Source organism: Paraglaciecola hydrolytica, from assembly GCF_001565895.1.
Classification (GTDB): Bacteria; Pseudomonadota; Gammaproteobacteria; order Enterobacterales; family Alteromonadaceae; genus Paraglaciecola; species Paraglaciecola hydrolytica.
Window position 1 is genome coordinate 127,397 of sequence record NZ_LSNE01000015.1, and the last position, 57,671, is coordinate 185,067.

At 43.3% G+C, this 57,671-nt stretch carries 54 protein-coding genes (1 of these 54 cut by a window edge); 19 read left to right on the forward strand and 35 right to left on the reverse strand.

Translation table 11 applies throughout. The features are described 5' to 3' along the window. Positions 1-273 precede the first annotated feature (273 nt). Positions 274-1,086, reverse strand: coding sequence for a substrate-binding periplasmic protein (locus AX660_RS20610; protein ID WP_082769054.1), 813 nt, complete (start codon positions 1,084-1,086; stop codon positions 274-276). A gap of 230 nt (positions 1,087-1,316) precedes the next feature. Here AX660_RS20610 and AX660_RS20615 point away from each other — a divergent pair, with 230 nt between their 5' ends. Beyond that, positions 1,317-2,489, forward strand: coding sequence for an HD-GYP domain-containing protein (locus AX660_RS20615; protein WP_068381501.1), 1,173 nt, complete (start codon positions 1,317-1,319; stop codon positions 2,487-2,489). 79 nt (positions 2,490-2,568) lie between these two features. Here AX660_RS20615 and AX660_RS20620 read toward each other — a convergent pair whose 3' ends face one another. Beyond that, positions 2,569-3,768, reverse strand: coding sequence for a general secretion pathway protein GspB (locus AX660_RS20620; RefSeq protein ID WP_068381504.1), 1,200 nt, complete (start codon positions 3,766-3,768; stop codon positions 2,569-2,571). Beyond that, positions 3,761-4,672: an ExeA family protein gene (locus AX660_RS20625; RefSeq protein WP_068381507.1), complete on the reverse strand. Its 912-nt coding sequence runs from the start codon at positions 4,670-4,672 to the stop codon at positions 3,761-3,763. Before AX660_RS20625 ends, AX660_RS20620 begins: the two co-directional genes overlap by 8 nt. Before the next feature lie 177 nt (positions 4,673-4,849). Here AX660_RS20625 and AX660_RS20630 point away from each other — a divergent pair, with 177 nt between their 5' ends. Then, on the forward strand, positions 4,850-6,088 hold the full coding sequence (locus AX660_RS20630; RefSeq protein ID WP_068381510.1) for a multifunctional CCA addition/repair protein: 1,239 nt from the start codon (positions 4,850-4,852) through the stop codon (positions 6,086-6,088). Here AX660_RS20630 and AX660_RS20635 read toward each other — a convergent pair. The 8 genes from AX660_RS20635 to AX660_RS20670 all read right to left on the reverse strand — a co-directional run bounded on the left by AX660_RS20635 (position 6,085) and on the right by AX660_RS20670 (position 15,180). Continuing rightward, complete coding sequence (locus AX660_RS20635; RefSeq protein WP_068381513.1) at positions 6,085-6,504, reverse strand: GNAT family N-acetyltransferase; 420 nt, start codon at positions 6,502-6,504, stop codon at positions 6,085-6,087. The two genes, AX660_RS20630 and AX660_RS20635, sit on opposite strands and share 4 nt — an antisense overlap. 100 nt (positions 6,505-6,604) lie before the next feature. Further along, positions 6,605-6,883, reverse strand: a complete 279-nt coding sequence (locus AX660_RS20640; protein WP_068381517.1) for a hypothetical protein — start codon at positions 6,881-6,883, stop codon at positions 6,605-6,607. Between the two features lie 419 nt (positions 6,884-7,302). After that, entirely contained in the window at positions 7,303-9,183 is a 1,881-nt protein-coding gene (locus AX660_RS20645) for a family 43 glycosylhydrolase (RefSeq protein ID WP_235594799.1), read from the reverse strand. Between the two features lie 98 nt (positions 9,184-9,281). Further along, complete coding sequence (locus AX660_RS20650; protein ID WP_201027485.1) at positions 9,282-10,520, reverse strand: aldose epimerase family protein; 1,239 nt, start codon at positions 10,518-10,520, stop codon at positions 9,282-9,284. Between the two features lie 92 nt (positions 10,521-10,612). Beyond that, a complete protein-coding gene (locus AX660_RS20655; RefSeq protein WP_068381522.1) occupies positions 10,613-11,221 on the reverse strand; it encodes a beta-phosphoglucomutase family hydrolase in 609 nt (202 codons plus the stop codon). Between the two features lie 60 nt (positions 11,222-11,281). Then, a complete protein-coding gene (araA, locus tag AX660_RS20660; protein WP_068381525.1) occupies positions 11,282-12,784 on the reverse strand; it encodes an L-arabinose isomerase in 1,503 nt (500 codons plus the stop codon). A gap of 36 nt (positions 12,785-12,820) precedes the next feature. Then, positions 12,821-13,516, reverse strand: a complete 696-nt coding sequence (locus AX660_RS20665; RefSeq protein ID WP_068381528.1) for an L-ribulose-5-phosphate 4-epimerase — start codon at positions 13,514-13,516, stop codon at positions 12,821-12,823. Next, positions 13,513-15,180, reverse strand: coding sequence for a ribulokinase (locus AX660_RS20670; RefSeq protein WP_068381532.1), 1,668 nt, complete (start codon positions 15,178-15,180; stop codon positions 13,513-13,515). The genes AX660_RS20665 and AX660_RS20670 overlap by 4 nt, the downstream gene beginning before the upstream one ends. Before the next feature lie 370 nt (positions 15,181-15,550). On the opposite strand from AX660_RS20670, the gene AX660_RS20675 reads away from it, so the two are divergent. After that, positions 15,551-16,015 (forward strand): TlpA family protein disulfide reductase, encoded by a 465-nt coding sequence (locus tag AX660_RS20675; RefSeq protein WP_068381535.1) that lies wholly within the window; start codon positions 15,551-15,553, stop codon positions 16,013-16,015. 367 nt (positions 16,016-16,382) lie between these two features. On the opposite strand, the gene AX660_RS20680 is transcribed toward AX660_RS20675, so the two are convergent. Beyond that, positions 16,383-17,057: a hypothetical protein gene (locus AX660_RS20680; protein WP_068381538.1), complete on the reverse strand. Its 675-nt coding sequence runs from the start codon at positions 17,055-17,057 to the stop codon at positions 16,383-16,385. Between the two features lie 133 nt (positions 17,058-17,190). Then, the gene (locus AX660_RS20685) at positions 17,191-18,081 is read right to left on the reverse strand and encodes a DNA ligase (protein ID WP_068381541.1); all 891 of its coding nucleotides are present in this window, start codon (positions 18,079-18,081) and stop codon (positions 17,191-17,193) included. 398 nt (positions 18,082-18,479) lie between these two features. Between AX660_RS20685 and AX660_RS20690 the strand changes: the two genes are divergently transcribed. The 4 genes from AX660_RS20690 (at position 18,480) to AX660_RS20705 (ending at position 24,794) form a co-directional block, all read left to right on the forward strand. Continuing rightward, a complete protein-coding gene (locus tag AX660_RS20690) occupies positions 18,480-19,097 on the forward strand; it encodes a hypothetical protein (protein WP_068381544.1) in 618 nt (205 codons plus the stop codon). 141 nt (positions 19,098-19,238) lie between these two features. Continuing rightward, positions 19,239-23,042 (forward strand): M4 family metallopeptidase, encoded by a 3,804-nt coding sequence (locus tag AX660_RS20695; protein WP_068381547.1) that lies wholly within the window; start codon positions 19,239-19,241, stop codon positions 23,040-23,042. A gap of 68 nt (positions 23,043-23,110) precedes the next feature. After that, positions 23,111-23,566, forward strand: coding sequence for a hypothetical protein (locus AX660_RS20700; protein WP_068381551.1), 456 nt, complete (start codon positions 23,111-23,113; stop codon positions 23,564-23,566). 310 nt (positions 23,567-23,876) lie between these two features. Then, positions 23,877-24,794, forward strand: coding sequence for a substrate-binding periplasmic protein (locus AX660_RS20705; protein WP_131811843.1), 918 nt, complete (start codon positions 23,877-23,879; stop codon positions 24,792-24,794). A gap of 477 nt (positions 24,795-25,271) precedes the next feature. Here the strand turns inward: AX660_RS20705 and AX660_RS20710 are convergent, their stop codons facing one another. Together AX660_RS20710 and AX660_RS20715 are read right to left on the reverse strand one after the other, a co-directional pair. After that, entirely contained in the window at positions 25,272-25,577 is a 306-nt protein-coding gene (locus AX660_RS20710; RefSeq protein ID WP_068381557.1) for a hypothetical protein, read from the reverse strand. Positions 25,578-25,679: 102 nt separating this feature from the next. Further along, positions 25,680-27,287 (reverse strand): glycerol-3-phosphate dehydrogenase/oxidase, encoded by a 1,608-nt coding sequence (locus AX660_RS20715; RefSeq protein ID WP_068381560.1) that lies wholly within the window; start codon positions 27,285-27,287, stop codon positions 25,680-25,682. Positions 27,288-27,472: 185 nt separating this feature from the next. Between AX660_RS20715 and AX660_RS20720 the strand changes: the two genes are divergently transcribed. Together AX660_RS20720 and AX660_RS20725 are read left to right on the forward strand one after the other, a co-directional pair. After that, on the forward strand, positions 27,473-28,675 hold the full coding sequence (locus tag AX660_RS20720) for a dipeptidase (RefSeq protein WP_068381563.1): 1,203 nt from the start codon (positions 27,473-27,475) through the stop codon (positions 28,673-28,675). A gap of 279 nt (positions 28,676-28,954) precedes the next feature. Continuing rightward, positions 28,955-30,628 (forward strand): ATP-binding protein, encoded by a 1,674-nt coding sequence (locus AX660_RS20725; protein WP_082769055.1) that lies wholly within the window; start codon positions 28,955-28,957, stop codon positions 30,626-30,628. A 123-nt stretch (positions 30,629-30,751) separates the two neighbouring features. On the opposite strand, the gene AX660_RS20730 is transcribed toward AX660_RS20725, so the two are convergent. The 10 genes from AX660_RS20730 to AX660_RS20775 form a co-directional block, all read right to left on the reverse strand. Beyond that, positions 30,752-33,829 carry an efflux RND transporter permease subunit gene (locus AX660_RS20730; protein ID WP_068381566.1) on the reverse strand — a complete coding sequence of 1,026 codons (3,078 nt, stop codon included), beginning with the start codon at positions 33,827-33,829 and terminating at the stop codon, positions 30,752-30,754. A 14-nt stretch (positions 33,830-33,843) separates the two neighbouring features. After that, positions 33,844-34,962, reverse strand: coding sequence for an efflux RND transporter periplasmic adaptor subunit (locus AX660_RS20735; protein ID WP_068381568.1), 1,119 nt, complete (start codon positions 34,960-34,962; stop codon positions 33,844-33,846). 235 nt (positions 34,963-35,197) lie between these two features. Further along, positions 35,198-35,551 (reverse strand): DUF1428 domain-containing protein, encoded by a 354-nt coding sequence (locus tag AX660_RS20740; RefSeq protein ID WP_068381572.1) that lies wholly within the window; start codon positions 35,549-35,551, stop codon positions 35,198-35,200. Positions 35,552-35,609: 58 nt separating this feature from the next. Next, entirely contained in the window at positions 35,610-36,095 is a 486-nt protein-coding gene (locus tag AX660_RS20745) for a VOC family protein (RefSeq protein ID WP_068381574.1), read from the reverse strand. A gap of 187 nt (positions 36,096-36,282) precedes the next feature. Next, on the reverse strand, positions 36,283-36,639 hold the full coding sequence (locus AX660_RS20750; RefSeq protein WP_068381576.1) for a YciI family protein: 357 nt from the start codon (positions 36,637-36,639) through the stop codon (positions 36,283-36,285). A gap of 10 nt (positions 36,640-36,649) precedes the next feature. Next, on the reverse strand, positions 36,650-37,498 hold the full coding sequence (locus AX660_RS20755; protein WP_068381579.1) for a YciI family protein: 849 nt from the start codon (positions 37,496-37,498) through the stop codon (positions 36,650-36,652). Positions 37,499-37,522: 24 nt separating this feature from the next. Then, positions 37,523-37,912, reverse strand: a complete 390-nt coding sequence (locus AX660_RS20760) for a YciI family protein (protein ID WP_068381583.1) — start codon at positions 37,910-37,912, stop codon at positions 37,523-37,525. A gap of 116 nt (positions 37,913-38,028) precedes the next feature. After that, entirely contained in the window at positions 38,029-39,273 is a 1,245-nt protein-coding gene (locus AX660_RS20765) for an RNA polymerase sigma factor (RefSeq protein ID WP_068381586.1), read from the reverse strand. Positions 39,274-39,354: 81 nt separating this feature from the next. Continuing rightward, entirely contained in the window at positions 39,355-40,011 is a 657-nt protein-coding gene (locus AX660_RS20770; RefSeq protein WP_068381590.1) for a 2OG-Fe(II) oxygenase, read from the reverse strand. Positions 40,012-40,166: 155 nt separating this feature from the next. Further along, complete coding sequence (locus tag AX660_RS20775; RefSeq protein WP_235594800.1) at positions 40,167-40,685, reverse strand: 3'-5' exonuclease; 519 nt, start codon at positions 40,683-40,685, stop codon at positions 40,167-40,169. A 229-nt stretch (positions 40,686-40,914) separates the two neighbouring features. Here AX660_RS20775 and tatA point away from each other — a divergent pair, with 229 nt between their 5' ends. The 5 genes from tatA to AX660_RS20800 all read left to right on the forward strand — a co-directional run bounded on the left by tatA (position 40,915) and on the right by AX660_RS20800 (position 44,660). Next, positions 40,915-41,142: a twin-arginine translocase TatA/TatE family subunit gene (gene tatA, locus AX660_RS20780; RefSeq protein WP_235594801.1), complete on the forward strand. Its 228-nt coding sequence runs from the start codon at positions 40,915-40,917 to the stop codon at positions 41,140-41,142. 27 nt (positions 41,143-41,169) lie between these two features. Next, positions 41,170-41,568: a Sec-independent protein translocase subunit TatA/TatB gene (locus AX660_RS20785; protein ID WP_068381596.1), complete on the forward strand. Its 399-nt coding sequence runs from the start codon at positions 41,170-41,172 to the stop codon at positions 41,566-41,568. Further along, positions 41,558-42,349 (forward strand): twin-arginine translocase subunit TatC, encoded by a 792-nt coding sequence (gene tatC, locus AX660_RS20790; RefSeq protein WP_068381599.1) that lies wholly within the window; start codon positions 41,558-41,560, stop codon positions 42,347-42,349. Before AX660_RS20785 ends, tatC begins: the two co-directional genes overlap by 11 nt. Before the next feature lie 224 nt (positions 42,350-42,573). Then, complete coding sequence (locus AX660_RS20795) at positions 42,574-44,016, forward strand: alkaline phosphatase PhoX (RefSeq protein ID WP_068381601.1); 1,443 nt, start codon at positions 42,574-42,576, stop codon at positions 44,014-44,016. A 68-nt stretch (positions 44,017-44,084) separates the two neighbouring features. Beyond that, complete coding sequence (locus AX660_RS20800; RefSeq protein ID WP_068381604.1) at positions 44,085-44,660, forward strand: hypothetical protein; 576 nt, start codon at positions 44,085-44,087, stop codon at positions 44,658-44,660. Positions 44,661-44,727: 67 nt separating this feature from the next. Here the strand turns inward: AX660_RS20800 and AX660_RS20805 are convergent, their stop codons facing one another. Further along, a complete protein-coding gene (locus AX660_RS20805; RefSeq protein WP_068381607.1) occupies positions 44,728-45,702 on the reverse strand; it encodes an FAD:protein FMN transferase in 975 nt (324 codons plus the stop codon). Next, positions 45,699-46,538, reverse strand: a complete 840-nt coding sequence (gene rsmI, locus AX660_RS20810; RefSeq protein ID WP_068381610.1) for a 16S rRNA (cytidine(1402)-2'-O)-methyltransferase — start codon at positions 46,536-46,538, stop codon at positions 45,699-45,701. The genes AX660_RS20805 and rsmI overlap by 4 nt, the downstream gene beginning before the upstream one ends. 138 nt (positions 46,539-46,676) lie before the next feature. Here rsmI and AX660_RS20815 point away from each other — a divergent pair, with 138 nt between their 5' ends. Genes AX660_RS20815 through AX660_RS20835 form a run of 5 tightly spaced genes read left to right on the forward strand, consistent with a single transcriptional unit; the run spans position 46,677 to position 51,013 of the window. Next, positions 46,677-48,638 (forward strand): penicillin-binding protein activator, encoded by a 1,962-nt coding sequence (locus AX660_RS20815; RefSeq protein WP_068381613.1) that lies wholly within the window; start codon positions 46,677-46,679, stop codon positions 48,636-48,638. Further along, positions 48,625-48,999, forward strand: coding sequence for a YraN family protein (locus tag AX660_RS20820; protein ID WP_068381616.1), 375 nt, complete (start codon positions 48,625-48,627; stop codon positions 48,997-48,999). The genes AX660_RS20815 and AX660_RS20820 overlap by 14 nt, the downstream gene beginning before the upstream one ends. A gap of 36 nt (positions 49,000-49,035) precedes the next feature. After that, a complete protein-coding gene (locus AX660_RS20825; protein WP_068381619.1) occupies positions 49,036-49,632 on the forward strand; it encodes a phosphoheptose isomerase in 597 nt (198 codons plus the stop codon). A 1-nt stretch (position 49,633) separates the two neighbouring features. Beyond that, positions 49,634-50,212 (forward strand): BON domain-containing protein, encoded by a 579-nt coding sequence (locus AX660_RS20830; protein WP_068381622.1) that lies wholly within the window; start codon positions 49,634-49,636, stop codon positions 50,210-50,212. Between the two features lie 54 nt (positions 50,213-50,266). Continuing rightward, positions 50,267-51,013 carry a substrate-binding periplasmic protein gene (locus AX660_RS20835; RefSeq protein ID WP_068381625.1) on the forward strand — a complete coding sequence of 249 codons (747 nt, stop codon included), beginning with the start codon at positions 50,267-50,269 and terminating at the stop codon, positions 51,011-51,013. 102 nt (positions 51,014-51,115) lie between these two features. Here the strand turns inward: AX660_RS20835 and AX660_RS20840 are convergent, their stop codons facing one another. From AX660_RS20840 to AX660_RS20870, 8 genes are all read right to left on the reverse strand, one after another. Then, a complete protein-coding gene (locus AX660_RS20840; RefSeq protein WP_068381629.1) occupies positions 51,116-52,321 on the reverse strand; it encodes a M48 family metalloprotease in 1,206 nt (401 codons plus the stop codon). Between the two features lie 261 nt (positions 52,322-52,582). Next, positions 52,583-53,182 (reverse strand): recombination mediator RecR, encoded by a 600-nt coding sequence (recR, locus tag AX660_RS20845; RefSeq protein ID WP_068381632.1) that lies wholly within the window; start codon positions 53,180-53,182, stop codon positions 52,583-52,585. Positions 53,183-53,202: 20 nt separating this feature from the next. Continuing rightward, complete coding sequence (locus AX660_RS20850) at positions 53,203-53,529, reverse strand: YbaB/EbfC family nucleoid-associated protein (protein WP_068381636.1); 327 nt, start codon at positions 53,527-53,529, stop codon at positions 53,203-53,205. Between the two features lie 26 nt (positions 53,530-53,555). Continuing rightward, positions 53,556-55,952, reverse strand: a complete 2,397-nt coding sequence (gene dnaX, locus AX660_RS20855; protein ID WP_068381639.1) for a DNA polymerase III subunit gamma/tau — start codon at positions 55,950-55,952, stop codon at positions 53,556-53,558. An 8-nt stretch (positions 55,953-55,960) separates the two neighbouring features. After that, positions 55,961-56,497, reverse strand: a complete 537-nt coding sequence (gene apt, locus AX660_RS20860; RefSeq protein WP_068381643.1) for an adenine phosphoribosyltransferase — start codon at positions 56,495-56,497, stop codon at positions 55,961-55,963. Positions 56,498-56,555: 58 nt separating this feature from the next. Then, positions 56,556-56,690, reverse strand: coding sequence for a hypothetical protein (locus AX660_RS23655; RefSeq protein WP_268801398.1), 135 nt, complete (start codon positions 56,688-56,690; stop codon positions 56,556-56,558). 94 nt (positions 56,691-56,784) lie between these two features. Beyond that, positions 56,785-57,543 (reverse strand): HvfC family RiPP maturation protein, encoded by a 759-nt coding sequence (locus tag AX660_RS20865; RefSeq protein ID WP_068381647.1) that lies wholly within the window; start codon positions 57,541-57,543, stop codon positions 56,785-56,787. A 1-nt stretch (position 57,544) separates the two neighbouring features. Beyond that, positions 57,545-57,671, reverse strand: partial view of an HvfB family MNIO-type RiPP peptide maturase gene (locus tag AX660_RS20870; protein WP_268801399.1) — the 3' portion only. Its footprint extends 722 nt past the window's final position; the window shows 127 of its 849 coding nt (coding positions 723-849); its start codon lies beyond the right edge, outside the window; the stop codon is at positions 57,545-57,547.

The following is a 57,671-nucleotide window of genomic DNA, read 5'->3' on the forward strand; positions in this document are numbered from 1 at the left end:
CATGTAAAGCTCCCAACAACGATTTAACGTACATTTAATCCTTCATCCTTGAAACTGTACATTTGTTGGCTGCATTCATTCGCTCTAATCACTTAAGGGACTAAGCTCATGGGTTTTATTCTTTTGCCGCCGTCGTACAATTCCAATGACAAGGGGTATATTTATCTAAGGGAGCGAACTATACACAAACTTTTAACATTAATGAAAACGTTTGCATTTATTTTTTAGATTAATTATCTCTGCTGTATAAAATCAAATTTCTAATATATTTGCTTACGGCTGAGTAATAGCGCGTAAAAATAATTCGTCAATATTTTGCTTTTGACCGCTTTTTTCTAATGTTGCAAAGGCCTGATTAAATTCATCAATCCATTGCTGGGCGTTGGGGTAGGTTTTACTAACTAAAAAATACAGCGGTTCAAAGGAGAGTTCTTGGGGGAATATTATTATGGGTGCTTCCCCATTTTTAGACTGACTTATTTTATGCGCGGCGATATAGCCGTTGGTTAAACCAGCATCACTCCAGCCTCGTTGTACTTGACCGACACAACCAATCGCATCTTTAGCGCGGTTAACTGTCATGGCGTATTGCTCAATTATCCGTTGTTCTGCTTGTCCAATGGTATACCCATGCGGAATGCACAGGCGTTTACCCTGAATTTGTTCGATTTTTTTAAATGCGGAGTCTGTAGCAACATACATGCGGATTGGCACTTGATTAATCGCTTTTGAAAACAAAAACTGTTCTGCACGCTCAGCAGAATAAACGTAGGGAAAGGTACCTAAAAACTTACCTTCCAAGGTCCACTTTAGGCCCCGAGCCCAAGGTAATATTTCAACACTAAGCTCATGTCCCATAGTTAAAAAGGTTTGTTGTACTAAGGCCCGTGACCAGCCACCCAACATAAAATTATTATCAACATAAGGGAAATAACCCTCGCCTGTAGTAACGTTGATTTCATTCTGTAATGTTATAGGGGCTTCAATTGCATCAACACTGCAAACACTCGCAATACTCAGACAAAACAGTGTGTTTAAAAAAGTTCGGTTTATGCGTTTTTTTGCGTTATCGCTTAGCAGGCCCAATTCAGAATCCTTATCTACTGCTAGTTTGTCTTAATACCAATCCGTACTAATGAGTAACCATTTTACTAAAAATGGGAAATTTCACAGCGAGTGTAAACGTATTTATGCTGCGTGGGAAATAAGTCAAGGTTAAGCGCCCCACCCAGAACTTGCGAGATTACTTGACGGCTTGTATAAATTCTCCAACACTATGTACTTCAAGCTTTTATTCCAAAATATGAGATTAAATAATGCTAAAAGTGATTGATATAACAGAGTTACAACCGGGAATGTTTGTGACTCAAGTAACCAAACAAGCAGGTGTGTATCGGGTTACTTCTGGCGGCATTATACAAAGCGACCAAGAGATCGCTAAACTCGTTGATAAAGGCATATTACAAATCGAAATAGATCTGAATCGCAGCCTACAAAATCAGCTTAGCGATTCTGCCCTTCCCCTCGACCAAGTCAATGAACAAGGTCTGAATTACCAACAACAGTTAGATCACGCACTGAAAGTTTACGAGCAAATTAAAACCGTACATAGCCAGTTAATGACGAGGATAAGAACCGCCAAAGTAGCGGATATTGCCAGTGTTAATGCGGTGAGCCAGCAATTAATGGACAAGGTTTTTGAATGTGACGATGCCATTAATATCGTGACCTTAATCAGTGAAAATGATCAATATTTTCTAGAACACAGCCTCAATTGCGCCATTTTAATTATCGTATTTGCGCGCCATATGGGCTTTGATGAAACCTTAATGCGTCAATTGGGAGCGGGTGCCTTATTAATGGATATTGGCATGATAAAACTGCCATTGCTACTCACCGAAAAACCCGAGTGTTTTAATAAGGCTGAAACTAAAAAGGTGCAAAACCATGTCAATATCGCCTTAAAAATGATCAGCAGCATAGATACTATTTCTGAGGTAAGCCGTGAAGTCGTTCGTTTACACCATGAACGACTCGATGGCTCTGGTTATCCTCAGGGTTTAATGGCAGAAGATATTTCAATTTACGGACGTATGGCCGCAATTGTTGATGTGTATGACTCATTAACCAGCGTCAGACCCTATCGTAGTGCCTACAAACCGGCTGAGGCGCTGCATTATATGAGCGAGCAACTTCAAGGTTTTGATAACGAGCTTATAGAGCAGTTTATCCTGTGTATTGGCGCTTTTCCCATAGGCTCACTGGTAAAACTCGCCAGTAACAAACTCGCCATTGTCATGCGTTTAAATAAAAAACGTCCTTTGCAACCTGTGGTAATGGCTTTTTATGACTTAGACAGCAGACAGCATGACACCGTCACTCAGTTGGATTTGGCAGTGGTTGATGATGTTATTGTAGGCAGCGTAGATCCAGCCGACTTTGAATTAAATCTAAAACAGTTTTTACATCAAACCCTATTAGCCCACTAAGTGTAAATAGGCTAGCTAACCGCGGTAAGTGAGAGCAGCTAAGATGGCTGCAATTTCAAAGGTGAAGCAAAGCAAGACCTTACCAGTCGGTCATAGCCTGCATGCTAAACTCATGACCAGCATAATTTAAGATCACATGCTGAGGCGCGATTTGTAGGATCTGCACTTTATTATCGATTAACTCACCTTCTCCTCTATTTTGCCCATTCACTCGAACCCAGCGCTCAGATGGTACTGAGGCATACATATGGGCAGAAAACGCCATGCTGGGTAACTCTTTCATCAGCCAGTCTGGCAACTGATCGATGCGTGGCACATCTTGCACAATGCGTTCTTTGGCTACTTGCGTCAACATATTTTGTTTCGCGATTAACTCACCTTGCTCTGATACTTTTTGCTCATTTAGGTTTTGTTCAACAAGAGCTTCACCCTGCTCGTTTAAAATCGGAAACTCATTCAGATCCACTATGGGCCCGTTATTATTAGCTAATGACTCAGCTTCGCTATTTTTACTGGCATAACGCTCTTCCCTTTCCATTTGTTGGATAACTTTTTCAAAACGTTTTAATAATTCGGGCGAAGCGGGCTGTGGTTTTTCTGCCGTTCTTGACTGTGTTACTTCTACTCCCTTGCTTGGCTCTTTAACTTCATATTGTTCTGTTTCAGGCTCTTGCTCTTGTTGCGCAAGTTTAGGCTGCTGAATCTCAACTTGAGCTGGAGTATTTTCCGGTGGATTTTGGCTGGTAGCCGGGGGGGTATTGGCCAATATTGGCTCTTCTACATTATCAGTTGTTGAGTTTTTTTCACTTACCTCTGCAACTGGCTCAGCAAGCACTAAAGGACTGCGTAGCGCCAGCACACTGGGTAAATATGCGGCGCCAAAACCCAGGGTTAAACCCACTATAACCAATGCAGCCAAGATGGCGGCACGTTTAGTGTAAAACTGCCACTGTGACGGAATATCCTGCACTGAAGGTAAAAACAAACTGCGATTAAATTGATCATGTAAATGGTGGTCAGCTTTAGGCACAGTAGCACTATGACTTTGCAGCAGTTGCATGGTGGCGGAGTTTTGTATCACAGGTGCAGAGGCTTCGATCTCGACGGTTTGATTAGGATCTATTTGCACTTCTTGAATGCCCATTTCGAGCAAACCTTGGATCATCTCTATACTGGTTACCAAACCCGCTTTACGGATTTTGATGGGACCATTTTGTTGAGTGACCTGCACTATCACCATGCCCGGTTTGAGGTTTTGTGTTTGAATACAATTATGCATACAGTCTTCCTAGCCAAAAACCTACAGTGACTGCCACAACAAAACTCGCCACTAACAAATACGTCCAGCGTTTACCTACCCGTTGTTTAAGCACATCAGCACCGAGAATTTGCTCAGCCGCGGCATAAAAAATATGCTTTTGTACTACCGGTAACTGCTTGGTAAAGGTCAGGGTTAAGGCTCTATCACACAGTAAATTGATCACTCGTGGAATACCGCCGGTAATACGAAACGCCGCGTTAATAGTGCCTTGACTAAAGGTGCTGATATCACCGTTAGCTACACCAAGACGATGGGCAATATAAGATTTAACCTCAGCCGCGGTTAAAGGCAATAAATGATAACGAGCAGTAATGCGTTGGGCGAGTTGGCGTAATTCGTTGCGTTTTAATAATTGCTGCAACTCAGGTTGACCTATTAATACCACTTTAAGTAATTTTTCACGATTGGTTTCAAGATTAGTCAGCAACCTGAGTTGCTCCAGTACTTCGGGCTGTAAGTGCTGAGCTTCATCAATAATGAGCACCGTATTAATGCCCAACTGATGGTTAGCAGCAAGTTTGCTGAGGATCAAATCGGTAAAATATTTAAGGCTCAGCTGTTGAGTTTGATGCTCTATCGCCAGCTCATCACAAATTGTCGCCAATAATTCAATCGCCGACAAACTCGGATTTAAGATCATCGCCACCTGAGTATTGTGTGGTAACTGTTGCATTAATTTACGGGATACCGTGGTTTTACCCGTGCCGACCTCGCCAGTTAACATCACAAATCCACCACTTTCACGCAAGCCAAAAATCAAATGAGCTAAGGCTTCTTTGTGGCGTGGACTCATATACAAATAGTCAGGGTTTGGCGCGATAGAAAAGGGATTATCAGATAATCCAAAATAACTCAGATACATAGTTTTACTGTGCTCAGCCTTTTAAAAAGTTGCGCTGCTAAACTAACCAGTAAGCCAATTATTGTCAAAGGCACTGGCACGCTAAAACACAACTTTTTGGGCTTAATTATATGAATTATTTAGCTTTAAGGCATAATACATGCAGTTACTTACCTAAGGCATACCATAACAGTACAAATGCAAATATACCTAGTGGGTGGAGCAGTGCGCGATACGCTGTTAGGCCTAAGTGTTAAAGATCGCGATTGGGTAGTGGTAGGTGCCACACCTAAACACATGCTGGACTTAGGTTATCAGCAAGTGGGCGCGGATTTTCCGGTATTTTTACATCCCAAAACCAAAGAAGAATATGCCCTCGCCCGTACCGAACGTAAAACAGGCAGCGGTTACAGCGGTTTTGTCTGTGATGTCTCACCCGATGTTAGCCTTGAAGATGATTTAATGCGCCGTGACTTAACCATTAACGCCATCGCCATGGATGAGCATAATCAGCTCATTGACCCTTACCACGGCCAGAACGATTTAGCCAAAAAAGTACTACGTCATGTATCTGATGCCTTTGTCGAAGATCCACTCAGAGTATTGCGCGTCGCGCGTTTTGCTGCTCGTTACCACGGACTAGGTTTTACTATCGCGCCAGAAACTCTCACCTTGATGCAACAAATCTGTGGTAGTGGCGAACTAGAGTACCTCAGTGCCGAGCGGGTTTGGCAAGAAACCGCTCGCAGCTTAGAGGGCGCCAACCCCGATATCTATATAGAGGTATTGCGTGCAAGTGGTGCCTTAACTATTTGGTTCAAAGAACTCGCGATACTTTGGGGCATCCCAAATCCAGCGCAGTGGCATCCAGAAATTGACACCGGCATTCACACTATCATGGTGTTGCAACAAGCCGCTAAATTAAGCGACAAACTCACTGTGCGTTTCGCCGCACTCGTTCATGACTTGGGTAAAGGACTCACCCCAGAACATCGTTGGCCCTCACATCCCGGCCATGAAAAATCTGGTTTAGCGGCCATTAATAACTTATGTGACAGACTTAAAGCTCCGAATGACTGCCGTGAACTCGCGCTACTCATGAGTGAATACCACACTCATGTGCATAAGGCCTTTGAGTTGAAACCTGCCACCATATTGAAAGTACTTAATCACTGTGACGTATGGCGCAAACCCCAACGTTTTGCCGATTTATTACTGTGTTGTGAAGCCGATGCCCGTGGCAGGACCGGATTTGAAGAGCGTGAATATCCTAATAGCCACTATTTTTGGCAGGCTTATCAACGCGCCTTGCAAGTAGATATCAAAGCCATAGTAGCCAGTGGCCTGCAAGGCCAAGCTATAAAACTGCGTTTAAATGAGTTAAGACTCCAAGCCATTAAAGACTTGAAAATGAGTCAACAAACGACTGAAGATTAAATGTTCAGAGAAAAATACTTAGCCTCATATTTCATGCCCTTACCCAGATAAAATCGATGGGCATCCTCACGTTGTACCCCTGATACCAGCCTAACTTGTTTACAATCATGTTGTTTTGCGTAATGACACAACCAATCAAATAATGTGCTGCCATAACCTTTTGAGCGCGCATTCGTAGCAGTGACCAAATCCTCAATTTCTAAATATTTACCCCTATACAACCATTCTGCCATACGAATACCGGCTACCGCTTTCACATCGGGAGCGCATAAATACACCAAGCAAAAACCATGGGATTGATGCAACCGAGTAATTGTACTGACAAACTCCGTCGCAACTAAATGCGGGCGCAATTCCTTTAATACAGCAAAACAAGACTCGATTTGGGCGGATGTTGTAGCTATTTTAATGTCCAAAAATACTCCTTAGTGGCAGCTTCAAAACAAGTGAATAAACACGTTTTGTTGCAGCCTGAGATAAATCGGCTAGGTTTTTTAATAGGTATGGGATTAATTTTTATAAAGCAGCGGTGCGCTTGTCGATTTCTTTACGATATTTACGCTCTGAATAAAACCATGTAGCAATACCAAATAATAAACCGCCAACCGTCCAAGCAACTGCATTGATTAATACATAAGAAAGGATAATACCTGAGTCATCAAAAGCATCGTTTGCTACAAACGTCATAATAATAAACATAGGTACACCCCACGCTAATAAACCATTCACTAGGGTGAATTTCAACTTGCCCTTTTTGCGTGTTTCAGACCACACACTAAACTCTTTTTCTTTCATCTTTGCCTTTTCCATATCAATGATTTATCTAGCAAATTTAAGCACATTCATAACTGACTGTCAGCATTGCACCAGAACGGAAATTCGATATAAAAAATGTCAGATAAATTTACAATTAATTAACAACAAAAATACATTAAGAATAATGCTGTTATATCAGGTACCGAAGCTGATGGTAGTTATGATTTTGAGGCGAAAGATGTTTCTGCCCCTGCTACTGGTTTGTTAATGCTTACCAGTCTGGGCTTTTTAGCATTTCACCGCCGTCAGTTATTACAGACTAAGCTTTAAGTCGTAAGCATAGGGTATTGGATAAATCGAATACCCATTTTTAAAAAATCTTCACTTTCCGCAGTAATTTTACTGATAAAAAAGCCCGGTCTTCCGGGCTTTTTTCCTTAGATAGCGAAAACCTTGGCTTATTTCGTCGCTCGTAAATGGAAGACCTGACAGTTGTTATTCAATACTGGAGCTTGAGCAATATTAGTACCTTGCGCTAAGCCACAATTGGCAAAGTTCAACGCCTGCTTGCTATAACGATTAATAAAATTAAAGCCTCCACCATTAACCGGCTGCATACGCCATTGGGCGGTTGGCGCCGTACATTGCTGTAACTCAACGTTAGCGCCTGGCACTACAGCATTTTCTGCAATGCCCACACACAATTCTGCTGCATTTTTGTTTTTAAGCTGCATAAAACCAAATTCTGTGGCCGTCATCTGCCAGATTTGATTGGTGTTATTGGTCCAAGCACTTTGTTCAACATTACGCGCAAATTTAGCTGGGCTTAGTTCTATGGATAAGGCCTTACCACTTTGCTGACTAAGTATCGCCACGTCACCCGTCGGCTGTAAACGCCATTGTTGGCACTCAGTATTGGTATTTTGTTGCACTGCTTGACCAAGGTCACTTGAGCAATTAGCCAGCGACAAATTTAAACCTGTGGCGCGATTGATAATAGTGACTAAACCATCGTCCGCGGTTTTAAGCTGCCATTGCTGACAATAATTGTTATGCCAAGGTGAGAGTTGGGTATTCACCCCCTCTTTAGCCTTACATTGGGCAAGGTCTAAAAATTGTCTGCTATCACGTTTGGCTAAACGGTAAAAGCCTTCTGTAGTTGAGTCCAGCACCCAGTCGTTATTACTGGCAGCACATTGGGCTTGCAGGGCAAAGCTCGGACCAACATCCAAACACTTTTGTGATGTAGCGTTAACTAAGGAGTAGGTCTGACCCTGTACTATGGTTTCCAGGGGGCCATCTTCACCAGAAGGAGGGGCGACTATGACACCCGGTGTAATGGGTTTGCCAAAGTTAGGAGTACCGTCGTCATGCCATGTAAACTTTTGCGCGCGCAGGGAGCGTGAAGCGCCACAACCTTCGGTTTCCAGTGCATTAGCATGATAAACCAACCAGTCTTCCGTGCCGTCCGGCGAGGTGAAAAAGCCATTATGACCTGGGCCAAACACGGTTTCGGTGCGCTCAAATACTGGCGTCTCTGACTTGTGCCAATTGGCTGCAACCATAGGATCATCGCCCACCAATTCTAACAGACCTAATTTATAGTCTGGAGTATCACAAAAACTACCTGAGTAGGTCATAAAGGTGCGGCCTTTATGCTGCAAAATTTCGGCACCTTCAGTGACTTTGCGTTCACTCACTTCCCACTCTAATACAGGTCTGGTTAATACCACGTGTTTGGTATCTGCCTTGAGACTCCAAGGTGTATCCATTTCTGCAATCAAATTACGCTGCTCATCACCCTGCCACTGGGAATAAATCAGGTAAAGTTTGTCTTTTAATTGCAGGTAATTACCGTCGATGTTCCATACATCCGGCATCATGGCACCTTTGTATTCATAAGGGCCCATGGGGTCGTCACCGGCACTTTCGAGCACATTAAGATGTTGATGATCTAAGGTACCGTCTTGACCTGCGGTGTACATCATGTACCAGCGATAACCATTGGGACCTTGCAAACGATGAAATTCAAAGGCCCAAAAATTACAACAACGCTGGGCTTCGGTGGCCGACCATACGTTAATAGGAACGGCTGAGACAAGGCCAGCTAAGGTGGGCGATTTACGCATGACCAATTCTGAGGTCCAGGTGGTGGTAGTCAGATAATAATTACCATCCCAATATTCCAACCAAGGATCGGCCCCATTAGGAAACAACGGATTAGTAAAGCTGCCTTTTTGTGGCGCCCCCGCCTTTTCAGCGTGTTTGCCCTCATTAATACTACAGGCAGTCACAGCAAGTATGAGTGTTATTATGGCCAACTGACTAAAGGTTTTCATGCAATTTCTCATGGGATCCTTATCTATTATTTATTAAAAACGACGACAAACCCTGCCAATGCGGACAGAGTAAAGTGTGTTGCTTTTAGCACTCATTGTTATTGCGTCGCAAAGCGATAAACAATGCGAGTCTGATAAGTATCTTCTGGCAACAAAGTGGTAGTCGGAAATTGTGGCTGATTAGGCGAATCTGGATTGTGCTGGGGCTCTAAACAAAAACCACTACGATGGCCAAAAGTACGACCTTTGCCTTGCAAACTGCCATCCAAAAAATTTCCTGAGTAAAATTGTACCGAGGGCTCTTCACTCCACACTTCTAATACACGGCCAGTAGTGGGCTCACTTACCGTTGCTGCTAACACTAACTCTTCACTTGGCTCAGCTTTGACTACATAGTTATGGTCATAACCCAAGCCTAAGGCCAGTTGCGCATCTTCTACGCGAATATCTTTACCAATGGCTTTAGGCTGACGAAAATCAAAAGGTGTACCCTCAACTGAGCTTAATTCACCAGTAGGGATCAAACCCGCGCCAACGGGAGTGAGAGTTGCGCTATTGATTTGCATTTGATGAGCAAGAATGTCGTCTTTGCCCGCCAAATTAAAATAAGTGTGTTGGGTTAAATTAACCACTGTGGCTTTATCAGTGTTGGCTTTAAAGCGCATATCTAACTGATTGTCAGCAGTCAGTTCATAGGTCACTTCGACGGCTAAATTACCGGGGTATCCTTGGTCGCCATCGGGGCTAAGTAAGGTCAATACAATGCCAGCGCTGTTGTCGGTGGTAAAAGGCTGCATAGCCCATACTTTTTTATCAAAACCTTGCACTCCACCGTGTAAATGGTTAGCTCCGTCATTAGTATCTAGTTGATAGGTTTCACCATTTAGCTCAAAACGGCCATTGGCAATACGATTTCCATAACGACCAATCAAAGCGCCAAAATAGGGGCTGGCACTCACATAATCGTCAAGATTGTCAAAACCTAAGACGATATCGCCCAACTGGCCTTGTGCATCAGGGGTTAATAAACGCGTAATAATCCCGCCATAACTGATAACGTCAACTTCAATGCCATTAGGATTGCTTAACGTGATCATGTCCACTTGGGTGCCATCGGCCAATTGCCCATAGGGCTTGCTATCAGCGGCAAATTTTGTACTTTTCATTGTTTGTTCCGTTACTGCTGTTTTTTCACTTGATGTCTGGCTGGTACTTTGCCCAGCAGGATTGCAAGCACTTAGAAATAAAGCCGCCAGAGCGACAGTAAGTGCACGTATGCACAATGTTTTTGAAACAAGAGGGCTAGTGTGCTGTTTGCTTAATAAGGTCTGAGACATAATTTATCCTGTAGTAAGGTTTTTATAATTTAGTAAGGCCATTAATTAGTCTTGATAAAAATAAAACCAACAGACCAGTCAATAGCGTGTAATCAAGCCAAGAGCAGACTTTGCCCCTCTTGTTGAATTTGTCCATCTAATACCAAAATGCAATCCATTCCGGCACGAGTAGCAGCTTCTTTGCCAATTAAGGTATCTTCAAACACCACGCACTTAGCAGGCTCAACACCCAATAACTGAGCCACCGTTAAAAAGGTTTCGGGATGGGGTTTGCCGTGAGTAACATCGCTGGCAGTAACCAAGGTAGTAACTAGTTGATCAAGCCCCGTTTTATTGAGTAAATCAACAGCGTGTGCGCGTTCTGCGCCGGTACCAATGCCCATCTTTAGTTTGCCGTGATAATGCTGTAGTACCTGATGAGTTTGTTCAATAATGCGTGGGGTATCGTCCAGCGTTAACCAAAATTCACGTTTTTTGGCGGCTACGTCATCAGGCGAATGCTGAAGATTGAACTTTTCATTTAACAAAACCACGGTTTGCCGCGTGGGCACCCCACCCAAACCATGCATAAAATCCCCATCAAAGGGATAAGAAAAATGTTCACAGGTCATGCGCCAGGCCTGTATATGGGCGCCCATTGAATCAATTAGGGTGCCATCCATATCAAAAATAATGGCGCTGTAAGAAGATAGATCTAACATTTTTTACCTTGTTTAATCGTTGAAAAAGCCAATCCGCAGATTGGCTTTTTCCAAGGGCTTTTACAAGCCGCGATTGAGGTGGTAATACGCCGCACTTTGGCGCAACTCGTTTTTAAAGCTACGGATAGTGGTATCGGCATCTATGACCACAGTTTCAACCCCGGCCATTTCTGCATAGTCAATGATCATGTCGGTGGTGACTGTCTGACTGTAAGCCGAGTGATGAGCACCACCAGCATGGATCCAAGCTGCAGAGGCAACCGATAGGTTGGGTTTTGGCTCCCACACTGCACCGCCCACAGGTAACTTAGGCAGCTCAGCCGGAGGGATAACAGTGTCAGCTTCGCTCACGATAATACGGAAACGATTACCCATATCGATAGGTGAAACATTAATTGATGGGCCTGGCGACGCGGTAAACAACAAACGCGCCACATCACATTTAACGCCTATGGTATGACGGTGTACTTCAAGACGGGCTTTGGCTTGCGAAATAGTTGGACAAATTTCTAACATGTGAGCGCCTAATACTTGGTCAACAGCACCGAAGTTGTAGGTGTAGTCTTCCATAAACGAGGTGCCGCCTGTTCGGCCCTCACCCATCACTTTCATGATGCGTACCATGGCCGAGGTTTTCCAGTCACCTTCGCCGCCATAACCAAAACCTTGTGACATCAAACGCTGAGTGGCCAAACCGGGTAAACCCGTCATGCCCGCGAGGTTTTCAAAACAGTTAGTAAAAGCTTTGTATTTACCGTCGTTTAAAAACTTCAACATGCCCAGTTCTAGGCGGGCTTCGTTTTCAAACATTTTATATTGATAACTATCATTCAAGGCATCAGCGCTGATGATGTAGTCGTTTTTATATAATTCGATTTGGTTTTTAATGTCGCTGGCGCTGACCTGATTGACCACATCAACCAGATCTTGGATACCGTAGGCATTGACTTCGTAGCCAAACTGGATTTGAGCTGAAACTTTATCACCTTCGGTGACTGCCACTTGACGCATATTATCGCCAAAACGCGCGACCTTTAGATGACGACTTTCATGCCAGCCACTGGCGGCACGGCACCAATCATCCATTTGTTTCTGCACGTCTTTATTGCGCCAGTAACCGGCAACCACTTTGCGTTCTATACGCATACGTGTACCAATATGACCAAATTCACGATCACCATGGGCACTTTGATGTAAGTTCATGTAGTTCATGTCGATGTCAGCCCAAGGTAGGGCCGCGTTGAACTGAGTATGTAAATGTAACCAAGGCTTGCTCAAAGCATTTAAGCCTTTGATCCACATTTTGGCGGGTGAAAAGGTGTGCATCCATAAGACCAGACCCACACAGTTAGGATCAGTATTTGCCGCTTGGCACACCGCATAAATCTCTTCCGGTGATTTCACCGTGGGTTGCCACACCAAATTGACGTTTAACGCTGCGGTTTCATTTAACTCTTTAACCATGGCTTGGCTGTTTTCAGCCACGGATGCAAGGACTTTGGGCCCGTATAAATCTTGTGATCCGGTAACAAACCAGACGTTTTTAATGCTGTTAGTAGGCATAATAATGTTTAAACCTCGTAATAAATAAATTTGTGGTTAGTTGCTTTGGCCGTAATAGGCGCCACTACCGTGTTTTCTTTGATAATGTTTGTTTAAAATCGCCGCACTTAATAACGAACCTGTTGGGTTTAAGGTACGAGTCAGATAGGCCATTTTGGCAATTTCTTCTAATATCACCGCGTGATATACCGACTTGGCAGCATCTTTGCCCCAGGTAAAGGGCGCATGTCCCGCCACTATCACCATGGGTGCTTCATTAGGACTACGCTGTTTGAAACAGTCAGTAATTTGCACACCGGTTTCTTCTTCGTAATCTCGTTTGATTTGTTCGTCACTCATTTCTGCTGTGCAAGGAATTTCACCAAATACAAAGTCAGCGTGAGTAGTACCTAAACAAGGGATAGATAATTTCGCCTGCGCCCAGGCTGTGGCATAAGTGGAATGGGTATGAGTCACACCACCGATATCAGCAAAATGGCGATATAGATGAGTATGAGTTTTAGTGTCTGAAGAAGGACGCATGCTGCCCTCAACTATCTTGTTATCTAAATCCACAATCACCATGTCGTCTGCCTTCATATCGGCATAAGACACACCACTGGGTTTAATGGCAATCACCCCTGCATCACGATCAATTTGGGACACATTACCAAAGGTATAAACCACTAAATTACGGGTTTGCAGCTCTAGATTGGCTTCATAAACCTGGCGTTTTAATTCACGATATTTCATGCTACCTCTCCACTTTCGTAACAACCTAAAGCTTGATATTTGGCGTAGAGTTGTTCGTACACCGGCACACGCTCTGGATTAGGCAGATAACTTTTATAGACAGGGGAGGCTAAGCTGGCTTGCGCCTCACTCACCGTGGCAAAAACGCCGGCAGCAACAGAGGCAAATATGGCGGCACCCAGAGCGCAGCTTTGTTCGCTTTTAAGTACATCTATTTGGCAATTCCAAATGTCAGCACAGGTTTGCATCACATAATCAGATTTTTTCGAAATACCCCCTATCACCACAATGGAATTAACCGGCACACCTTGCTGGGTAAAACAGTCGGTGATGGCTTTAGAGCCAAAAGCCGTGGCTTCCACTAGGGCTTTAAAAATATAACTCGCATCAGTACCCATCTTGATACCCTGAATGGCCATGCTCACTCCTTGATTGGCAACCGGAGTACGACGACCGTTGATCCAATCAAGGGCCACAACATCAGTGGCTTTAGGCATTATTTGACTGGCTTTGTCAGACAAGGCCCGCAAGGTTTGTTGTTCGATATATTGTTTTATCGCCGCAGCCGCATTGGCATCAACTCCAGCAATATTGAGTTTGATATTTGCCATAGGCCAGTTGAGGACGTTTTTAAACCAGGCATACAAATCACCAAAGGCCGACTGACCTGCTTCAAGGCCGATCATGCCAGGAATAACCGAGCCTGTTACCTGACCACAAATACCCTTAACGCTGGCACCCGCTAATTGCTGTGGCGCAACGACGGTAATGTCGCAGGTCGAGGTGCCCATGACTTTGGTTAATACACCGGGTTTAACATTGGCCGCTACCGCGCCCATATGGCAATCAAAGGCGCCATAACCCACGGCAATGCCTACCGGCAAACCGAGTTTGGCAGCCCATTCTTGGGTCAAGCGGCCAGCCACTTGAGCAGAGGTCTGAGTGTTAGGATTGAGGGTATCTACCAAACCGTCTAATAAGGGATCGATAGCCACAAAAAAATCATTCGGAGGAAAACCGCCCCACTGTTCGTTCCACATGATTTTGTGGCCAGCAGCACAACGGCCCATTTTAAATACCGAAGGATCAGTAGTATCTGTCAGTACCGCCGTTAACCAATCACAATGTTCTACCCAGCTATAAGCCGCTTTACGCACTTGTTCATCACTGCGTAATACATGTAAGGCTTTGGCCCAATACCATTCAGAGGAATACACACCACCCATATTACTGATGTAATTAATTGAATTGGCAGTGGCTTTTTGGGTTATTTCAGCCGCTTCTTTAATGGCCGTGTGATCCTTCCACAATACAAACATCGCATTGGGATTGTCACTAAACTCAGGGGTCAAGGCCAAAGGTACACCTTGTTTATTTATCGCCACCGGGGTCGAGCCTGTAGTATCGATACTCAAACCCACAACTTTATCGACAATACCTGCTGATACCTTCCACCACAAACCAGCCATCACTTCTTCAAGACTGTCTAAATAATCTTGAGGATGTTGTCTGAACTGATCGCGCTCAGGCGCGCAGTACAAACCTTTATTCCAACGTGGGTAAACCACCATGTGATCAGCTATTTCAGCACCATTACTGGTATCTACCAGCAAAGCTCTCACTGAATCTGAACCGTAATCTAGCCCCAAAACATAGCGTGACATATGCAACCTTTAACTTGTGTAAATGATAGCCAAATAGCATTCATCAATTATTTGTATGACAATAATACCAATAGATGAATGTAAAGCCAATGTAAAAACACAATAAACTAAGCATAATTCACTATGAATCTTTATAATTTGGTTGTTAATTACGATTTATCAGAGACTTATAGCTATTTTTAACTAAGTAAAAGTGATTAAAATGAGTCGTATAAAGAGACGTAGAAGACAGAACAATTGAATTTTATATTACAAATAAACAGAGGAAATAGAAGATCGCTTAATAATTAGGCGATTTAAATGCTCTCTAGCCAATGACCCTCATTGGTAAAGATCTTGTTATTCTTGAAGCACAAATCATAGGAGCGACTTGGGGCCTGAATGTCGCCGTGAATTGCCCAGTTTAGAAAAAACTTGTCAGCAATATCATAATGCTATTGCCATGTTTGCGGTTATTTTAAATATCAATGGAACAGACGATGCAATTTGTCAGTTACAGCAAGAAAGCGCGTTAAGCATACCCATAGTGATGGACCAACATGGCTCAATCGCCAGCAACTTTAACTTTGTGGGTACACCTTTTCATGTGCTGATCAATACCAGTGGTGAAGTGGTTTACACCACTTATCACGATGAAGCCAAACTGGCTTTTAAACTTGAGCAGTTAGCTAACGGACAAGCTGTTGAGGTTAATATTGAAAAAGCAAATGAGCAGCTGGCGCAGGCAGTGAATAATGTTGTACCAAAGACAGGAACAAACTTGTTGTATTGCTCGGCGGCGTGGTGGACACCTATATACTGGATGTTGACGCAAGTATTGCGGCTAATTACTTGAACGCCACTAAGACTATCAACCCATTATTCACTGCTGAACCTCAGCTTAACTTTCAAGCCTACGTCACCCATTTATGGACCCACGACAGCGATCTAGCTGAGTATCAACAGGGTTTAAAAAATTTCCTATGCGGTAAAAATGGAAAGACAAAACAAACTGTTTCCACACTATCAAACTAAGGACTAACCAACGTTGATTGCATGAAAACAAGGCGAAGAAGTCCGTCGATTGAGCGACTTTGCTAAGCAGCAAAATGTGCTAGGCAAACTAAAAAGTTATTATTAATTAATGAGGGGGCAATCAGAGGTTGATTCACCGGTAAAGTGAATCCCTGTGACTAATCCAAGCTAAGCGTTGCTCACTTTAATTAATTCGAACTGCCGTTGTTACGTTCAGTAATCGTATTTCTCCAAATAACCAAAGCTAGCATAATAAAAATTGACCCTATCATTTCAAGTGTTTCTTCTACAATAATCTCTATGTCCCACAGCCACTGTAAATTATCATGATTCAAATAATTTGTGGTGCTTTCCAAAACTATCCCACCAAGAATGATTGAAGCAAAACCTAACACCAAATAAGTTAAACTTTGCGGTACCAAGAGCAAAAACTGGCGTAATCGAAAAGTAACTAAAGTGAAAACAATCACAGCGATAGGCCCACCGACGAATACCCAACCGGCATTTGAAGGCTGGTCTTGACTAGCAAGACCCGACTGTTTAGATAAGAATTCCCCTAACGTTTCATGGATCCTCGCAATTTCATCAGCAGATAGTGCAAACAAAAGTAGTGAGAATAATAGAAGTGAATAATGCCCCTGAGTCTTGTATTTTTTAGCTACATGAAAACATTGATATGCTAATAATCCCGCCAATGCCAACAACATCGACGAAAACCAAGCTGGAAAGTTAGTGTCTGAACCAAGATTCATCATTTTGGTTATGATCCAAAAAGGCTTATCTAGTAATAAATCGATAATATTGACGATAGCCAAACTAAAAACACCAAACAAACAATAATTAATTTCTGTTCTATCTATCATAAACTGTTCTTACAGCAATTTTATTTGTAATAAATCTGTCATAAAAATGACTTAAATGGCAAGCTTTTTTATTGATTACTCATTTTTACTTACGTGAGTGGAGTAATGCCCTTTATGATAATTAAAGACCACCTTAATTTTTATCTAACTCGGCCATAGGTTTAACCCGCAGAAAGCTGGCAAAACGTGGTATGCCTCTGGCCGTCAAACCATAATGTTTAAAAGTAATGATTGTTCCTACCTGTGGGGGGGCTAATCTTTGTAAGTCAGAAAACCCAGAGCCAATTTTAAATTGCAGGCCGTTATCCAGCTCAACCAATAATGAACCCAACATACTTTGGTATTTACCTTTACCGAGAATATGGGCAATGACTCTTGCTTCGCCATCCTGATACTTTTTTAATTTGAGTAAGTCAGCGCTACGACCATCCTGATAATATGCATCTTGGTGATGTAACATCAGGCCCTCTGCACCTTGTGCAGTTGCTCCATCTAACTTTGTCAGAAGCTGAGTGTGAGTAGCCAATTTAAATTGCGGGATAAGCTGCAAATAGGGGCTGGCGGTGGTATCGACCAAAAGCTGTAATTCAGCTAAACGCTCGCTAAAGGTGCCTTTATGTTCGGGCAAATCAAACAACATAAACTTGATGTTTTGCCATTCTTGATTGGGATTATCACGTAACACAATAGAGGCAGTTTGCTCAAAACTGTTACGCGCCAACCATAACTCACCATCCAATACCTGAGGTGGTAATTCCTTAATAAACCAAGTAGGAGCCTTAATAACATTACCATTGCGGGTAATAAGCTCAGCCCCTGTCCAGCGAGCTCGAATGCCATCAAGTTTTTCGCTTATCCAGTATTCTGCGACTACGATGTCATCATGATACAAGCTGGACAACTGCTGAGGTTTAACCGTTTTACTTGCTTGAATTGAGTTGGGATCATTGGCTGCACACAGCATAAAAACGCTGCACGAGCATAAAAAGATCAGTAAATAAAAGGGGCGGATAGGCAATAACATATTCGGTGCATTCCATGTCGGTGAATATCTTCAAGCCTAGTGCAAAAATAACAATCTTTGGTAATTTATTAACGAAACACCTTTTATCCCCATTAAACAAGGAGTCAAAAAGTAAAATAAATGGCATACATTACATTTAATGTGAATGTAAATGCCTACTCCCCCCAAAAAAAGTGTCCAATTTTTATACACATCTCAAATGGCAAAATTACACCCCAGATATAACCAACTGTAATATATCGCTATTTAATTCATGGCTAGATATATGCTAACCAAAAAACGTTGCAAGAACCTCAGTAGTTAAGCACCTCTTTTATAAATATCGAAGGGACTACTTACTGAAAGTGTAATACCAACACATAAAACTTAATTCTATTAATACAAAGAAGGAATTTTACATGAGAATAATTAAAAGCCTTGTTTTCACTGTCGCCTTGATGTTTGGCAGTGTGGCTAATGCCAATATAATGTTGTGGCTCGATCCATCAGTGCAAACCGACATAACAACTGGTGACGATATATCTTTAAAAATAATGATTAGTGGCTTAGGAGATAATTCACCTTTGTCCTTAGGCGCCTTTGATTTAGACGTTCTTTTTGATGAAAGTCAGTTGTCATTTACTGGCTATAATATGTTCGATGGCTTAGGTGATCTCAGTCTGTTTGAAGCCGACGATTTTAGTGGTGGTGAATATGCAGCAGGTAAAATCAACTTGTTTGAGATCAGCTATTTATTCGATTGGGAACTCGATACGTTACAAGCAGGTACCTTCGCTTTAGCTGAACTGTTTTTTCATGTCGACGCTTTGAGCAGCGGTGAATCGAGCTGGTTATCATTATTAGGCTATGATTTTGCTGATGCCGAAGGATTATCTTTAGATGTTTCAATGGGTGACGACGCCGTTATTTATGGTAAAGCCCTAGTTTCAACCCCTAGCCCTGCCCCTCTTGCATTATTAGGCATCGCTTTAATCGCAATGTTTATCAGATCAAACAAAACTCAATTTGTTGCATAAATTTACAACTTTACAAAAACGGAATTTACTCAAACGGACTAGTTCATATCCGTCCGTTTAGAATAAAAAAACATGTCTACCAAATGTCTGTCATACCCCTTACATCGATAAGGGTATGCCGTTCAACTCAAGGAAATTAACATGCGTCATGTCAGTAAACTTGTAGTATTGATATCTTGTATTTTAAACACATCGGCAGCCTTAGCTGAAAAACCAGAGGGAGTCACTCAACTTCTAAGCGACACCTCTGGCACCGCTAAGATTAGTGTTGATAACAACACCGGTCATGCTCGTTTTATTAGGCTTGCACCTAACTCACAACTCAGTCCTTTACAAAGTAGAAGCAGAACCATCCCAAATAAAGCCGACATTACCAAGGCGTTTTTACGCAGCTATGGTAGTGCCTTTGGTGTACAGGATGTAGATACAGAACTATCTGTAATAGGTACTACTCGCGATGCATCGGGTACCGAACATAGTACTTTCAAACAACTCTATAAGGGCATACCGGTATTTGGCGGTGAACTGCGGGCTCACTTTAATTCCCAAGGTGAGATGGTTGTCGTTAACGGTAACTTTTTGTCTAATATAAAAGTTGCTACCACCCCCAAATTAAGCTCAACTCTTGCTGCCAAAAAAGCTATTTTTTGGGTAAGCCGTGACCCAGCACAAGAAATTACGGCTGAAACTCTGAGTAAAGGCAACCGAGAGCAACAACAAATAAACGGTACAGAACTTAGCGCACTATCAACTAAATTGATGGTATTCCGCGCAGGACTATTAAAAGGTGCGCCTAGCGTAGATCACTTGGTTTACGAAGTTGAAGTAGCTAATAAACAAGGTAGTGTACGTGAATTTGTTTATGTTGATGCTCATACCAGCGACGTTGTTGATCAAATAACAGGCATTCATGATGTACTAAACCGCAGAGCATATGATGCAGAATTAAATCCACATCCAGGTCCTAATTACCCAGCCAGTCCTTTTTGGATAGAAGGAGATCCCCTTCCTACAGGCAATACTGAAGCCGATAATATGATTTATGCCTCAGCTGAAACCTTTGATTTTTTCTTTAACGCTTATGGGCGCGATTCATTCAATGACACTGGCGCAACCATGGATGCCATTTTCAATCGTGGGGATGCCTGTCCAAATGCCTCATGGAATGGCACCTATATCTCTTTCTGTGCAGGTTTAACTAGTGATGATGTTACTGCCCATGAATGGAGCCATGCCTATACCGAATATACCAACAATTTGATCTACCAGTGGCAATCTGGTGCCCTAAATGAATCCTATTCAGACATCTGGGGAGAAACAATCGATCGAATTAACGGCCGAGATGAATTAGCAGCACCTGATGTACTGCGTTCCAACGGCAGTTGCTCAACTTACGGAGCCGGCGCACCTAGCGTTGATAACAGTGTTCGTTGGTTAATGGGTGAAGATTCTACCGGTTTTGGTGGTGCTATTCGCGACATGTGGAATCCAACTTGTTATGGAGATCCTGGCAAAGTCAGCGATGCCCAATATTATTGTGCCGCTAGTGACCAAGGCGGTGTGCACACTAACTCCGGCGTGCCTAACCATGCTTACGCACTAATGGTGGATGGCGGCTCGTACAATGGGTATTCAGATACAGGTTTAGGTCTCACAAAATCTGCTCATATCCATTGGGCAGCGCAAAACCTACTGACGTCATCAAGTAATTTTGCCGATCATGCTGACGCATTAGAAGCCGCTTGTAGTGTCCTGTCTGGAACTGATTTATTAGGTCTAACGGATGGATTAGCTACTGGAGAAATAATTACTGCAGGAGATTGTCAACAAGTCGCGCAAATCATTGACGCTGTTGAATTACGCACGCCACCTGTGCAATGTGGATTTGTGCCGCTACTTGCAGCCAATGCCCCCGCTTTGTGTGAAAACCAAGGCAATGTACAAACCTTCTTTAGCGAAGACTTTGAAGGCAATGGTCTGCCTGCAGGTTGGGCAGTTAGTCAACACAGTGTCGCTAATCCAGCTACCTTTGACAGCCCAGGTTGGGACGTTGTTGGAAACTTACCCAGTGGCGCAAACGGCAGTTTCGCAGCTTTTGCTCCTGACCTTATTGCAGGAAATTGTGCTGCCGATACTGAAGCAGGAGCGGTAGCATTAGATAGTCCAATCATTGTTTTACCTGTGGGTGAAGTACCTCATGTGGCTTTCACACACTGGGTAGCAACAGAGGCAGGATGGGATGGTGGTAACCTCAAAATAAGTGTCAACGGGGGCGCATTTACTCTTGTGCCCGCTGCAGCTTATTCGTTTAACGCTTATAACAGCACCCTGCAAACTGTCGGTGCAGGCAATGACAATCCTCTTGCGGGTCAAGCCGCATTTACCGGCACGGATGCAGGGGGACTGAAAGGAAGTTGGGGCCAATCTCAGGTCGATTTATATGGTTTAGCGCTACCTGGCGACAACATTAAACTGCGCTTTGATTTAGGTACTGATGGTTGCAACGGTGTAACTGGCTGGTATGTAGATAGCGTTGAGGCTTATTCTTGTTCAGCTGAAGTTGCACCAATCTGTGGTGATGGTGCACTGGATATAGGTGAAATGTGTGATGACGGCAATTCAAATAATGGCGACGGTTGCTCCAGCAGTTGTCAAGTAGAGAGTGGTTTTAGTTGCACTATCCCTACAGGACCAGTAAACAGCACCAACCTAGTGTCTGATTGGAGCTTTGAAGGTGGAGTACCTAATGCTGATTGGTTACTTAATTCAAGTTTTTCTGGATTAACTGGCTTCCCACTATGTGGCGCTGGCAATGGTTGTCCTGCAGCGGGTGTGGCCAGCACCGGAAATTGGGCGGTATGGATTGGTGGTCTGTCTGCAGGCGTAACCAGCAGTGTTGCACAAAATGTTACTATTCCTGCAACGGCCACAGAATTAACCGTAAAAACCTTGCGGGGACTTTGTGGAACACCTGGTGAATCTATAGAGATAAGCCTTGATGGTAGCACCATTGGCAGCATAATGTGTGATAGCACCGATGGCGTTTTTGTAACACGAAGTTTCCCTATTGCGCCCTTCAACGATGGGCAAGTTCACAGTCTTAAAATTGGTGGAACTGTCGGTGGTATCAATGGCAATACTAACTTCTTTGTTGACGATGTCATCATTGAAGACAACATTGCAAGACCTGCAATGCCCAGTGTGTGTACCTCAGAGGTTACTGAAGTAGCCTGCAATACTGGAATTGTAGGCTTTGACGCGGGCATAGCACCAAGTTGGAATGTGGTAGACAATGCTGGCCAGGGTATAACCTGGACAAACATTGCAAGCTCAGGAATAGGCGGTAACTTTACCGGTGGAAATGGTGATGCAGCCTCTGTATCGAGTGATGCAAACCCTGGCGAGTTTGATACTGAACTGCACAGCAACTCATTCAGCTTAGCTGGCTGGACATCTGCCAATCTAGAATATCTGGTGAATTATCAAAATTTTGCGGGCTTAGACTTCCTTAATTTAGATATAAGCACTGATGGAGGTAGCAGCTGGGCTAATTTGCTAAGTTGGAATGAAGATCACCCTGTTGGCGGTACATTTGCATTACCTGGAGAGCAAGTATCGGTTGACTTGTCGAGCTATGCAGGCCAGGCGGATGTGAAATTACGCTGGCATTATTTTGATCCCAACAGTGATGACTGGGATTGGTATGCGCAGGTTGATAACGTAACGTTAAGCTGTGAAAGCCAACCACAAGCTCTACAATGTGACATCAACCAAGATGGATTTGTTGATCGCAACGACATTGCTTTAATTAGTGCCGCGCGCAACCAAGCTGCACAACCTGGTGATCCACGTGACAACGATGCAAATGGTGTTATTGACGCATCTGATGCGCGTCAATGTACTCTATTGTGTACATCAGCACGCTGCGCACCTCAAGCTCCTTAATGGAATTGAAGTGAAATAAGCAAATAAAGCTCGGCACCTGCCGAGCTTTTTACTTAATGAAGGTTTAAATGTTAAAACTAATTTTTATATTATTAATGACACTATCAGCTTGCGCTGGAAGTTCGACAAAAACAGTCAACACTACCGATATTGCTTCTCAATCGATAAAACAACATCCCGCTGCCAATGCAGAAGAAACGACAGAAACTCTTGAGCTGCATTTTGCACAAGTGATTCAGTTTCAAAATATAAACTTACGTTTAATTGATATTGAAGACTCTCGTTGTGCGATTGGTGTTACATGTATTTGGGCAGGCCAAATGGTAGTTAAGCTTGAAGTGAGCAATGGCAAGGGTGAACCAACGCAAATTAAACTCATTCATAAGCGTGAGCCAGTAGTTGTTGATGTCTTCGGCTATAGCATGGGTTTATTAAATATTGATCCTCACCCTAAAAAGGACAAAGTAATTCAGGCAAGTGAGCAAATTGTGCAATTAGAAATTACAAGCGCAAACAACAATTAGATTGTAGATAGCGCATAAGCAACTATTTTATTTGTGTAAATATTAAGAACTCAGCCAAAACCGAGTTTATTGTTTTCAAATCATTGGTAAAAAACACATGAGCATTGCCCCATCTAAATATTGGTCATATGTTATTTGCTTCCAAGTGCTCCCTCGTCATGTTTTGTAAATGTCTATGAGTAATCTGCAATTTTATGTTCAAATAAACTAATGCCTTTTTACCTAGTTTAATCTCATTAATTTGAACTTTTCAGGGTATATAGTATTGTGTAAGTGCAAATAGCGAACATCCAACTCCTAGGATTGATTGTTGATAAACATGACAAAATTTGGCATGTGGCTAGGCTACATATTTTACAGCACGGTTTGGTTTGCAAACCCACAGCAAGTTTATGCATCAGATAATCTTGAGCAACATAACATTCGTTACCCACAAGTTGTAGGCTCTTCACTTTATCAAAATCAGTCTAATTATTTTGTAGATGTACTAAAACTCGTTTTAGAACGATCACCGGTAAATTATCAGATAGAGTTTGTTGATATCCCTACTCTGGCACAAAGTCGTAGCCAGTCATTAATTATCCAAGGCTTTTATGATATCCATTGGCTCACAACAAATACTGAGCGTGAATCAATTCTTAAACCGATTCGCATCCCTCTTTATAAAGGTTTGTTAGGGCTGCGTATTGCTTTTGTCAATGCCAGTAAAGCCAACCAATTTGCTGAAACAAACTCACTAGAACAATTAAGAAAATTTTATGTTGGCCAAGGACGTGATTGGGTCGACAGTAAAGTATTAAGGTCTCACGGATTTAGAGTAGAGGAAGCAAGCACAACAATAGCGTTATTCGAGATGTTACAAATCAATCGCATAGACTATTTTCCGCGCTCTGTCTTGGAAATTTGGTGGGAAGCAGAGCAACAAGAAGCTTTGGGGCTGAGTGTTGATCCGCATATTGCCTTGTATTATCCAGCGGCCGTTTATTTTTTTGTACGTAAAGACGACACCATACTCTACGACCATGTGCTCAAAGGGCTGAATAAAGCCATAGCAGATGGCTCTTTTGAACAAAACTTTATACGCTATTTTGGCGAGGCGATTAAGCGAGCTAATGTAGATAAACGCAAAATATTCAATTTAACTAATCCCTTTATTCCAACTGAAACGCCTTTAGAACAAAAACAACTGTGGCAGCAACTGCCTTTTCAAACAAATGCAAAAGATTAAGTTTTTGCCTGCTAATATAATTGATATTTACTCACCTAACACACATTCAAGACAAGCAGCAAAAGACGCTGGCAATGTTATGGCTAAAAAGCTGATGCAGGCTTCAGCCACAACAGTAACTGAAACCTTGTGATACTAGGGCTTATAGCCTCCATCCTTGAAACTGCAGCGTTGTTGGCCGCGCGCGCTCACCATAATCAGTGTTCAACATTGCACTTATACAGTTAAGCTCATGGGCTGAGCCTAGTTTAGCTGTCTACACTATCCTTAGATCCCCTTGAACGGGGGAATATGAGCATTTATCGAATCATTTAAAACTAAAGCGGTCGCCAGAAAATCTATTAGCTTAAACTTGATATGATTTTTTAAGGTGAAAGCTTTTGACCTAATATGATATTCAACCTAGTGCTAGCGATAGTAGTTGTGACTAGGAAAAACAGATTTTGAAGGTCTGCGCTGTCACCCAATCAGAACTTTTCATCGGCTCTGCCACCGTAGATTTTTCCGAGTACGCCAAAGGGCCCAACAGATCAGTTGCAAAAGCTGAACTGCCGCAGAGATACTGTCTTGCGATCTCGATATCCGCGAGGCAACCACTTTTTCCTGACCCGCATCGAGCGCGCGTACCACTGTCTTATATAGGTCGCGCTGGGGAAGTTTAAGCCGCGCGATGTGCATCGCCAGCCAGTAATTGCCATCGGCCAATGCCTTGGCTTGCGCGGTACGAGCGGCTTGTTGATTGGCGGCAGACATCGCGGCAATATCGGCCAGCTTCTGCTGCATCTCACGCGTCTGCTGGTCCCTGAATGCCTGTTGATCGGCTTTACTTTGTAATAACTGGTAATAACTGGGCGTAGTAAAGTTAATTTGCTATTAGTAAGAAACTTAACATTGGCTGTCGATATATTCCTGCAATTTAGCTTCTGCTTCATCACCAAATAAGATCTGACAGGCTTCTTTTAATCCCGGAGCCGCAAGGATGTCTTCTTTACGTACCACCAAAGATATCTTAGAGCGGCGGCGTAAAAAGTCTTCTAACTTGGTGATCATCTCACGCTCAGCAGCATGTTCAATTTCTACCCGCAGATATTCTGAGTTTTCGATGAGTAACTCGGCTTTTTGTGGATTTTCACGAATGTTTTCCAGCATGTTAATAGCGTTACGGCCATAACGTCGCCAGAATCGTTTGCTCAGTGGCTCAGATGAAGTCGCTGGGGTTAAGTCATCAAAATTCATCAGTTTAGCTCTATGCATAAACTCATTTTTGACACTGTCGTCGGGTTCGCCATACCACTTAAAATCCTCGTATGGCAGTTCGATGCCTAAATCTTTAATCAGACCCGCAACTTCTTCACCCACATTAATACAGTCGGTCAGTTTACCGCCGAAGATAGACAGGTAAGCCTCAGCCTGATTGCAATCAATGGCGTGTTTACGGGAGAGTTGTACCCAATCGGCTTTACCACCTTGGCCTTTAATGGCCAAAGGTCGCACGCCACAACGCTCGGCAATAATGTCTTGCTCGGTTAATGGGCTGTCCAGTGCCAGTAATTGATTTACATTGTTTAGCACAAATTGGCGGTCCGCTTCTGTTACTTCTGCATAAGGACTTTCCACTTGCGTGTCGGTGGTACCAATACAAGTCACGGGGCCCATAGGAATGACAAAAAACAAACGGCCATCACTGGCAAAAAAAGTCAGTACTTTGTTGCTGCGAGTCAACCTATTAACAACCAAGTGAATGCCTTTAGAAAAAACATGGTGGTGCTCAGTGTTTTGCTGATTAACCTTATTAAGCCCATCAACAAAAGGTCCCGCCGCATTGATAATAACCTTGGAGCGAATGTTCAAGCGCTCTCCACTGATCACATCTTTCGCTGCCGTGAGCCACAATCCACCTTCACGTTTTGAGCCTAAAGATTCAACATAGTTAGCCGCTATACAGCCATAACTCATACTGGAGCGGATAAAATTAAATACAAAACGTGCATCGTTGTCGTACAGATAAGCATCGGAGTATTCAAAGCCGCCCTTCACCTTATCGGTATTCACCACGCCTTCCATTTGTTTGATTTTTTTGGCGTTAAGATAAACCGGCATTTTGGTTTTAAAACGGCCCATCAACCAATACAACACAGTGCCTAAATAAATAAAAAAGGGTGGGAAACGAAAACCCTGTTGAATGCTGGTAAAAAAACGAATTTCTTTGACGGTAGAAGGGTAACTGCGCATAAGATGATTACGACTCAGGCAGAGTTTATTCACTAAGGCGAATTCATAACTCTCGAGATATTTAATGCCGCCCCAAGCTAAATTAGAGGAGTTGGAGCTAGTAAAACCAGCAAAGTCGCCTTTATCGATGAGCGCCACTTTAACGCCTTTGGCTGCCAGTGCCGCCGCTGATACTGCACCATTGATGCCTCCACCCACGATAAGTACATCAAAAGTAGTGGCAGGTAGTTTTTTAATATTACTGGATCGCAGACTAGTCACGGCGGCTCTTTAATACTCGACTATTGATGCCATAACTCTAGCACCCAAATAAGTCCAAGTCTGAAAAATTAAAACTCTCCCAGACCATTCAAAACAAGACAAGCAGTAAAAGACTCTGGTAATGTTAGAACTAAAATTACAAGGTGCCCACAAGCACTGTTTTACATTACAGACAGGGAATTACTATGTTTAAAAAATCCTCCATATCATTAGTGGTCGCCACACTATTACTGAGTACAACAGCTTCAGCGGCCAAAACTTACAGCGCCAGCGACAAAGCCATTAAACTGACTCAAGACACTATTTTAATTGATACTCATATTGATGTGCCCTTTCGTTTAAACAAAAAATGGGAAGATGTAAGCCAAGCCACCGCAAGTGGCGATTTTGATTATCCTCGCGCTAAACAGGGCGGTTTAAATGCCCCCTTTATGTCGATTTACATCCCCGCCAGTTTGGATAAATCAGCCGAATCAACAGCCCTAGCCGACAAGTTAATTGACTATGTAGAGGCTATTGTTGGCCGTGCCCCCGACAAGTTTGCCATTGCAAAATCTGCCGACGATGTAGAAAAACAATTTAAACAAGGTTTAATTTCTTTGCCTATGGGCATGGAAAACGGCTCACCCATTCAAGGCAGTATGGACAACCTGAAGCATTTTTATGAACGAGGTATTCGTTACATCACCTTGGCCCATTCCATGAGTAACCATATCGCCGATTCATCTTATGATTTACGCCGCCAGTGGAAGGGTTTAAGTCCCTTTGGTAAAGAGCTAATTGTTGAAATGAACAAACTTGGCATTATGGTGGATATCTCGCACGTATCCGACGATGCCTTTTATCAAGCCGTGGCTATTTCTAAAGTACCTGTCATCGCTTCCCATTCATCCTTACGTGCCTTTACCCCAGGTTTTGAGCGCAACATGGATGACGACATGATAAAAGCCTTAGGCAAAAATGGCGGCGTAGTACAAATCAACTTCGGCTCTACCTTTGTCAGCAAAGTGGCGCGCAGTTGGAGTGATACTTTAAGCAACAAACGTAAAGAAATTGAAGAAAAAGAAGGTAAAGACAGCGACCTAGCCAAGAGTTTTGAGAAAAAATATACCGATAAAAACCCTATGCCCTTTGCCACTGTCGATACTGTACTCGATCATATCGACCATGTGGTTAAACTTATCGGTATCGATCATGTAGGCATTGGTTCGGATTACGATGGTGTAGGTGATTCGCTACCTGAAGGCTTAAAAGATGTGTCGACCTATCCAAATTTAGTGCAAGGATTGTTAGATCGTGGATACAGCGACAAAGACATAACTAAAATACTCAGTGGCAACTTGTTACGTGTATGGCGCGCCAATGAGGCCTACGCTGCTAAACATTAATGATTAACTAGGGTAAGGGTTTCTTTACCCTAGTTTAATAAAAATCGGTAGCACAAAAGCGCTAAGAGATTATAAAAAGCGACTCACATAGGATGTTAATTTAATCCCTTATTTAACTGCTACTCGCCACGGTTTTAGGCCCCATTGACGGGATTTTTGTTAGCTTGAGCAAATTCTAGCTAACAAAAATATAACATTCGTATAGAATTAACCTCAATAGACTTATTGCCATGGCTAGCTCTTTTGCATAGACAACAATACCAGCAAGATAATGAATCGATGGAGCTACTAAGGCCAGTTGCCTACTTTCTTGCCTCGCTTTATTTTCTTATCACCTTGGCACATTTTTTTCTTCTGCAAGAAGCATTCAAGTGGAATTTGATTACTACGGCCTTATTAACTGCGATTATTTGTGTTGCCATTGGACTAACGGCCTCTAAGATTGCGTCTGCTCGCCACAGCCTACTTATTCTATTGATGCTGTTGTTGGCCAGTTCCAACAGCCAACTACATTTATGGTTTTCTCAAGCGTCTGAACAAACTACTAATATATTTGTGACTATTATTGCCTCAGGCATTGTGTTTTCTAATCGCACTCACTGGCTAGCCTCAATTTTGTTCAATTGGATTGCTTGGCTCACTATCAGTTTCACCCTTGAACTGGCCTTAATTCAACACTACTTCTTCGCCATGGCTATGAGTACCCTACTTAGTTGGTTTGCCCATTTAGCCCGCAGAAAGCTAGTAGAAAAACAACAGGCACTAAAGCAGGAGCGAGATCTTGCCATTCTCCATGAGCAAGAGGCAAAAGCGGCAACCGAAGCAAAAAGTGCATTTTTGGCCAACATGAGTCACGAAATCCGCACTCCAATGAACGGGGTAATAGGCATGATTGAGCTGGTATCTCGCACTAAACTAGATGAAGTACAACAGGATTTCATCACAACGGCTAAACGCAGCGCCAATTCATTGTTAATGGTCATCAATGACATCTTAGATTTCTCTAAAATAGAGGCAGGTGAACTGACTCTCGAACAAGTGGAATTTGATGTAGAGCAGTTATTTTCCGAGTTGACTCATGATCTGCAGTTTCAAGCTAATAAAAAAGGCTTAAAACTTAGACTCGTCACAGAAAATATTGAGCACACAAAAGTACTCGGCGACCCTCACCGTATTACCCAAATTTTTAACAACCTATTGGCCAACGCCATTAAGTTTACCCATACAGGCATTATCAGTATCGAATACGGTTTAACAGCACTCGACCAGCACTTCCAATTGAAAGTGGCAGTCACTGACACAGGTATTGGCATCAGTGAAGCGGCCCTACCTCACCTGTTTGACTCTTTCTCTCAGGCTGATATGTCTACCACCAGAAAGTTTGGTGGCACTGGTTTAGGCTTAGCCATCACCAAGCAATTATGTAAACTAATGAGCGGCGACATAACAGCAAAAAGTGAATTGGGAAAAGGCTCGGTTTTTGAATTTTCAGTAAAGTTGCATTTACCCCATCCCGCTGCGAGCCCTACAGAACAAACAAGTCATGACGAGACTAACGTAAATTTCGCTAGGCTTAGTGTACTGGTGGTAGAAGACAATCTCATTAATCAGGAGGTAATGCGCGCTATCTTGAACGATCTAAACATTGAGGTAAAAGTCGCCAACGATGGTCTTGAAGCACTAAATATACTAGCCGATCCTGAGGCAATGACCTTTGATTTGATCTTAATGGATTGTCAGATGCCTAATCTCGATGGCTATGAAACAACACGCCGTATTCGAGCCGGTGAGGCTGGTAACATGTTTAGAAAAATTCCTATTGCCGCACTCACCGCTAATACCATGAATAGTGATCGAGAAAAGTGTTTTGCCGCTGGCATGAACGAATACCTCAGCAAACCAATAGACCACCAAGCACTGCGGCTAATGCTCAAGAAATACTTGCCTCTTTAAGGCAAGCATCAGTAAACATATGAGGCTTGATTACTGGTAACAAAATCTCAGCTGTTGCTCAGCCTCTGGGTTTATCTGGCGGTTACCAAGATTACGAAATAAGCCCAGAGTACCCTTAAGTCATTAATTCTGATATTCACTTTGCAAATGTTCGGCTTTGCTGTGATCTTTAGCCAACAACATATACACCGAGGGTAATACGTAGAGCGTGAATATCGTGCCTATGGCCATACCACAGACCAAGACCAAACCAATGGCGTTACGGGCACCAGCGCCAGCGCCGTCAGCAAATATCAAGGGAGTATGCCCGGCGATAGTGGCTATGCTGGTCATCATCACCGGGCGTAAACGGATAATGGAAGCTTGTTGTACCGCTTCTAATTTCGACTTGCCTTGTTCTTGCAGTTTATTAGCAAATTCCACCACCAAAATACCGTTACGGGCGATAAGACCCACTAAGGTTACTAAGCCAACTTGGGAATAAATATTTAAGGTGGTTGTCCAGCCATCAGTCCAATAAGGCATAGGTGCGGGGATTTTTAAAAAGGTAAAAACCATGGCACCAAACAAAGCCAAAGGCACAGAGCCGCCGAGTATCACTAAGGGATCACGGAAACTATTAAACTGCGCTGCCAAGACTAGAAATATCATGGTAATGGCCATTAAAAAGGCTGGTAAAAACGAGTTCCCTTCCAAACGTAATTGCCGTGACTGGCCCGTATAGTCAATGCCATAACCTTGCGGCATGATCTTTCGTGCTTCGTCCTCCATATAACTTAGGGCTTCGTCTAAGGAGGTAGTAGGCTGACCACTAATTTTAACTGAGTTCATTTGCTGGGTGCGATTAAGACTACGTGGCACAGTATCAATTTCGATTTCTGCAATATCGGCAACCCTTATCATATTGCCGCCCAATCCGGTTACGTAGAGATCTTCTATATCACTGGGATTAAGCCTAGCGCTACGTTTCACCTGAGGTATGACTTTGTAACTGTAACCCTCCATATTAAAGCGGTTTACATAGTTACCACCCAGTAATACCGCCAGGTCGCGAGTGACTGTTTGCATATCCAAACCCAGTTCAGCCACTTTTTCACGGCTCACTTTTAAACGTGCATTGGGTTGGTCAATTTTTAAATCGATCATAGGAGGGAAGGCAAACATGCCACTTTCCATGGCTTTACTCACTAGTACCTGGGATATCTCATAAATCTGTTCAGGATCGGCTTGTGAGGTCAATACAAACTCAAAAGGAAAACTGCCACCACCGGGTAATGCAGGCGGTGTCACCGGAAATATACGCACACCACTAATACCCGCGAGTTTTTCTTGCACCTCTGGCAAAATTTCAAATACGCTGCGCTCACGTTGCTCCCAAGGTTTAACCACCATGCCGGAAAAGCCACCACTGGGGAAGGTTAACAAAAAGGTAAAATCGGTTTCCTCTATGCTTTGATAAACATCATTGGCCTGATTAACATAAAACACCGACTGATCAATCGTACTATTAGCGGGTGCTTCGGTAATGCCAAAAATAACCCCTTGATCTTCATTGGGTGCCAATTCAGTGGGAGACATTATGTACATCAGCACAGCTAAAAACGCGATTACCACCCAAAACAAATAAACCGCTGGGCGATTTTGTAAACTACCAGTTAGACTGCGAGTATAAAATTTTTGAAATCTATCGAAAATGGGACCTAGTGGGGCTTGCACTTTTTTATGGGTTTTGAGCCAACGAGAGCCCAACATGGGCGACAAGGTTAATGCAACAATGGCCGAAATACTCACGGCCCCAGCCAAGGTAATAGCAAATTCTCGGAATAAAGTACCTGTTAGTCCACCTTGAAAACCAATGGGCACATATACCGACACTAAGGTCACTGTCATGGCAATAATAGGCCCAGCTAATTCACGAGCACCTATCAGCGCAGCCTGAATAGGGCTTTGGCCTTCTTCAATGTGTCGTTCGATGTTTTCTACCATCACGATGGCATCATCCACCACCAAACCCACACTCAGCACAATGGCTAATAAGGTCAGCAGATTTAAGGTAAAACCAAACATTTGCATTAAAAACAGCGCGCCAATTAGCGACAAAGGAATAGCAAAAACGGGGATCAATACAGAGCGGCTGAAACCTAAAAATAAAAAAATCACTATGATGATAATGAGCAAGGTCTCGGACAGGGTCTTGATCACCTCTTCGATGGCAGATTCTATATATTCGGTAGAATCATAAGACACCATGGCATCTAAGCCGGTGGGTAGTTTTTCGCGAATTGCCGCCATATCTTCCCGCACAGCCTTCATCACATCTAGGGCGTTGGCGGTCGGCATGACCCATACGCCCATAAATACCGCTGTCTGGCCCGAATAACTGACCACCGTATTATAATCTTCTGCGCCTAACTCCACATCGGCCACATCAGCTAAACGCACAGTACCTTGAGCTGTGCGCCGGATAATAAGTTGCTGAAAATCTTCAACGGAATTTAAGTCGGTATCAGCGCTTAAATTAACCTGGGTTAACATGCCCCGAGTTTGCCCCAAAGTGGCTTGTACATTATTGGCCGCTAAGGCCTGACGTAGCTCACTGGGCGTAACATTCATGGCTTCCATGGCTTGGGGTTTAAGCCAAATACGCATAGCAAATACCCTACCACCTAAGGTTTCAGCTTTTTGCACACCATCGATAGCCGCCAAACGTGGTTGAATACTACGGCGCAAATAATCAGTGATTTGATTTTGAGTTAAGATGTCAGAAGTAAAACTCAAATAAGCGGCGGCAAATTCACTGTCAGCAGAGATAATACTCAAAGCAGGCACTTCAGCTTCAGGTGGTAATTCTCCCCGTACCGCATTCACTTTGGCATTAATTTCTGACATGGCGCGGATGGGATCAAAGTTTAGTTTTAAGTGGACTTTGATATCAGAAAATCCCAAGGACGAACTCGATTCCACGTAATCAATTCCCTCTGCAGAAGCAACGGCTCGCTCCAAGGGGCTGGTGATAAAACCTTTGACCAAGTCAGCACTGGCACCAATGTAGACGGTTTGGATGTTGATCACCGAAACATCGCTTTTAGGATATTGGCGCACGGTCAAACTAGTGGCAGCTTGGAACCCAGCCAGCAAGATCAAAATACTCACCACAATAGATACAACAGGGCGTTTAATAAATAAATCGGTAAAGTTCATAGTAGGACGAATCCTCAGGAGTCAGTAGGCTGAGGATTAAGGCTGCGTGGTGGTTCAGGATTATCGGTTTGCACCACCGCCATGCCATTAAACAGTTTGAACGCTCCGGCACTGACCACTTGTTGACCAAGCTCTAGACCATCTTCTACGGCTACAAAATCACCTCGCGCAAAACCGAGTTTTACAAACTGCTGTCTAACCGTATCCACTTGCCCTTTTTGACCTTTTTCAATGACAAACACAGTGTCACCATAGGGCGCGTATAATACCGCGGTATTTGGAATAACCAGTACGTGTTGTTCATCAGGTAAGGTAATTTCTAGTCCTACCGACATACCCGGTAATAAGGTGTGCAGCGAATTATCTATTTGGGCTTGCACGTGCAAGTTACGCGACTGGCTATTAATTTCAGCAGCAGTGGCGATGATTTCACCACTGACTCTGTCACCTTGCTGAGTGCCCACCAGCACAGGATAACCGGCTTTAACTTTGTTTACCCATTGCTGTGGAATGCGAAAATTCACCCGCAATTGCTCAATAGATTGCAAAGTGACAACTTCAGACCCTATAGGCAAGTCTTGACCTAAATAGACTTTGCGGATCCCCAAGCGACCATCAAAAGGCGCAACAATACGTTTTTTCGCCAAAGTAATCTTAAGACCATCCACTTCCGCTTGAGTAGAATCAAGCAGTTGGGCTGCCTCGTCTAAGGCACTTTGTGATACGGATTGTTTGTCACGCAATGAATGCAGACGTTTAAGATTATTTTTAGCCAGTTCAAGTCGTGCCGAGGAAGCTCTGAGCTGTGCTTGTTCGTTACCGGCTTCTTGTTCGATTAACAAGTCACCTGCTTTTACTTGTTGGCCAGAATCAAAGTGAATTTTAGCAATACGCCCTTCAACTTCTGCCGTCACGGTTAAGCCCTGCCATGCCTCAAGTGAGCCTACGGCAGTAAGAGTATTAGGCCAGGTTTGCTGCTGGACTTCACTCACACTAACGGTTTCAGGCGGTGGCGCAAAAGCAGCACCACTGTCCATCATAAACTCAATTTGTTTGGCTTTGATACCACCTATAACTAGTATGATGACAGCTAAAACAGCCACAGAAAATAAAACGGCAACTCGGCGTGACATGACAATTCCTTTTTTAAAACGCTAAAAGTAGTAAGCTAAAAATGCTGAGCACAAAGGTCAGTAAAAACAAGCCAAACACTGTATATAAACACAACAAAAAGTAAAGTATTTAAGCTTGATCTTTTGTCTATTATTTTGATTTTTGATGTTTAAGGCATGTCTATCGTTGTCTAGCTGCTTAAAAGATCATGCTCTTTATATTAGCTGCCATACAAACTTGCCACTGAGTCGTCTTTTACTCATCCACTATCATTTCAAAACCGCCATAGATCATACGTTTTCCATCAAAGGGCATGGGATTTTTTTCCATATCAAACCCCGGATCTTGCATGATTTTAGGATGAGCTAGATCACGTACTTCTTTTGATGGCCACATTACCCACGAAAAAACCACGGTTTCATCTGGTTGGCATTTGACCGCCATGGGAAAGGAGGTAATTTTGCCTTCTGGCACATCATTGCCCCAGCACTCCACCACGTTTAACGCGCCATGTTGTTTGAATACTGCGGAAACTTCTTGTGCAAACTTTCGATATTCTTCACGATTTTTTGTCGGTATCGCCAATACAAAACCATCTACATACTTCATATTATTTCTCCTGTTAATGACAACAACATGTCTATTTAAGTATTAAAGACTTCTTTTTCTAATGATCAGCTAGCGCTGCTTCAAGCTTTGCTATATCGATTTTGGTCATCTGCATCATTGCTGTGAAAGCCAGTTTTGCTTCGTTTGGAACCGTACTGGTCATCATTTCAAGCAATCGTCCTGGGGTAATTTGCCAAGAAAAACCCCAACGATCCTTGCACCAACCACATGCGCTCTCGCTGCCACCATTACCAACAATCGCCTGCCAGTAGTGATCGGTTTCTCGCTGGTTTTCGGTCACCAGCATAAAACTCACCGCTTCGTTGGGTGTGAAATACGTACCACCATTCAAACCAACAAACTTGCGTCCCAATAGGGTAAATTCCACCGTCAGTTCGCTACCTTCTTGACCACCACCCGGATAGTCACTGGGTGCGATATTGATACGATCCACATGGCTATCTGGAAAAGTAGCGGCATAAAACTCCGCAGCTTTGCGAGCTTCTCCATGGTCGAACCATATGCAGGTCACCAGCTCTGTCATGTTTATTCTCCTTTGCTGTGCTCAATACTGTGTCTAAAACTGTTGTCACTATTGCTTAATGTCAGGCTCAACCAGTTTGGCAAGTTTTAACAAACTGTGCTGCCAGCCGAGATAACAGGCCTTCAGGTTTGCAAGTAAAAACGTTAATTACCGGCTGATGATCACGCTTGTCGGCTGTAATCGAGTGTCAATTTGTGAGTCTCTCTGGCAAAGGAAACAAAGGTCTAACCTCGACAGTGCCTTTTTGTGCTGGCGGTAAACGACTGGCTATCTCCAACGCTTGATCCAAATTATCTACATCCACAATGTAATAACCGCCAAGTTGTTCAGTGGTTTCGGCAAAGGGACCATCGGTAATGTGGCGTTTGCCATTTTTAATGCGCAAACTGGTCGCCGTAGTGACGGAGTGTAGGGGAGCGGCGGAAATCAATTTCCCCTCGGCTGCTAACTCAGCACTTATGCACATGGACTTTTGAAAGCAATCTTGGCGCTCATCTTCTGTCCAGTTTTGTTCATCACTGTAAATCAATAACATATATTGCATACATTACTCCTCAGTTACTGTTTGCTTCAGGCAACATCACCATCCACGCCACACCAAATTGATCAACCAATTGACCATAAAGAGGCGACCAAAAGGTCTCTGCTAAGGGCATAGTCACCTGCCCACCTTGCGACAATGCGGCAAATACCCGCTGGGCATCGTCAGCTGTAGCCACTGTCAGTGCCAAACTAAAACCGCTGAGTTTTGAGCCATCACCACAACCATCAGAGGCGAATACTTTGCTATCACCTAAGGTAAATTCACAGTGCATGACTTTATTTTCAAAGCCTGGGGCTAACATACCTTCAGGCAAGGGATCAGGGCTGTCACTAAAGCGCATTAATATGCCAATTCTGGCACCAACATGCTGCTGATAATAATTAAGAGCTTCTTCACAACGCCCACCAAAAAATAGGTAGTTATTGAGGCTAGCTTTTTGCAAAGCAAGTTTGTGCTGCATTTCTTGTTCTTGGGCTAACACCCCTGCACTGCCAACGATCTCAGCAAAGTCTTCCATGCTGTAAAAAGGTCGAATTTCTATATCAGAATCATCCATCATTGGATTAGGACATTTTTTCACCCACTCCAGTGCTTCATCCATCGAACTGACATTCCACACCCAATAACCTGCAATCAGTTCATTGGTTTCAACAAAGGGACCTTGTTGTACCAAGCGCTTTGTTCCACTAAAGCGCACTCGCAAGCCTTCACTACTTGGTTTAAGGCCATCACCGGACTCCATAATGCCTGCGTCGACCAATTGTTGATTAAAATTGCCCATAGCCTCCATCAATTCTGCGCTTGGCATCACGCCTGCTTCAGAACTCGCTGTGGCTTTTACCATTACCATGACTTTCATCCTATCTCTCCTATTAACTTGGTATTACTGATTGAACTGCTTATTACGTTGTGCAATTTGTTGGTTGATTGTTTCATCGGCACAACGTATTTCGAAGGGGCCGTTTTTAACCCCGGGATGTTTAGACATCAGGCTTATGGCATGATTAAGATCCTTGGCTTCGAGTAACAATATACCGCCCAATATTTCTTTGGTTTCCGTGAAAGGTCCATCCAACACATCAACACCACCATTTTTCATCCTTAAGGTCACCGCGTTTGCTGCCGCCCCTAAGGCTTCGCCCCCTAAAAAGTGTTTGCCACGGCGTAATTCGTCGTCGTAGGCCATACACTCTTCCATTAATGTGGCTTGTTCAGCTTCAGGCAGCGCAGCCCATTTAGCCTCGTCAAAATAACCAAGACAGATAAATTTCATAAACATTCCTTAATAAAATAGTTCAGGTCTTTTTTGTTTAGTATTTATTAATCGAATGAGTTAAGAGTAAATCGACAAACGAGGAGAATATTTTTAGAAAATTTAACAACGACGTTTTATTGGCTTCTGAGTTGTGCCAGTTTTTGCTGTAAAAAACGCTGTTCGGGCAGTTGCTTAACTAAGTCTAATGCCTGTTCAAAGGCAGTAATAGCTGCAGAAGTTTGTCCCAATCGACGTAATAATTCACCACGAGTTGAATGCATTTTAGAATAATCCTGCAATTCACCACGCGCGAGGATGCCATCTATGATGTTTAAACCTGCTTGCTCACCATCACGCATAGCAATGGCCACCGCACGATTAAGCTCAATCACGGGAGAGGGCTCCACTTGCAACAAAACCGAATACAGGGCGATGATTTGCTCCCAATCGGTAGTACCCTGCGACTGAGCATGTACCGCAGCAATAGCGGCTTGGATGGTATAGGCACCAAAACGACGGGTCGCTAAAGCCTGTTGCACTAAGGCACTGCCTTCATCGATATAAGCTCGATTCCATAGGCTACGATCTTGGTCTTCGAGCAAGATAATATTGCCCTCGAGGTCGGTACGCGCCTGACGCCGCGACTCGTGTAATAACATCAGAGCTAACAGACCCATTACTTCTGAATCGACCAATAAGGCTAAAACCAAACGCGCAAGACGGATAGCTTCACTCGATAAATCAATGCGTAACAGTGAGTCGCCGCTGGAGGCAGAATAGCCTTCGTTAAACACTAAATAAATCACCGACAACAAAGCATCAAGTCGCTCGGGCAATTCATTTATCTCAGGAATGATAAAAGGGATTTTAGTTTGTTGTATCTTGTTTTTACCGCGCACTATGCGTTGTGCCATGGTGGATGGCGACACCAAAAAGGCGCTGGCAATTTCTTCAGTGCTTAGACCACAGACTTCACGCAAGGTTAAGGGAATTTGAATTTGAGGATCAATAGCAGGGTGACAACAGGTAAAGATCATTCGTAGTTGATCGTCTTCAATATCTTGCTGGCTTAGGTTTTGATGATGTTCTTCCAATTCATCAATTTGCTGTTGTATGTCGCTTGCCAGTTCACCAAAACGTTTTTTGCGGCGCAGATTATCAATGGCTTTAAAGCGCCCGGTAGAAATTAACCACGCGGTGGGATTGGCAGGTATGCCCTGTGTATCCCACGAGCCAAGTGCCAGCGAAAACGCTTCATGCATGGCTTCTTCAGCCAAATCAAAATCACCAAGCAACCTCACCAAGGTCGCCAGTACTTTACCTGAGTGGTCTTTATAGAGTTGAGAGAGCTGTTGATTAATGCTGCTTTTATTGTCCATGCAGTTTGTTTAATACTGGGCGATAACACTTATTTAAACGCTTAATAAACTAACAAGCAAACTGCATTTTATGAGAAATGTTTAGCGCGGCGGATCAAGCTGGCCTGCAACGGTCGCATTTATTCTGAACCAACCGGCAATACTAAAACGATCCGTTTGAGTCACTTTCACCTCATGAGGAAAGGTATCACTGAGAAACAAGATACAGTCGTTAAACTTAGGCGCTATTTTTAACAACAATTGTTTTTGGTCTTCTGAGTAAAGTAACAACTCGCCGGCATGCTCTGGCTGCCACTCAGGATTTAAATACAATACGGTGCTGAGCACCCGATTACTGGCGCCCTTAAACGCATCCATGTGCATTTTATAAAAATCACCAGGTGCATAGTGTGAATAGTGGCATTCAAAATCAAAAAGCCCCATAAATAAACGGCGGTTTATGGCGTTTCTAAGCTGCTCCATTACCCCTAAATATTGCTGTTGTACCAAGCTGCGTCCGGTCAACCAATGTAGGGTATTGCTGCGAATTTTTTCATTAAGCTGCTGTAAATTATCCCGGCCAATAGCGGCCTGTTTAAAGGCTTGCTCGGACATACTGTGGATTTCTATTAACAAACTTTGCGCTAAGTGCAGCGGTAAAAATTCAGATAACAAGACATAACCAGACTCAGTTAATTCACTGGCGATCAGGCTTAATTGTTGTTCGCTTAAAGCCTGAAGACTGGCAGACTCGCTCATTGCTGGTTTACTCAAAAGGAAAATTAAAACGACTGGGCTTAGATCGATCAGCTATGTTAATTCAAGGTTTTATTGGCAAGCTGATTTCCACCAGCCTTATACCAGCTATTTAGCTAATTACTACTGATTTCTACGCTGTTTTCGCTGGCTAAAGTTTAGGAGGCGGTTTGAATAAAGGGTCTGTGTTCTAAGGCCAGTTTGCGAGTGACTCTAAAAGTGTCTTGAATTAACGCGGCATCATGACTGGCGCGATGTCGGGGCTGGTGATTTAGATCAGCTAACAAACTATCTTTGGTGCTATGCCATACCGCCATCTGCCCTTCATTTAATAACATTTCTAGCGGACTAATAGAAAACTGCATTTTTTGCCGAGCGGCATGAAAGAGTTTGATCAACCACGGCTGATCAACCACCCAACCGTCTGAATAAGCGGTTTGCCCCGCTAAAAACTGGTTAAGCTCGCTACAAACCTCTTGTACTGGACGACCTTTTTTGGCTAGTAGCTCAGGACTGATGCCGTGCAACGACTGGGCAAAATCATCCCAATGAGTCCAATCTGCTTGCGGTTTAATCAAACTACAAAAACGCTCACCATTAGCCTTAACCACCCCCACTTCAATAGGATAGCTATGGGCACCAAAACCACTGGCTTCGATATCAATAATGATAGGCACATATTTGGATTTAATAATGAACTCACCCTTTCTAATACATTTGTACAAGCTGATTAGCTATATCAATATAAACACTAGGCACAAGACCAAGCTTACGAATAGATAAACATAACATAATAAGTTGCAAGCCAACACTGACTAAAAATCCTTCACATAAACGTCATCACATCGACATAAAGCTTATGCAACCTTAGTGTTTTCTTTCAACTATTAAGGAAAGGCAATGGGAATGAGTATGTGGCAAATCGTATTGGTGGTGATTTTATTTTTACTGTTGTTTGGGCGCGGCAAAATACCTGCTTTGATGAGCGATTTAGCGGAGGGCATCAAAGGATTTAAAAAAGGTATGGTCGATGAAAGTGAGCAGCACGGAAAAACAGCCTCAGAGCATAAAAATTCAAATCCCAATATTGCAGAAAAGCCCAGTGAACAAAGCGTTAAGCCCAACACTTTATAAACATATACATCCTATAGGGAGTAAACGATGTTTGATTTAAGCTGGATGGAGCTGCTGTTTTGTGCGGTCTTAGCCTTAATTGTTATCGGTCCTAAAGATTTGCCTAAATTATTTAAGGCGGTGGGTCAATTCATCGCAAAAGCCCGAAAAATGTATAAAAACATGCTGGGCAGTGTGCAGCAGCTCGAAAGGGAAGTAGATATTGCCTCAGGTAAACAGCAGGTGAATGAAAATTGGCGCGACATGTTACCCGAAGAAGTGCGTCATTTACCCTCTGACTTTTTACCTGGCAGCATGACAGCGGAACAGCATCTACAACGTCGTCAGGCTTTAGATTTAGCGCGGGAACAAGCTATTAGCAATGATGTTTGTGTGCAAAACCCCCAATCCATGGTGCACAAGGCAAGGGCTGATAATGCAAACTGATGACATGAATCTCTCCAAAGCTCCTTTGCTAAAGCACCTACTCGAACTGCGTACTCGTTTACTTTATTGCGTTAGTTTTTTCGCACTTATGTTTGGTATATCGTATTTTTTTGCGACCGACATTTATCACTTTTTACAACAACCTCTCATCAAAATATTTGGCCCAGATAGCGGCAGAAGAATGATCTATACAGGTTTGCATGAGGCCTTTTTTACCTATCTTAAACTGGCATTTTTCAGCGCCTTATTTTTTACTTTACCGCTCATTTTAATCCAAATTTGGCGGTTTATTGCACCTGGACTTTACCAACAAGAACAACGCCATTTGTCGCCGCTATTCTTGTTAACTCCAGTGTTATTTATCATGGGCTCTGCCCTCGCCTTTTACGTGGTAATGCCCCTCGCGTGGGAGTTTTTTATTAGTTTTGAAGCCCCGGGTGGCAACGATGCTATCAGTGTCGAATTAGAAGCAAAAGTCAGTGAATACCTAGGCTTAGTGATCAAACTCATCATCGCCTTTGGTTTAAGTTTTGAGTTACCCATATTATTACTGGTCATGGCCAAAGCAGGCCTTGTGACGGTGAAAGGATTAAGAGAATATCGCCGCCATGCCATCGTTGGGATTTTCCTTGTGGCAGCGCTAATGACACCACCGGATCTTATTTCGCAAATCGCCTTAGGCGTGCCGGTATTTGCATTGTACGAGCTTTCGATTCTATTGATCATGTGGACACAAACCACCTCCAGTGCAGCAAATAAAGCACACACAAACCCACTCTGAGACTGATGTGCACTTATACCCAAGTGGTATAGGTGTCTGTTCAATCAGCTTGTCACCAAAATGTAAGCTAACTGTCACCAAAACTTGGCAAAACTGTAAAGCAAATTAACGACAACTGTCATACGCCTCTTTTAGCCTTGCTGTGTCAGGGCGAGGTCATTCACGCAGTTTGCGAATAGGCCCTTAAAACGTAAGTCACTCACTCAACAATTTAAGGAATTCACATGAGCCAAAATACTATTTTGCCCAATGAGCTTAACGAACAAAGTGCTAAACCCTTAGTTAATCGCCGCGACTTTATTAAAGGTGGTTCAATGGTTGCTGCAGGTACAGCCTTTGCTGCAATGTCTAGTCGTACTGTTGCCGCAAATCTGCCGTATACAGATTCTTACGGTCCCTTAAGTCCAGTCGCTGACAAAGCAACGGGCTTGGAGTTACTAGCCCTACCTGCAGGATTTGAATACACCTCTTTTGGTTGGACAGGCTCGATGCAGGCGGATGGACAACCTACTCCAGGAGCACACGATGGCATGGCACCTGTTGCAGCTAAAGGTAATGTTATTTGTTTAGTACGTAATCATGAGCAAGGTAGCAGCGGCCACACATCAGCACCTCGTGGTGGTCGTGGGGTTTACAACTCTGCCCAGCGCGGCGGCACCACCAATATATTATTTGATACTGTGCAAGGTAAGTTTTTATCTTCTTACAACAGTTTAGGTGGCACCATTCGTAACTGTAGCGGTGGCCCAACACCTTGGGGAACCTGGATGTCGTGTGAAGAAACCTATCAAAATGCCCAAGGTCTTTATCACGGGTTTGTCTTTGAAGTCCCTGGTTTTGGGATGTCTGATGGCCAACCTATCGTAGAAATGGGACGTTTCTCCCACGAAGCAGCAGCCGTTGATCCTGCAACAGGTTATGTTTATGAAACAGAAGATGCAGGTAGTTCAGCCTTTTATAAGTTTGTACCTGCTGGCGCATGGGGAGATTTAAAATCAGGTGGCCGTTTATATGCCATGGTTCTCGACAATACTCCACGAGTTAATCTACGTGGCGGCTTGACTGAAGGTACAGTTTGGAACGTGAGCTGGCAGGAAGTACCCGAGCCAGAGGCATACAATAGCACTTGTTTTAATCAAGCCTTTGACGCCGCCATCATTGAACGTGGTGAAGGTTGCTGGTACGACGATGGTAAAATCTACTTCGTTTCAACTTCGGGCGGCGCCGCTAATTTTGGCCAGATCTTTTGTTACGATCCGCGCAAAGAAACGCTGACCATTATTTTTGAATCTCAAAGCCGTAATGAAGTTGATGGCCCAGACAATATTGCCGTCAGCCCGCGCGGTAATATCTTAATGTGTGAGGATGGAGGCTCCAACCCAAAACGTTTAGTAGGCCTAACGTTAGAAGGTAATACTTTCCATTTTGCTGAAAACCGTATTGCTCTCGACCGCGGTGATTTAGCCACTATTGATAACGCCTTTCCCGGCACAGCAGCAAACTTTTTAAGCAGTGTTGGTAACTCAAATGATGGCTCGCAACGTCGTAGTTTTACCAGCAGTGAATGGGCCGGAGCTTGTTTTCACGACCGCTGGTTATTTGTCAACATCCAAACCCCAGGCGTGACCTTTGCGATTACCGGTCCTTGGGAAAACGGCGCCCTATAACTCTCAAATTGATTATGTTGGAAGCCTTGATGGCTTCCAACATTGATATAACCAGTAAGGAATACAACATGAAATATTTAAAAAAATTAGCGGCAATAAGCACATTGTTGATGCTAAGTCATTTTAGCCAAGCGAGTTTGTTAAGCTTGCCTGGCGATGGTAATTACGCAGGGGCGGTAACAAGTGACAATGGCTGGACCTTCAACATGGGTTCGGACCAAGTGGATTTTTGGACATTCTCATTAGCACAAGATGCCACCATGTCTTTTGACGTAGTGTCCGATATTGTCTTTGGTCTTAGTCTCTATAGCGGCACTTTGTTTACCGATCCTGGTTTTAACTTTTCTAATTTTGCCAGTTTTGATGGACTGTTTGGTGAATCAATGAACTATGCCGTTGGCACCGATCCATTCACACCTTTATCAGGTAACAGCTTAACGGATATCTTTCTCACTGCCGGAAACTATACCCTCGCCTTAGGTGGCAACGATGTGGGATTTGATTTTTTTGGTGAATATCAATATTTAATGAATGTATCCACTCAATCTACACCTCAGGTTTCAGAACCCAAGGTTGCTTTATTGATGTTGGTATTAGCCGGTTTAGTCAGTATGAGAAAACGTTTTTATTTAACAAAACGATAGCCGCATAACATTTTTAGGGGGTGTTTTGGCTTGTATTGCTAATATCGGTAAGCAAGACAAACATACCCTAACGTTGGGCTAAATCCTCGGAATAGTGCAGTTTACGCTGATTATCCACAATAATGCCGTCATAACCCGGTGTACGATTGAGTAAGTCCATACCTTGCTGCACACCTAAGACAAATACCGCAGTAGAAAGCGCATCATTTAAAGTACTGCTGGGGCCGATTATCGATACACTTTGCACCTCATAACTTGAATGCCCACTTTTAGGTGACAGTATGTGATGGTAACGCTGGCCGTCCTGTTCAAAATAACGTTCATAATCACCTGAGGTCGACAAGGCAATATCGGCCAAGGGTAGGATCACCGCCTGTTTATCTGCATGTCTGGGATCCCGTATACCGACCATCCAAGGTTTACCCCGTCTATCGCCTAACAAACGGGTATCACCACCGGCCGTAACCAATGCATGTTGAATACCCATGGCCTGCAAAATGGCGATAGCATTATCGACAGCATGACCTTTGGCGATTCCACCCAAATCAATTTTCACTTTAGGATGCTGGTAGAAGATAGTTTGTTGTTGGCTATCGAGTAACAAATGCCGAAAGTTAATGGCTTCGAGCAAGGAACTAACTTGCTCTTCAGAGGGCTTGTGCTGCTGACGGTAATCATACAAATACCCCACACTAGCAAAAGTAATATCAAAGGCACCTTGGGTTTCTTTGGATAATTCGATTGACAGCGCGATGAGCTCAAACAGTTCTTTTGATACTTTAACCGGCCGCTGCGCCGCATTTTCATTAAGTATAGACAGCTCACTGCTGGCGATATAAGGGCTCATCAACTGGTTAATGCGCTCCATCTCAACCATCACTGCTTGAGTTGCTTGTTGCCCTAATTGGACATCATCACTCCACACTTCAACCTGAATATTAGTACCCATGATGCCTTGTTTATCTTGATACCAAGCGGCACTGAGCGAAAAACTTAGACTTAAGAATAAAGGATAAAAAACAAGTCGAAGCTGCAAACTCATTGATTAAGATCCAAGCCCATTTGATAAAGAATATTTTTTTTCAACGAATAATGTTCGGCCACTATGGCAGCGGCTTTTTTCAAGGGCAGTTCTTTCATTAATAAAGTCAATAAGGCCATGGCTTCGCTAGACACCTCGCTTTGATTGACTTTAACGCCTGATATCATCAAGACAAATTCGCCGCGCTGATGATTAGGATCAGCCTCTAGCCACGTATGGCAATCGGCAGCCGTGCCTGAATAAAAGGTTTCAAAGGTTTTTGTGAGCTCTTTGGCTAAAACGATCTCGCGCTCTGCGCCGAGTACTTCAACGATATCGGCAACAGTTTGCGCGATGCGTCTGGGAGACTCGTAAAATACACTGGTAGCTGATTCCAGTAACAAGGTGGCTAAAGCTTGATGTTTAGCCTGCATTTTAACCGGCAAAAAACCTTCAAAACGAAAACGGTCAGTAGGCAAGCCCGCTGCACACAGGGCTGTTGTCGCAGCACAAGGGCCGGGCAAGGGAATAACCGTAATATTGGCCGCGCGGCACTGATTGACTAAACCATAACCCGGATCGCTAATGAGTGGCGTGCCAGCGTCTGAGATCAACGCGACATTCAGCCCCTGCTGAATTTTATTGATTAATTCCAACGCTCGTTGGGCTTCATTATGATCATGTAAGGAAATCAAACGAGTTTGAATATCATAATGTTGTAACAACTTAAGACTATGCCGAGTATCTTCGGCAGCAATCAAATCAACCTCGGCTAATATTGCCAATGCTCGGTGACTGATGTCAGCCAAGTTTCCAATTGGCGTGGGCACAATATACAATTTTCCAATTTCACTCACCTGCACTGCTCCTATTCAAGCGCTTAGCCCAATTTGCCATTAAAGCTATTTCCGCCGACTGAACCCAATCGCTATGCGGGTAGATATTTCTTTGCGTTACTATAAACTATTCGTCATATTTTTTACTGGGTTTGTGGCATGAGTTTGTATCGTTTTTTATTAACATCTTTAGTGGTTTTACTCTTAGCCTCTTGCGGTGGTGCGTCAACTAAGCCTGTTGAGGCACCTACGGTGAATCAAGCTACTCCATCTCGCCCCCCGGTTATTGATACTAAAAAAGATTATATAAAGATAGCCGAAGAAACCTTTGCCCAAACTGGTTCACTCAGCCAACGCAATGAGTGGTTAATTAAGGCTGCTGAGGCATTGCAGCAACAAGGTGAGTGCAACAAAAGCCTAAAATTCTTACAAGTTTTACTGCCAGAACTCACAGAACAGCGTCAGATTAATACCGCGCGACTAATATACAGTGAATGTTTAGTGACCTTAGGAACACCAGAAGCACTGGACTTAGCCAAACAATCCTTGAGTGATATAAAACTGATCACTGGCTACGAACATCGAGTTTATGCCCTGCAAGCCACCTTGTTTAGTCAGCAACAAGCCTGGCTAAAAGCGAGTCAGGCCTTATTACGCTCAGATATGCCTGAACCAGCCAAAAGCCAACAAATTTGGCGTTGGTTGCAAAACCTTGAGCTGAGTGAACTACGCCGTGCGCAAAGTACTCATGGGCAATTACAAAGCTGGCTACAACTCAGTATTATTCTGCATCTAAACGGTTTAAAACCACAGCAACTTATCGAGCAAGTGGCCAATTGGCAGAGTACCCATAGCCAACATGCCCTAGCAAGCAACCTGCCGCCAGAAATTACTAGAGCGTTAACTCAACAAGCCTTACCTGCCGCCAATATTGCCGTATTGCTGCCACTTAGCGGTCGTTTAGCCAGCCAAGGGTTGGCCCTAAAAGAAGGTATATTGGCGGCCTACTTAGCTAACTTAGCCAAAACGGCATCACAAGACACTACCATGGCAACCAACAATAGAGAGCCTGCCTATAATCTCTACACTAACAACCAAAACACTCAAAGCATTGCCGATACGCGTTATCGCAAACTACGTTTTTTTGACTCGGCTTTAAAAACCCCTGAGCAACTCAATGCCTTAGTCGCAGACTACGATTTTGTTTTAGGCCCTTTGTTGAAAGAAAGCATTACCGCCCTAAGTACCCTGCTACCTGAAGATAAAGTGATGCTGGCACTTAATCGTACTGACAGTGACTTGGTCAATCCTACTACCAATATCTTTAATCCAGGTTTAAATAGAGAACATTACTTTTTTGCTCTTGCCCCAGAAGACGAAGCCGAACAATTGGCCTCTTATATCAAACAACAAGGCTATCGCCACCCGATTATATTTACCGCCGACAACAGTGTGACCAGCCGTATGACAGATGCTTTTGTGGCTCGCTGGAAATCCGGTGGTGAGATACTTAAACAACCTGATATCGCGGTATTCTCTGATAGTAAAGATATGCGTCAGCAAGCCGAATCTCTGCTGGATGTTGCTCAAAGTAAGGCCCGAATCAGGCAAATGGAAAACGTGGCAGATGTTGAAGTGTTTAGTGTTGAACGTAACCGCCAAGATGTTGATGTGATAGTGCTGTTTGCCAATCCTGAGCAAACCGAATTACTCAATCCTATTATTGAAGCCAGTTTGAGCCCTTTTGCGGCCAAACCACTCGCAGTATTTGCTTCATCGCGCAGTTACAGCATGGAGTTAAGTAAAAATAGCCTACGCGATCTGCGTAATCTGACTTTTAGCGATATGCCCTGGATGTTACCAGGTCACCCCTGGAGCAACTTAGCCAATCAAACTAACGAGTTATGGCCCCAGCGTCAGGACTCTTTATTACGTTTGTTTGCTATGGGTTTTGATGCCTATGAATTGATTGATAACCTACGTCAGTTAAAAGGTTTACCACAATTATCCAAACAAGGCTTAACAGGTAAACTCAACGTGGCAGACAATGGCGTATTACATCGCCACTTGCCACTGGCTAAAATCATTCAAGATAGGGTAACCGTGCTTGCAGTGGATTAAACAGGCACTATCGCCACTTATTGGTCAGCAAGGTGAAAGGCTGGCCAAACGTTATCTCGAAAAAAACGGTCAAAGCTTTGTTGCGCAAAATTACCGCTGCCGCAATGGCGAGATAGATCTCATTATGCGCGAACAGGGCACCTTGGTATTTGTCGAAGTCAAATTTCGCAGTAAGGCTCACTATGGTAATGCGGTAGAATACTTTCATGCGAACAAACGACGTAAATTTGAATCGGCCATCGCCCATTATCTGCATCAAGCCGGACTGAATCCCAGCATTGTGGCCCATCGTATCGACTTAGTGGGTATTGAACTTAATGCCCAAGGCACGGCGCAATATACTTGGTTACAAAATGTATAAAATTATTTCGCCCTTACAGGCTCTAATAGGACAATTATGGTAGAAAATATCAAAGCTAACTTTAATGAAAGCATTCAGACAAACATTGCGTCTATGGAGCTGCTTTCTGAGGCTATAGCGGCGGCTACCTATATGATGGTTAATGCGCTGGTCAACGGTAATAAGATTTTATGCTGTGGTAACGGTGGTTCGGCGGTCAGTGCTCAGCATTTTTCGTCGTTATTGCTCAACCGTTTTGAACGTGACAGACCCAGTTTACCCGCCATGGCGCTTAGCCCTGACAGTGCAACGATTACTAGCATAGCCAATGACTTTCATTTTGATCAGGTCTATGCCAAACAAGTCAGAGCATTGGGTCAAGCTGGCGATATATTGTTAGTGATGTCCACCACGGGCCATTCGCGTAATTTGATTAACGCGATGGAAGCAGCACTGAGTCGAGACATGACCATAGTCGCTTTAACCGGCAGGGACGGTGGCGAAATGGCAGGTTTAGTCAGCCAAGGTGATGTGGAAATCCGGGTGCCATCCAATCGCACTTCTCGTATTCAAGAAGTGCACTTTTTAATTACACATTGTTTATGTGAAGGCATAGACGATTGTTTGTTTCCGCAAAATTTACAGGAGTTTTAAGGTGTTAAGCATTAAAAAAAGCGTGGCTATTGCCTTGTTATTGGGTGTTACAACGATTCAGGGTTGCGCAGTATTAGTCGTAGGTGCCGGTGTGGGAGCCGCTTCAGCCGCCCATGATCGCAGAACATTGGGCGCTCAAGTTGACGATAAAACAGCAGCCAGCAAAATTTCAGTGGCACTAAATGAAGTAGAGGCCTTAAAAAAACATACCAACATAACCGTGCAGGTTTTTAATGGTACCGCTTTATTAGTTGGTCAGGCACCAAGCAATGAACTGATCCAATTGGCTCAACAAACGGCCGGTTCAATTAAAAATATTAAAAAGTTACATAATCAAATTCGTCTAGGTAAACCAATTTCTACCAGTGCAGCAGCCAACGATGTATGGTTGGCGTCTAAAGTTAAAACTCAGTTACTGGCAGATAAACGAGTAGATGGTCTTAATGTCGAGATCGAAGTGGAAAATGCTGAAGTGTTTCTGATGGGTTTGGTCAGTCAGCAAGAAGCCAACATTGCTGTAGATATCACCCGTAATATTGAAGGCGTTAAACAAGTGGTAAAAGCCTTTGAATACTTTTAAGTTTGGGCTTATTACGTAGCTTATGTTCTACTTTTAGTACTTGATGTATTTTAATTGTTAGTTGAGTTGTTGAGTTTGTATCAATTTTTAGCGGGTATTTCCTTGTTAGTTTTTACTCTTTGCTTGAGTAATTCAACACTGGCAAAAGAGCAGATCCAGGTGGTTACCGAAAATTGGTACCCCTATAACTATCTGGATGAAAAGCAGCAGGTAGTGGGGCAATCCACTACCTTAGTCAAACAAGTACTAAGGGCTGCCGAAGTGGATTTTACTTTCGATCTATATCCTTGGACGAGAGCAATGAACCTTGCCAAAACCACCCAGAATGTATTGATCTATACAATTTTACAAACTCCAGAGCGTCAATCCATGTTTCATTGGATTTGTCCTATTGCCGCTAAAAATCTCCACCAACTTTACCGCTTGAGTAGTAGATCTGATATCGACATAACATCAGAGCAAGACATTAAAAACTACAGTGTGGCAGTTACCCGCGACACTTTTTTGCACAAATTAATGCTGAAGTTGGGTTTGAAAGAAGGGCAAAACTTGCAGGTCACTGGCGACGATAAAATCAACGCGACATTATTGCTGGCAGGCAGAGTGGACATATTGCCGGAATTACAAAGTTCGGTCTATCGGCAACTGGTAACCCAGGGGTTGGATAAATCTTATGTTACGCCCCTGCTCAGCTTATCAGCCAACCATTACCCCGATTACTGCATGGCCCTAAGCAAACCAACTCCGCTGGAGTTGGTAGAAAAGATCCGTGCAGCTCATCAAAAAATTACTGACCAATAAACTTAAGTCAGTTGCAGTGAATATGTCTTTGCTGAGGATTTTTACTGAGTATATCGGAATGAAAAACAACAAGTTTTACTCCGTTATACATAGGTTTGATTACTATCGACAATCACTCGGCAGTTGAGCACTATCAATATTTTGCCCATAACATGTCCACTGCACACTACCCTCAAGAAATTCTGGTTCTAAAACAATATATTGCTCATCCCCTGAACTTGTTAAACCCGTTTTAATGCCAATCACACCTTGATCATACATGCCAATATCAAAGTTGTTTTTCTCATTAATGATGGACGCGCTTGCATAGCCTAAATCAATCATTGATGTAGGCCATTGCTCATTGCTTAACACATACTCTGTCACTTTACCTTTCACTTCGATTGATGAAGAGTAAGCCATGACAATCCGCGATTTTTCGACGTATTCTTGATAAGCAGGAAGTGCTAGCGCGGCCAATACCCCCAGAATAGCAATAGTAATAATCAGCGAACCTGCGCCTCCAGCGCCGAATCTGGGGATAAAAAAGGCAAGGAACCAGGCAAATTTATGGCGTTTTGGATGCTTAAGCACTTGCCCATTTTTTAGTGCAATCGCAGCTGCCATTCTTTTTGTTAACCAAGGATAGTCTCCAGTTAGTTCATGGAAAGACATCCAAAAACCACTGGTTTGTTCAACCTGGGTCAGATAACTGTTTATATTTAATGTTTTCCATCTGCTATTTCCAGCCGCAATAGCAGCCAAAGCATATTTAATATCATCTTCTGAATCGCAACATGCCACACCATAACGATCACAAGTATATTCTTCAGCCCGTCTTAGTGCAGTTCCAAGTACAGGTAAAATGCTGGCAGGAAAAATAAAAGAACTCCAGCTCAGATGTTTACGATGTATGTGCCCCAACTCATGACCAATATAAAAATCAATTGCACTAGGATGTTCTTCGAGGGCATCTATAACATCACTAAACAGTACAACAAAATAACGCCCCAAGAATTTAGTGGCTAGAGCGTTAAAATAATCAGTCCTCAGAATATAGGCTTCTGGTACGTTTTTTAAACCTACTTTGGAGCAACCATTAATCAGTTTTTCATGTAAATCAGGATATTGGTCGCTGGTTATTTTCACTCCAGTACCTTTAAGATGAGAAATAAATGCTGAATGGGCAAATAAGAAAAATAAATAGCCGAGCAGTAAATAAAGCAACACTATCCCGATTGTGCCAACAATAATGGCAATCCAGAAAATAGTTGAAATGATGACAGCGATTGAAAACAGCTTTTTTTCGTTTTTATAGATTAAATCCATTTAAATACCTTAAAAGTGCTTGATACATAAGAAACATTGGACTGTCTTGCAGAGCACAAATTCGTTTAGAAACAGGCCTTTGATGGCTGTTTAAGTAAAGGAGTTTATGAGTAGCCAGTGTGTGAAAATAAATTGACCGTGTTGTAACACGAAGGTTAAATGCTTGTATAGCTTGAACTATATGTTTTTCTGCTCTGAAACCTGCTTTTTAAAGCTCTTGCTCGAAACTATTCACTAGTTTCTAGCGACTAGTTTTGAAATCTAGATAACCCGCCTGCCACTAAAGGCATGAGTCAGGGTATTGCCATCGATAAATTCTAGCTCGCCACCTACCGGCACACCATGGGCAATACGGCTTGCTTGAATGGTATGAACTTTACACATCTGGGCAATGTAATGCGCCGTTGCTGCACCCTCAACCGTGGGGTTGGTTGCTAGTATCACTTCACTTATACCACCGGCCTGCAAAATCTGTTCTAGCTGATCCAAACCGATATCCGCAGGGCCAATACCATCAATGGGCGATAAATGCCCCATCAAAACAAAATAACGACCTTTAAACTCAAGAGTTTGTTCAACCGCCAGGACATCTTGCGGCGATTCAACCACACACAATAATTCAGAACTTTGACGTTTGGGATTGGCACATATTTCACATAAGGCGTTTTCACAAAAGGTACGGCACTGCTCACAGTGTTTAATATGCTCCATGGCATTGTGCAGTACTGAGCTTAAACGCAAAGCCCCATTACGATTGCGCTCAAGTAAATGAAAAGCCATACGCTGGGCACTTTTGGTACCCACACCCGGCAATATCTTTAAGGCATCGATCAATTCTTTGATTAAGGGGCTAAATTGCATGTTGAATAATCTGTTACTGACTAAAACGGCATCTTGAAGCCAGGAGGCATTGGCATACCACCAGTGACATCAGCCATTTTTTCTTTGGTGGTTTCTTGCACTTTGCGCACGGCGTCATTAATGGCTGCAGCGACTAAATCTTCGATCATTTCTTTGTCGTCTTGCATCAAACTTTCATCGATTTCGACTCGGCGAGTCGCGTGATTACAAGTCATAGTCACTTTAACTAAACCAGCACCTGATTGACCAACCACTTCGACCTTAGCTAGCTCTTCTTGATTTTTTTGCATGCGCTCTTGCATTTGTTGCGCTTGCTTCATGATATTGCCCATACCACCTTTAAACATAATGTCTCTCTCTCTTTAAATTTTAATTATCTGGCTTGAATGCTGGTTTTATCTACTTTAGCTGCAAACAATTCTTCCATTAAGGCTACGCTACTATCACTACTTATCACCTGATGAGCGTAGTCTTGGCGGATCTGTTGAATTTTTTGTTGAATAGCAAAAGGAGTATTTATGGGGTTGCCCAGCTCAATTTCAAGTTCGACTGTTTGGCCAAGATGGGCTGACAGTGCATCATTAAGCTGTTTTTGCGCTGAAGGCGTATTTAAGTGTTGTTTAGATTCGAGTAATACCAAACGGACAACATTGCCTTGCTGGGCAAACGAAGAATGTAAAGCCAGTTGTTTGGTTAAAGCAGTAACATGAATACTGTCGATAAGCCGGCTCCAATCATCAAGCTGAGTTGCCGATTGCACCTTTTGCTCGTCTTGCAAAAACACTGGGATTTCTAAATTAACTTCGCCTTGTTTATCTAAAGCGAGATGCCCGTGGGTATCAAAAGGCATATAGACTTCTTGCTGAGGTATGTCAGCAAGTGGTGCCAATACTTCCTCAACCAATTCAGGGCTTGATGAATGCTCTACTTCTGTCATTGACCAAGGTGGTAGTGTAGCTTTGTCACTTTGTATTGGTGACGCTGCGTCTGCTGTTGGTAAGGCGCCACTAGTTGGAATATCTAAGGGTGGAGACTCTATCCCAGCAGGTTTAGTTTCAACACTAGGCTCGGTAGCAAAGTTGGTGGGGCGTAAAGACGCCAAGTTTGGTACCGCACTTGGTTCAGACTTTTTTCCCTTTGTCTCACTCTCCTCAACTAGGGCCTGCTCTTGCAACAATTTTTTACGTAAGGCTAACATTGCTTCTGTATTGCTCAAGCTTGTAGGACTTGATAGTTCTGGCGCAAGATGCTGATTTTGCTGTTTATTATCAACTCCAGCCACTTCATCAGTAGGTACTAAGGCGGTATAACCGTAATCCTCAATTTGCCTGAAAATCTCTTGCTGTTGTTCAAACAAATCTTGCTCATAGTCACTATTGGCAGAATCTTGCTGTTCATCATCATCGACTGCCGATGCATAATAGTCAGCCTCATCTGCTAGGTATTCTGTGTTCTGTGGCTGCTCAATCGCTTGATTTACGAGTTCTTCTGGCGAGGTTTGAGCTTGCAAAGCAGCCACAGGTGGAGCTTCTATTGCTGTATGTATCGGTGGATTTTCTGCGCCAACAAGGGGCTGCTTATCCTGTTGTTTATCCTCTGGCTGACGTGGCTCGACCTGAGGTGCTGTAACAATTGGCACTGGTTGAGGTGCTAATGAAGCCAGATCTAGTGGTGTTAATACCAGCTTATCCGGACAAAAAGCCAACATACGTAACAAGGTCATTTCGACACCTGAACGGGGATCAGCTGCATGGGCTAAATCTTTTTTGCCGTTTAATACAATTTGATATAGCAGTTGAATGTGCTCGGGAGCAACGGCTTTGGCTAACTGAAAAATAGCTCTGGCCGCGATAGTTTCGAGCTTACAGGCCTCTGGCACCATCTGAGTTAAGGCGACTTGATGCAACAAGCTCATTAACTCGGCGAGTACCTGACTAAAGTCAGCGGCTTGCATCGACATATGCTCAACCAAGTCCATCATCTCAGCGCTATTTTTTTGCAATACCGCGTTGAGTAATTTCAGTACCAGGTTTTTATCCATCAAACCGAGCATGGCGGTCACAATGGGTAAACTCACCACACCATTACCTTGGGCAATAGCTTGGTCAGTTAAACTCAAGGCATCACGCATACTGCCTTGAGCGGCACGGGCTAACTGACTTAAGGCTTCGGCATCAAAGGTGAGTTGTTCTTGCTGCAAGATGAAATCAAGCTGTTTGGCTATTTGCGTGCGGGATAAGGCTTTAAGATTAAACTGCAAACAACGAGACAAAATAGTTACCGGCAGTTTTTGTGGATCAGTGGTCGCCAGTAAAAACTTTACATGGGGAGGTGGCTCTTCCAGCGTTTTAAGTAAGGCATTAAAGCTGTGTTTAGACAGCATGTGCACTTCGTCAATGAGGTAGACTTTATAACGACCACGACTAGGACGATATTGCACGTTATCGAGTAATTCGCGGGTATCTTCGACCTTAGTACGTGAGGCGGCATCTATCTCTAACAAATCAATAAAATTGCCTTGTTCAATCTCCACACAAGTACTGCACTTTCCACATGGAGTGGCAGTCAAACCTGTTTCACAATTTAAGCTTTTGGAAAATATCCGCGCGATAGTGGTTTTACCCACTCCGCGTGTACCGGTAAACAGATAAGCATGGTGTAAACGATTATTATCCAAGGCATTAGAGATGGCGGTTACGACATGTTCTTGTCCGACTAATTCGGCAAAACAGTTGGGGCGCCATTTTCGTGCTAATACCTGATAACTCATCTAATTAGTTACTCGCCTTCAAATTCACAGATTGAAAAACTAGTCACACCATTGTCGAGCAGTCGTTGTTCACCACCCAGTTCAGGCAGTGAAATCACAAAACCGGCATGTTCTACAATGCCACCCAAACGGCGGATCAATGTTGCGGTAGCGATCATGGTGCCGCCAGTAGCGAGTAAATCATCCAGCATCAACACTTTTTCACCGGGTTTGACGGCATCTTGATGGATTTCTAATGAATCGGTACCGTATTCAAGTTCGTAACTTTCGCTGATCACGGCTCGTGGCAATTTACGTGGTTTACGTACGGGTATAAAACCAATACCTAACTCAATGGCCAGCGGGGCACCAAACAGAAAACCACGGGCTTCGGTGCCAGCAACTTTGTCAAACCCCATAGGTGCATAATGTTTCAGCAATAAGGCAATCGTTTGCGAATACGCTTTGTGATCTTCTAATACAGAAGTGACATCACGAAACATGATCCCAGCTTTGGGATAATTAGGCACGGTCTTAATGACCGACTTTATATAGGCGGCGGACACAAATTTCCCCGTTGTTAACGAAACAAAAAATATTTAAATAAAGTATTTAAAAATGAAATTATAGGTAGTACACAAACCAACCAATGATGGCGTTCATCAAAGGTAAAGCTAACAAAACCACTAACGCGGCTGCAACATACCCCCAGCTAAAAGGATCATTTTTTGCATTTTCATGTTGCATATCTTGTTGCATAGCGGGACTCCAAACAGACAATAATGATTGAATCAAATCAGGGGCGAGATGGTAAAACAAAGTGCTGCAAATTGGTAGCTTTTACATTGGCGCACTAAGACTCTGCACAGGGCAATAGAATCTCTTTTGTTAACATTTGTTGGATAATTTCAGACAGCGCTGAATCCAATTGTACTAATGATAGTTGTGGTAAAATTGGGGCTAAAACATCGTGAAGCTCATTAATATTAATACTTTCTTGCTGTTGAATGATATCCAGTAAATGTGCCGTTAGTGGGTTGAGTAGAACAAAATTCACTTCATCTTGTTTATCTCGGCAAACCACCAAATAAACAGCTTCACCCTGCTGTTGTGGTTGAAACTCAGGGCTGACCTGATGTACCGGATAGTGATAACTCACCAAGGAAGCTAAAGGCGAAAACTGCACTGCCTTAACCTCAGATTGTCCATCCCAAAGCACGATATCTTGCTCTGTTTTACGAATACTGACAGACAGCTCTAACCATTCGTAATGGGCCAGTTCTTTTAGAAAAGGCGGATCATTTGGCTTTAACTCATATTCTTCACTTAAAAATTCAACAAACTCTAAACTGATATCAATAAAGTAGGGTGAGCGACAATGATGACTGGCCATAAACTGGCGAGCCAAACGCCGCCATTCATTAGTGTTATACAGCGACTCAAGGACAGGAAACCCAGAACTTAAAAAGCCTAAAATATTATTAAAAAACAGCTCTCGATAAATACTCAGCCTACGCTCTTCTATAACTTGATCTGAGCCTAGCTCAAAAGGATGCTGTTCAGGATCTTTCAGGTGAGCAACAAAATGATGCTGAATGTTTTGGAAATCCATCTTATGCCAGCCTTTTGCTAACATTTGCCAACGCTGCGGCCTGTTGCAGTTGTTTGATATGGGTGACTTCGCTGAGTAACTCAGTCAATGGTGGAATATTAAAATCACGCTCAAGCACTGTTGGAAAA

What these genes read in the sequence shown, in the direction of transcription:
- AX660_RS20700 (WP_068381551.1), top strand. Translation starts at nt 23,111, where the DNA reads ATGTTAAAACTAATTTTTATATTATTAATGACACTATCAGCTTGCGCT.
- AX660_RS20690 (WP_068381544.1), top strand. Translation starts at nt 18,480, where the DNA reads ATGAGAATAATTAAAAGCCTTGTTTTCACTGTCGCCTTGATGTTTGGC.
- AX660_RS20685 (WP_068381541.1), bottom strand. Translation starts at nt 18,081, where the DNA reads ATGTTATTGCCTATCCGCCCCTTTTATTTACTGATCTTTTTATGCTCG.
- AX660_RS20710 (WP_068381557.1), bottom strand. Translation starts at nt 25,577, where the DNA reads ATGCAGCAGAAGCTGGCCGATATTGCCGCGATGTCTGCCGCCAATCAA.
- tatA (WP_235594801.1), top strand. Translation starts at nt 40,915, where the DNA reads ATGAGTATGTGGCAAATCGTATTGGTGGTGATTTTATTTTTACTGTTG.
- AX660_RS20725 (WP_082769055.1), top strand. Translation starts at nt 28,955, where the DNA reads ATGGAGCTACTAAGGCCAGTTGCCTACTTTCTTGCCTCGCTTTATTTT.
- dnaX (WP_068381639.1), bottom strand. Translation starts at nt 55,952, where the DNA reads ATGAGTTATCAGGTATTAGCACGAAAATGGCGCCCCAACTGTTTTGCC.
- AX660_RS20650 (WP_201027485.1), bottom strand. Translation starts at nt 10,520, where the DNA reads ATGTCTCAGACCTTATTAAGCAAACAGCACACTAGCCCTCTTGTTTCA.
- araA (WP_068381525.1), bottom strand. Translation starts at nt 12,784, where the DNA reads ATGCCTACTAACAGCATTAAAAACGTCTGGTTTGTTACCGGATCACAA.
- tatC (WP_068381599.1), top strand. Translation starts at nt 41,558, where the DNA reads ATGCAAACTGATGACATGAATCTCTCCAAAGCTCCTTTGCTAAAGCAC.
- AX660_RS20735 (WP_068381568.1), bottom strand. Translation starts at nt 34,962, where the DNA reads ATGTCACGCCGAGTTGCCGTTTTATTTTCTGTGGCTGTTTTAGCTGTC.
- AX660_RS20755 (WP_068381579.1), bottom strand. Translation starts at nt 37,498, where the DNA reads ATGAAAGTCATGGTAATGGTAAAAGCCACAGCGAGTTCTGAAGCAGGC.
- AX660_RS20645 (WP_235594799.1), bottom strand. Translation starts at nt 9,183, where the DNA reads ATGAAAACCTTTAGTCAGTTGGCCATAATAACACTCATACTTGCTGTG.
- AX660_RS20850 (WP_068381636.1), bottom strand. Translation starts at nt 53,529, where the DNA reads ATGTTTAAAGGTGGTATGGGCAATATCATGAAGCAAGCGCAACAAATG.
- AX660_RS20640 (WP_068381517.1), bottom strand. Translation starts at nt 6,883, where the DNA reads ATGAAAGAAAAAGAGTTTAGTGTGTGGTCTGAAACACGCAAAAAGGGC.
- AX660_RS20620 (WP_068381504.1), bottom strand. Translation starts at nt 3,768, where the DNA reads ATGCATAATTGTATTCAAACACAAAACCTCAAACCGGGCATGGTGATA.
- AX660_RS20730 (WP_068381566.1), bottom strand. Translation starts at nt 33,829, where the DNA reads ATGAACTTTACCGATTTATTTATTAAACGCCCTGTTGTATCTATTGTG.
- AX660_RS20795 (WP_068381601.1), top strand. Translation starts at nt 42,574, where the DNA reads ATGAGCCAAAATACTATTTTGCCCAATGAGCTTAACGAACAAAGTGCT.
- AX660_RS20655 (WP_068381522.1), bottom strand. Translation starts at nt 11,221, where the DNA reads ATGTTAGATCTATCTTCTTACAGCGCCATTATTTTTGATATGGATGGC.
- AX660_RS20765 (WP_068381586.1), bottom strand. Translation starts at nt 39,273, where the DNA reads ATGGACAATAAAAGCAGCATTAATCAACAGCTCTCTCAACTCTATAAA.
- AX660_RS20680 (WP_068381538.1), bottom strand. Translation starts at nt 17,057, where the DNA reads ATGATAGATAGAACAGAAATTAATTATTGTTTGTTTGGTGTTTTTAGT.
- AX660_RS20785 (WP_068381596.1), top strand. Translation starts at nt 41,170, where the DNA reads ATGTTTGATTTAAGCTGGATGGAGCTGCTGTTTTGTGCGGTCTTAGCC.
- AX660_RS20695 (WP_068381547.1), top strand. Translation starts at nt 19,239, where the DNA reads ATGCGTCATGTCAGTAAACTTGTAGTATTGATATCTTGTATTTTAAAC.
- AX660_RS20825 (WP_068381619.1), top strand. Translation starts at nt 49,036, where the DNA reads ATGGTAGAAAATATCAAAGCTAACTTTAATGAAAGCATTCAGACAAAC.
- AX660_RS20865 (WP_068381647.1), bottom strand. Translation starts at nt 57,543, where the DNA reads ATGGATTTCCAAAACATTCAGCATCATTTTGTTGCTCACCTGAAAGAT.
- AX660_RS20615 (WP_068381501.1), top strand. Translation starts at nt 1,317, where the DNA reads ATGCTAAAAGTGATTGATATAACAGAGTTACAACCGGGAATGTTTGTG.
- recR (WP_068381632.1), bottom strand. Translation starts at nt 53,182, where the DNA reads ATGCAATTTAGCCCCTTAATCAAAGAATTGATCGATGCCTTAAAGATA.
- AX660_RS20625 (WP_068381507.1), bottom strand. Translation starts at nt 4,672, where the DNA reads ATGTATCTGAGTTATTTTGGATTATCTGATAATCCCTTTTCTATCGCG.
- AX660_RS20800 (WP_068381604.1), top strand. Translation starts at nt 44,085, where the DNA reads ATGAAATATTTAAAAAAATTAGCGGCAATAAGCACATTGTTGATGCTA.
- AX660_RS20840 (WP_068381629.1), bottom strand. Translation starts at nt 52,321, where the DNA reads ATGGATTTAATCTATAAAAACGAAAAAAAGCTGTTTTCAATCGCTGTC.
- AX660_RS20630 (WP_068381510.1), top strand. Translation starts at nt 4,850, where the DNA reads ATGCAAATATACCTAGTGGGTGGAGCAGTGCGCGATACGCTGTTAGGC.
- AX660_RS20760 (WP_068381583.1), bottom strand. Translation starts at nt 37,912, where the DNA reads ATGAAATTTATCTGTCTTGGTTATTTTGACGAGGCTAAATGGGCTGCG.
- AX660_RS20815 (WP_068381613.1), top strand. Translation starts at nt 46,677, where the DNA reads ATGAGTTTGTATCGTTTTTTATTAACATCTTTAGTGGTTTTACTCTTA.
- AX660_RS23655 (WP_268801398.1), bottom strand. Translation starts at nt 56,690, where the DNA reads ATGCAACAAGATATGCAACATGAAAATGCAAAAAATGATCCTTTTAGC.
- AX660_RS20720 (WP_068381563.1), top strand. Translation starts at nt 27,473, where the DNA reads ATGTTTAAAAAATCCTCCATATCATTAGTGGTCGCCACACTATTACTG.
- AX660_RS20770 (WP_068381590.1), bottom strand. Translation starts at nt 40,011, where the DNA reads ATGAGCGAGTCTGCCAGTCTTCAGGCTTTAAGCGAACAACAATTAAGC.
- AX660_RS20670 (WP_068381532.1), bottom strand. Translation starts at nt 15,180, where the DNA reads ATGTCACGCTATGTTTTGGGGCTAGATTACGGTTCAGATTCAGTGAGA.
- AX660_RS20805 (WP_068381607.1), bottom strand. Translation starts at nt 45,702, where the DNA reads ATGAGTTTGCAGCTTCGACTTGTTTTTTATCCTTTATTCTTAAGTCTA.
- AX660_RS20745 (WP_068381574.1), bottom strand. Translation starts at nt 36,095, where the DNA reads ATGACAGAGCTGGTGACCTGCATATGGTTCGACCATGGAGAAGCTCGC.
- AX660_RS20750 (WP_068381576.1), bottom strand. Translation starts at nt 36,639, where the DNA reads ATGCAATATATGTTATTGATTTACAGTGATGAACAAAACTGGACAGAA.
- AX660_RS20740 (WP_068381572.1), bottom strand. Translation starts at nt 35,551, where the DNA reads ATGAAGTATGTAGATGGTTTTGTATTGGCGATACCGACAAAAAATCGT.
- AX660_RS20665 (WP_068381528.1), bottom strand. Translation starts at nt 13,516, where the DNA reads ATGAAATATCGTGAATTAAAACGCCAGGTTTATGAAGCCAATCTAGAG.